The sequence below is a fragment of the Paraburkholderia sp. Cy-641 genome (assembly GCF_011752945.1).
In the GTDB taxonomy this organism is placed as follows: Bacteria; Pseudomonadota; Gammaproteobacteria; order Burkholderiales; family Burkholderiaceae; genus Paraburkholderia.
In genome coordinates, this window is the sequence record NZ_VWWM01000062.1 from 1 (window position 1) to 43,540 (window position 43,540).

Here is a 43,540-nt window from a genome sequence, read left to right on the forward strand (position 1 = left end):
ACTACACGAAGGTTCTGGAGCCGCTGGCCGACAAGCTCGGCGCGGCGCTGGGCGCCTCGCGCGCGGCGGTCGACGCGGGCTACGTGCCGAACGACTATCAGGTGGGTCAGACCGGCAAGATCGTCGCACCGCAACTGTACGTCGCGGTCGGCATCTCGGGGGCGATCCAGCATCTGGCGGGCATGAAGGACTCGAAGGTGATCGTCGCGATCAACAAGGACGAGGAAGCGCCGATTTTCAGCGTCGCCGATTATGGTCTCGTGAATGACCTGTTTACCGCCGTACCTGAGCTGGTAGAAGCACTTCGATAACGACAAGCCAACAATCGCCGCATCCCGACGGACAAAATCAACCGGAGTTGCCATGAACGAAACAGTCATGTCGGACACCGCGCAACGCAAGGCACTGGCAGACGAGCTGGACAGCTATAACTGCCGTATCGCCCAACCCACCGATGGCCCGCTTTTCACGCGCGAGCCACAATCGACGATGCAGGCGGCGCACTGGAAAGCCGCCGATCTCGCGCGTCTGCTGGAGAAAATCGGGGCGAATATCAAGCTTGAAGCGGGCGGTCAGCGTAGGACCTTGCGTCTCGCCAACCGCGGGTTGCCGTTTGGCACCACGCCGACGATCTGGGCCTCGATCCAGTACATCCTGCCTGGCGAGATCGCCACCGCCCATCGCCATACAGCCAGCGCGCTGCGTTTCATCATGCAGGGCCGTGGGGCAGACACGATCGTCGACGGCGAACGCTATGAGATGAATGAGGGCGATCTCGTGCTCACGCCGGCTTGGGCCTGGCACGATCACGAACACAAAGGCGATGAGCCGATGATCTGGCTGGACGTGCTCGACATCTCGCTGGTGCGCTCGATGCACGCGACTTTCTTCGAGGGCTCCGCTACACCACGCCAGCCGGTACTGGCGATTCCGGATCACTCGTATCGCCGCTACGGCAGTGGTCTCATGCGTCCACTCAACGATACCGCCGTACCCGAACTCAATCCGCTGCTGGTTTACTCGGCGGAACGCGCACAGGAGGCGCTGCGTCTTGCAGCTGGGTTGCCCCCCGATCCATTCGACGACACCGCACTCGAATACGTCAATCCGGTGACAGGTGGCCCGGCGTTGCCGACGATCGGCACGGTGTTGCAATCGTTGCGACCAGGCATGCATACGAAAGCACATCGCCACACGGGCAGCGTCGTCTATTACGTGATGCGTGGAGAGGGCGCGACGATCGTCAACGGCACGACGTTCGAATGGGGCGCGGGCGACTTCATGGCGATTCCGCCCTGGGCTGTGCATGAGCATATCAATCGCTCTCACGAGACGTCCACGATGCTGTTTCAGGTCAACGACATTCCGGCACTGCGCAAGCTCGGCCTGTATCGCGAAGAGGCCGTCGAGGTCGCACCGGCATGACGGAACTGGGAAAGTCGATAAACACTGGGAGACTGTAGATGCAAACACCCGTATTGATTGTGGGCGCTGGCCCAATCGGACTGGCACTCGCCGGCGACCTCGGTTTTCGCGGCGTGCCGTGCACGCTGATCGAACGAAGCGATGGCCAGGTAACCCAGCCGAAGATGGACATGGTCGGCGTGCGTACCATGGAATATTGTCGGCGCTGGGGTATCGTGCCGTGGGTACATGATGCTGGCTATAACCGCGCCTATCCGCAAGACTGCGCCTGGGTGACAGGACTGAAGGGCTACGAATTCGGTCGGGAAGTATTTCCCAGCCCACAGGACGAAAAGTGTCCGCCGCAGAGTCCGCAAAAGCGCGAACGCTGTCCGCAAAATTTCTTCGATCCGGTGCTGCGTCGCTTCGCGCAACAACAGAAAGGCGTCGAGATTCGATACAACACGGAGCTGGTCGAATTCAGCGAGACCTCGGACGGTGTGGTCGCCAAGGTGCGCGACGTGAAAACCGGCGAAGAGTCGGTAATCGAGGCGAGCTATCTGGTTGGCTCGGACGGCGGCGCGAGCGTTGTGCGTCAAGCGCTGGGTATCGGCATGACCGGCGAGCCGACGCTGACATATACCACCAACGTGGTGTTCCGTAGCGACAATCTCGAAGCGTTGCATGACAAGAAGCCGGCGTACCGCTATATCTTCATCGGCCCCGAGGGAACGTGGGCCACGCTTGTCGCCATCAACGGACGCGATCAGTGGCGCTTCTCGCTCGTTGGCGACGAAACACGGCTCACGCTCACAGAGGAGCAGATGAGTGCCGCGATCGTTCGCGCGGTCGGCCGCGAGTTCGACTTCGAGATTCTGTCGATGCTGCCGTGGGTTCGCCGCCAGTTGGTGGCGGACAGCTATGGCACGAAGCGCGTGTTCATCGCCGGTGATGCAGCGCATCTGACGTCCCCCACCGGAGGCTTCGGCATGAACACCGGTATTCAGGACGCGGTCAATCTGTCGTGGAAACTTGCCGCCACGTTGCACGGCTGGGGTGGCGAGCACCTGCTTGCGACTTATGAAACGGAACAGCGCCCGGTGGCGATCCGCAACGTCGCGGAGGCGACCGGCAATCTCAAACGGATGCTCTCGCCGAGGGTGTTGTCGCCGTCCAGGGAAATCTTCGAAGATGGTCCCGGTTCCGAAGCGGCGCGTATCGAGTTCGGCATTCAATACACAGAACTGATGAAGCGCGAGTGGTTCTCGATCGGCATTCACCTTGGGTATATGTACGAGGGTTCGCCGATCATCGTTCCCGATGGCACGCCGCAACCGCCCGATGAGGTGTCGTCCTACGTGCAGACAGCGCGTCCGGGCTCACGTGCGCCGCACGTGTGGCTTGCGCAGGACGAATCGACGCTCGACCTGTTCGGTAAGGAGTTCGTGCTGATGTGCTTCTCGCCGGCGGTCACGGAGAGCGAGGCATTGCGCGACGCTGCGGCCCGGCGTCATGTGCCGTTCAGGTCGGTCGATATCGATAACGAGGAAGCGCGCCGCCTGTATGAACGGCGACTCGTGCTGGTGCGTCCAGACGGACAGGTGGCCTGGCGTGGCGATGAACTGCCGGACGATCCGCTCGCGCTGATCGATACGGTGCGCGGTTCGGCTAATACGAAGACGAACACGATGTCATTGGCACAGCAGAACGAGGCTTAAGAAAAGGACACGCGGCTGAAAAGGCCGCGTATGTCCTGGCCGGCGACGCAAGATATGCAGCACCGACATAACTGAGGAGCCCTTCATGAAAACGTACAGCAGAGCGTGGTGGCTTGATTTGCAAAACCATGCGGTCACGACGAAAGACCGACTGGTGTGCGCGATGATGCTGTGCGCGCTGGCATATACGGGCAGCGTGCCGGTGGTGGAATAAAAAAATCGTTCTCCCTTACTGCGGAAGAACGATATTCGATCCTGGAGAGATCAGGCAGTCTGCTTTTAGTGCAGTTCAGTCGCGTGTGGCGCTTGTGCCTGTCGGCACAAGACGGTCCAGAAACTCCAGGATGGCCGAGTTGAACGCATCGTTGCGATCGCCCGCGATCATATGCCCGGCGCCCGGCATCAACGCCGTTTCCAGTTGCGGCAAACGTGCGCGCAATTCATCGATCCCGCTGCTTGAGACGACATCGCTCTGCGCACCATGCACGAGCAAAGTGGGGATCTTGATGTTTGGGCACATGTCGAGCAGACGGTTGGTGCTTTTCTCGCGCTGCTCGTCGTTGCGACTGGCGAAGAAACGCGGGTCCCAATGCCAATAGAGACGTCCGTCTTCGCGCAGGCGAAGATTCTTCATCAACCCGCGCGGATCACGAGGGCGCGGACGATGCGGGTTGTAAGCCGCGACCGCATCAGAAGCCTCTTCGATATTGGCGAAACCGTCCGGATAGCCGTTGAGGAAGTCGTGGACACGACGTAGGCCCCTCGGGTCGACGCGCGGCGCGATGTCCACCAGCACCAGCGCACGGGCCAGCTTGCCCTTGCTGCGACCGACGGTATGCATTGCCGTCATTCCCCCCATCGACGCGCCGATGAGCACCGGTTCGGCAGCCACCATGCCGATCACGGCTTCGAGGTCGTCGGCAAGGTGGTTATAGGAGTAGTTCAGTTCAGCCGACCAGTCGCTTTCGCCGTGACCGCGTGCGTCGAATGCGAGTGCATGGTAGCCGAGCTCACCGAGTGTTTTGACCGTGCCGCGCCAGGAATGACGTGTCTGGCCACCGCCGTGCAGCAGGATCACGGCGGGCCGACCGGGTTCACCGCTTTCCGTCGCGCTCAAGGTGACGCCGTCTTCCATCTTCATACGGCGCGTATGCAGACTGTGGTGCACGGGCGGTTTCGTTCGGGCAGTATCCATGCGTTCGCCTGCTTCCGTTCAGTTGACCGGTTTGTCCCACACAGGGTGATTGCCCCCTTGGCTCTGCACGACGTCGAGCGTCATCGCGCCGACTCCGGCTATTTCGATCGTGACCTTGTCGCCGCCATGAAGCGGGCCGACGCCGGCAGGCGTACCGGTTGCGATGATGTCACCGGGGTAGAGCGTCATGACGGCGGAGGCCATGCGAATCATCTCCGGAATATCGACGATCAGATCCCGCGTACTGGCTTTCTGTCTAATCTCGCCGTTCACCGAGAGTTGCAGATCGATCGCGTCGTAGTCAGGCACTTCGTCGGCGGTCACGAGGTAGGGGCCGACCGGGCAGAACGTGTCATAGGATTTGCGCATCACGCGCTCTTCCTTGCCACGCACCACTACGTCAATCAGGCACGCGTAGCCGAACACGTGTTCGAGCGCAGCGGCGCGGCTGATTTCACGGCCGCCTTTACCGAGAATGATCGCGAGCTCGCATTCGTGATGAATCTGACGATTCGCAATCGCGGGTAGCACGATCGGCTCGGACGGCCCGCTCAGGCTCGAGTTCGCCTTCAGGAAAAAGCCTTGGCCGTCCGCCTTGAATGGCGAAATGAGCCCGGTGCCGCGCTTCATTTCTTCCACGTGCGCGTGGTAGTTCGCCGGGAATGCGATCACCTTGTTAGGCCACGCGACCGGCGTTTCCAGCTTCACGCTCGAAAGCGGCACGCGATTGCCGCTTTGCGCATGGTCCTCGAGTTTGTCGCGCAACGCGGCAAAGCGGTCGATCACGTGCAGCATGCCAACCGGCGGCCACGTGTCCGGCGTGGCGTTCACGAGATCGGATACGTCGACGATATCGTCACCGACCACGACGCCGATTCGTCCGCCATCGAAACTTGCAAGTTTCATGTCAATTTCCTGGTTGAGTTGTTCCGTGTTTCTGGCTATTGCGTGCGCCGTCTCAGTGTCCGCCGATTGCCTCATTGTGTTCGCCGATAGCGGGCGGCCCCGAACGCGCAGTCAGCCTGCGGTCGTCGAAACTGGCCGGGTAACGCGCCGTGCGAATCGGGCCGACCGGCGAATCCACGAAGCTGTACACCTGATTGTTTTCTACCTGCGGGTCATGCAGGAACTCGTCGAGTGAGAACACCGGCGCGGCAGGCACGTCCATCTCGCTGAAGCGTTGCAGCCAGAATGCCGTGTTGTTTTCCTTGACAACCGCGCCGACGCGGCGAAAAAACTCTTCAGCCATGGCGACCGGGTCACGCATCTGCTTGAATTCGTCCTTCCATTCCGGGCGTTCGATCGCGTTGAGCGTCTTCGACATTTGCGCGCCGTTGGCAGGTGAGATCACGACGAAACCATCGGCTGTCTCCAGCACTTGCGATGCGGGTGGTTTCCACGCGGACGTGTCGCCCTCGAAGGTGCGGTGCTGGAACATGTCGGGGAAGTTGAAATAGCCCATCACGTCGAGCATCGGCAACTGAACATAGCCGCCTTTGCCGGTTTTCTCGCGCTCGTACAGAGCGGCCAGCACAGCCTGCGCGCCGAATGCACCGGTGACCTTGTCGACCATATTGAACGGCGTTACCGCGGGCTTGCCGTTGCGTCCCTCTGACGCGACGATGCCGGTGCGGCCCTGGATCAGCGAGTCGAAAGCAGGGGCATTGGCAAGCGCGCCAGTGTCGCCGAAGCCGTTGATCGACAACCGGATCAGACGCGGATAGCGCGTTTCCAGTACATCGCGGCCGAGCCCGAGCGACGCGGCGACGCGAGGCCGCCAGTTCTCGATGAGGATGTCCGCGCGTTCTAGCAGGTTATGCAGGCGGTGCGTGCCTTCTGCCGTTTTCAGATCGATCACGACGCTGCGTTTGCCGCGATTCGCGTTGGTCCACGACGCGCCGTAGCCTTCACGGTTGTGGCCGAATTTGCGGAATCCGTCGCCGCCAGGCGGCTCGACCTTGATGACGTCGGCGCCGAGATCGGCGAGCATCATCGAGGCAAACGGTCCTGTGAGAAAACTTGAGGTTTCCACGACGACGATACCGTCGAGCGGCCGCTTCGGTACTGTAGCTTGAGCGGAGGATGTGGTGTGGTCGAGGGTGTTGGGGTCTGACATCGGGCGTCTCTCTGGCTGGATTTGCTGCCGTGTGAATATTCGTATCTCGTGATAGTAATTAATATCATTGGATCAACCTTTGAAATTATCATGATGGATCGCTTTGACGATGTCAAGCGGTAGTGATGCTGAGGCACGCGGGAGTGCGGCGCCGGGAGAAGCTCGCAACGGGTAAGGCAGACAGTCGAAGCGCTGTGCTCAAAAACGAAGTGGCCGCGTATTGCCCGATATACGGGGCAGTACGCGGCCAGATGAATGCCGAAAGATTGGGATACGGCGAGCAATGGTGCCGATGGTCGAGTCGCCGTACGTGACCGCGCCTTAAAACTTGTGCCGGATACCGACCCGAACCACCACCTGGTTCGATGTGTCGCTCGGTGTGAGTGTGACCAGGTAAGGCACAGCAGCCTGATTGGTCGAATCGACACCGGAGGCTTTCATGAATGCTCCCGTCAGATAGAGGTCGGTTCGCTTCGACAGGAAGTAATCGGCGATTGCATTGACAGTCTGGTATTTGGCGGGCTTCTTCCCGTCAACGGCGCCGCCAGTGAGATAGTTGTACGCCGCACCGATTTCGAGCGTCGGTGTGACGTAATAGCCCGCAAAGATCGAGTAGTTGTTGAATGCCGCGTTGCCGGTGTACCCAAATGGATTGGTTTGGCTCAGCGTACCCGAGTTCGGACTGTTCAGATTCTGGAAGCGGGTATTCGTATAGCCACCGCCGATCGTCAGGCCGCCTGTCGTGTATTGCAGCGCCGACGCGAAGATTAGCAGCTTCCCAGCCGATGCAAACCCGCCGTAAATCGGATTGACCTGGACACCGGTCACGGAGCCGAGGTTATTGCCCGTGGGTGAACCTGTCGAACCATTGCCCCAGAACGACTGGTTTGGGTTGTCGATATGCATGTATCCGGCTGCGGCAATAACAGGCCCGGTGGTGTAACGCGCGCCGACCGACCAGATACTGTTCTTGCCGAACTCTCCCGGCGCACCGCCGAAGCTATACACGCCGGTTACAAGAAGCCCGTGATAGGTCGGGCTCGTATATTTGATCGAGTTATTGATGCGCTGGGAATCCGCTACGTTATCGATGTCGCCAGGGTGGTCGGCGAATGCGCCGCCCGCGTACGTGCCTGCCTGCATCACGCCGATCACGTCGACGATCGAGTCGTATTGTCGGCCGGCGGTCAGTGAGCCCCACGGCGCCGTCACTCCGACGAACGCCTGGCGGCCGAAAAAGGTACCGCCCTGCTGGAATTTACCGGTGCCGACGTCGAAGCCGTCCTCAAGCGTGAAGACTGCCTTGTAGCCGTCACCCAGATCTTCGACACCTTTGAGGCCCCAACGTGAAGCCTGCACCAGACCCGTTGTCATGGAGATGACGCTGCCGCCGGTTCTACCGTTCGGCGCACCGGCTTTGGCAGTCTGTGCGTTGTTGACGTAGTTAATACCCTCATCCAACAGACCATATAGCGTGACGCTGCTCTCTGCGAAAGCGGGTGCCCATACCGCGAGAGTTAGCGCACCTATCAAGGTTTTTGTGAGCTTCAACATTGTCTCCTGGGTTTCTTATTGCACCGGATCGGCGCTTCATGAACCGGGTTTTATTGAATGTTTTCTGGCTCTTTGTATTGTTATTGGATGAACCATTGATCGAAAATATAAAGTATCCAATTTTGCTGTCAAACCGAGCAAACCCTAATGCATACCGTCATGCATCGCGAACATGCCGGCGCGCTTTCGCCGGGTATTCATCCGGGTATTTGTCGGTTGTATTCCAGGAAACAGTCACGCGATCGAACTCTGATCCACGACTTCCTCGGCATCGGCCAGCGCGACCGGTCGCGGCGCGGCCTTGAACGAAAACCATGCGATTGCGCTCGAGACAATCAGCGCGACGATCATTGAAATGGTTGGATCGCTTGGCGAGAGGCCGATCGCGGCAGTGCAGAGTGACCCATATGCCATCTGCAGGCAGCCATAGAGACCGGCCGCCGCGCCGACCACGGAGGCATCGACATCGAGCGCGCTGCTGATCGCATAAGGGCTCGACAGTCCGGTTGCAAAGAACATGACGATCATCGGTACCATCACCGAGACGAGTGTGATCGAATTGGCGGCATACGACACGATGAGGCTCAGCGACGCGCCCGCCATGATGGCGGCCGCTATCAGCAGTGCCGATCGCGCGGGAAAACTTCCTGCCATGTGTTTGGCTGCGCTTTGGCCGCTTGCCAGTCCGACCACTAGCGAGAAGTACGCGAAACCGAACGCTTGCGGCGACAGTCCGAGACGCGACTCGAGAATGAATGGCGAAGCGGACAGGAAAGCGTAGATGCCGGTGGTCGCACTGGCGCCGCCGATGCTATATGCGAGAAACGACGGCGAGCGCAGCAGGTGGGTATAGCTGATCAGGTAGCGACCGATCCGGAAATTGCGCGACGGGACGTGCGTTTCCGGTACTACGAGCCACACGGAGACAAGCACGAGCACATTCGTCGCGCTCATCGTGATGAAGATCCAGCGCCAGCCGAGATGGGCAACGAATTGCGCGCCGATCACGGGCGCGACCGCTGTTGCAACCGCCATCGCAATGCTGAGTGTGGCAAGGCGCCGGATCAACGTCGTCGAGCCCGAACTGTCTCTGGCAATCGCGCGTCCGAGTACTAGCCCGGAACAGCCACCCAGCGCCTGCAAGACTCGGGCGAGTTCGAGCCACTTCAACGACGGGGCGCAAGCGGCCGCGACGCTGGCTATCGCAAACAACGTCAGTCCTGCCAATAGCACTGGACGCCGCCCGTAGCGATCCGAGAGTGGTCCGTAGATGAGCTGGCCGATTGAAAGCCCAATGATGTATAGCGTGATCGTCAAACCGATTCCTGCCGTCGATGCATGCAGATCGCGAGCCGCCGACGGCAGAGCGGGCACGAATACATGAAGCGGAAACGTACCGGACAGTGTGATGCAAACAAGGATGAACAGCGATGGCGCACGCACGAGGGTTTGAGTGGAAGCACAGGATGTATTCATGGTGGCGCGGCTCAAAGACGGTGACGGAAGCAGTCCTCAGGACTGGATGTTGGCCGTATGGGCGAGTGGATGGCTAGCGAGGCACGAGAAGCTCGACCACCAGTTCGGGGCGCTCCAGCACGCCGGATTCCATTGCACGAACCGTGCAGGATAAGCCGGCCAGCCTGTCGCCGATGATCGCGACGTCCACTATGTTCTGTGCCGCTGCAGTCAAGCCGTCGTGGCTCTACATGGAAGTACACAGCTAGTAAAGTCACCGTTATGTCATTGGATGAACCATTAATATATGGCTGCGTCAGTATGAATGTCAATGCGGATTCGTCGAGGAAACGGCACGCTGCTGCATTTCCGGCGGTAGGGTATACAGCAATCGTTTTGTTTTTACAATGGATGAACCATTATGTTTTGCGATGGATGTGATACCTGCCGGTGAAAAAATCTGAGGACGACGTGATGAAATCTCGCATGCAACTGATGGTAGGCGACGTATCGGCGACAACCCTGAACGATGCCACTATCAGAAGCTTTCGATGGGTGATCCTACTCGTGATCTGGGCCGCGTTCATGGTGAGTTGCGTAGACCGTTTTGCATGGGCCAGCATTGCCGCCCCAGTGGGGCACGCGCTGGGGTTCAAGCTCGCGTTGCTGGGCTCGCTGACTACTGCGTTTTATGTGGGCTATACGGTATCGTGTCCAATCGGTGGGATTCTTGCCGACAGGTTTGGCAGCCGCGCAACATTGGCGATCTCAATGTTTCCACTTGGCGTGCTGACATTCTGTTTCGGGTTCGTACAGACGTTCGGAATGGCAGTCGCGCTACATTTGTTGATGGGTTTTGCCGCGGGCGCGGAATATGGCCCGACCATCAAGATCCTGACGATGTGGTTCGGCAAGGACAAGGGCAGGGCGTTCGGCATCTGGGCGACCGGTACGTCGATCTCGGTCGTGGTGGCGAATGCAACCGTGCCACGTATCGCCGCGGCTTACGGCTGGCAGGCGGCGTATCAGATCCTCGGCATCGCGACATTGGTCTTTTCTCTTATCTGTTTCTGCGTGATTCGCAACACGCCCGACGGACAATCGGTGCCGCATATCACGCGGAAGCAGATCGCTTCGTTGCTGAAGAATCGCAACCTGTTGCTGCTTGCCCTCGGCGGTGCCGGGGCGTTGTACGGTACGCTCGGTTTCGTCGCGTGGGCGAACGCGCTGATGACCATTGCACACGGTATATCGCCGGTAGTGGCGGGTTCCGTACTGGTGTGGTTTGGTGTCGGTGCGTTCGTGTCGAAGCCGCTGTTCGGTTGGCTGTACGATCGGTTGGTCAATTACGCAAAGATCGTCACGATTCTCAACCTCGTAATCTTTATCGTGCTGCTAATTGTGTTCGGAAATTGCTCGTCGATTTCCTCGTATTATGCAATTGCACCGTTTCTCGGCGCGGCCGCTTACGGCTATACGCCGCTTCTGATCGGCCTGTTCACCCAGGCATCAGGACCGCAACTGGCTGGCGCAGCGGCTGGCTTTGTCAATACCGTCTGGTCGGTAGGCAGCTTTATCTCGCCTATCGTTGCAGGCTATGTGTTCCAGCATGGACGCTCGCTGACGAATACGCTGGGTGTCATTGCCATCGGCCCATTGCTCGGCGTGATTCTGCTGTGCTTCGTGCGCAAGCGCGCGGTTGCCGAGTCCTGACACTTACGTCGTTTCCCCTGGTATCGCTCTCCTTGACATCGTCACGCTCGATGACATATTTTCAAATGGTTGGGCCATTCAATGGTTTTAAAATAAACTTATCGATCAGGAGACATCATGCGGCGACGTTCCGGCGGGATATCTGGTTTGCTCAACGCTGCACGGCGAGGGCGCTGGCTGTTGCGGGCTGTGGTACTCGCGTTGCTCGCGAGCGCGTGGGCGCATACCGCATTGGCCGCGGCGCCTGTGCTGAAAATCTGTCATATCGACGATCGCAGTGGCGCGGCCGCTGATACCGGCACGCAGGGATATCAGGCCGTTCGTCTTGCGGTCGATCAGATCAACGCTGCCGGTGGCGTCGCCGGCCATCAGGTGGAACTGATCGGCTATGACGGCAAGACTGATCCGCAACTGTCGGCTTCGTTTGCGGCACGTTGCGCAGAAGATGATCATGCGCTGCTGATTATCGGCGCAAATCCGGCCGCGGTGGCGACGGGTATTGCCGCTGCTGCGAACGAGGACAGGATTCCGTTTTTCGTAATGGGCGCAACGGTCGACAAACTTACCGACCCGCCCGCGCCTTACCTGTTTCGTTTCGGTCCGGCGAACCGGCAGGATGCCGGGGCCGTGGCTGATCTGCTCGCGAAGCAGGGCTTTCGGCGCATTGCGATCATCAACTGCTCGGCACCATTCGGTATTGATGGTCAGCGCGCGATACTTGCCGCGTTGGCGGCTCGTCACATTTCCGTGGTGGTGCAGCAAACCTACGATACCGGGGCAGCCGATCTGACGCCGCAACTGCTGAGTATTCGCGATGCGAAGCCCGATGCGATGGTGATCTTTCCCTATCCAGCGGACGGTGCGCGCGTGCTGAGAACGGCGCAGCAACTGAATCTGAAGGTGCCTACCGTCGTGGTGCGCAGCGCCTTGCAGCAGGCTTTGCTCAAGTTGGCTAGTTCGAGTGCCGACGGCGTACTTGTGCCGAACACGGTCGACCCGAATCGTGCCGACGTAAAAGCGTTCTTCGCCGCATTCAATACGCGCTTTGGTCCGCATCTGCCGAACTTGTATCCGGCCGTGGCCTACGACGCGGCCCAGGCCGCGTTCCGCGCATTGGCCCAACCCGATGTCATCAAGGCCGTCGATAGTGGCAATGTGGAACAGGCGCGAGCGGCATTGCGCGATGCCGTCGAAAAGATCGGTTCGTTCGACGGCATCGAGGGAGCAACGGGCACGCACTATCAGTTCAGCGCGACGCGGCACCAGGGGCCGCCCGACGAGCACTGGTTCACGTTCATCGAGGTGGCTGAGAATGGCACCCGTTTCGTGGCCGCGAATCTCGACACGTTCCGGCCGAAACCCTGAGAGTCGGGTAAGGGCGGCGTGATGCGCGTCAGGTTCGCCGCCTGATTTTCTGCCACGCTCCGGTGTTTGGCGAGTGCGATGTCGCGTCTTCACGCTGTGGCAGATAGTGGCGCTCAAGCGCCTTCAGATGAACTTCCATTTCTCCAACTGCGTTCTCGGTGTCCCTTGCGAGCAGTTGCTTCAATAACCGGCGACGCGACGCCATCACCGTGCTGCTCGGCGCGGGTGTCAGGACTTCGAGCAGCAGGACCTGAATCTCGATTAGCGCGTCGGTGAGGATGATGAGCAGCGGGTTGCGCGACGCATTCGCGAGAATGCGGAAGAACTCGAGATTGATCGATACGCGTTCGCTGATATTACCTGCCTTCACCGCTGTTTCGGCGGCACGCACATTGTTGACCAGCGCGTCGAGATCCGCTTCGGACCCGCGTTCGCAGGTGGCGCGCGTGGTCGCTAACGCAACGACCATGCGTGCCTCGGTCAGGTGTTCGTGGCCGAGGGTGCCGAGCCGGAACAGGTCGGCGATGCCGGTGACCACGCCGTCGCCCTGGCCTTCGCGCACGAAAGCCCCACCGGTGGTCCCTTTGCGAAATTCAAGGACTCCGGATATCTCCAGGGTTCTCAGTGCTTCGCGCACGGTGTTGCGACTCAAGCCGAATTGCTCGGCCAGATCGCGCTCAGCGGGAAGCCGGTCGCCTGGACGCAATTCGCCGCTGCCGAGTTGCGCGCGGATTTGCAACGCCACTTCCTCGAATGCGCGACGAGCCTGAACGGGTGTGTGCGACACGGATGAGGCTGGCGCATCAGGACTCTCGTGAGATGGTGTTGCCCGTGCTTGTCTCGTTCGTTGTGCAGTATCCATGAGTCGAGCCTAAGTGGGATTGAGTGCCGATGGTACCCCGCGGACGATGCATTGGTGTACATGAAGACGTGTCTTTTTTATCGATGATGCGTCGACGCATTTTTCTGCTCGAAATAGTTTACTTGAAAGGTTGAACCATTTAATCTATATAAATATTGACATCTGAGTTGCCGACCCTTCGCGCGGTAGCTACTCATCTGGAGACGATCGATGCAACGTGGACTAGCCCATCCGTCACTCAGTCAGGCCGTGCGCCAGTTCGTTCAGCGACAGCATGGATTGCTGATCGACGGTAAGTGGAGCGAGGCACTGTCTGGCAAGACACTCGATGTCGAGGATCCCGGCACAGGCGAGTTGTTGACGCAAGTCGCAGCCGGTGAAGCTGCCGACGTGGACCGTGCCGTACGTGCCGCCCGCGTGGCGTTCGACAGCGGCCCATGGCGCCGCGTCAAGCCCGCGGAGCGCGGCAGGCTGCTGTGGAAGCTTGCCGATCTGATGAACGATCATGCTGACGAACTGGCTCAGCTCGAATCGCTCGACAACGGCAAACCGGTGGTGTTCGCGCGGGCAGTGGATGTCCTCGGCTCCATCGATATGGTTCGCTACTACGCCGGCTGGGCGACGAAGTTCGGCGGCGAAACGATCGATGTCTCCGTTCCCGGCGAATGGCATGCCTATTCGACGCGCGACCCGATTGGCGTGGTGGGGCAGATCGTGCCGTGGAATTATCCGCTCGGCATGGCGATATGGAAAATCGCGCCGGCACTCGCGGTAGGCTGCACGATCGTTCTCAAGCCGGCGGAGCAAACATCGTTGACCGCCTTGCGTCTCGGCGAACTGATTCTCGAAGCCGGCTTCCCGCCCGGTGTCGTCAATGTCGTTACGGGTTACGGTGAAACCGCGGGGTACGCGTTGGCGGCGCATCACCAGGTGGACAAGATCGCCTTCACCGGGTCGACGGAAGTCGGCAAGCTCGTCGTCAAAGCGGCGCTCGGCAACATGAAGCGCGTGTCGCTCGAACTAGGTGGTAAATCGCCCGTCATCGTTTTTCCCGATGCCGATATCCAGAAAGCAGCGCCGGCACTGGCACGCGCAGCTTTCTTCAATACCGGCCAGGTGTGCTCCGCGGGAACGCGGCTCTATGTACACGAGCACATCTATGACGAACTGGTCGATCAGGTGTACGCCGAGGTGTCCGGCTGGCAAATCGGTTACGGGCTCGACGCGGACACGAAGATGGGACCGCTGATTTCAGCTGCGCAGCACGCCCGCGTCACCGGCTATCTCGAAGCCGCGCGCAAGGATGGAGCGACGGTTCTGGGCGGTGCACCGAGCGAGGCGGAACAAGGCTATTTCGTGACGCCGGCCGTCCTCAAGAATACCCGGCCGACGATGTCAGTGGTGCGCGAAGAAATCTTCGGCCCCGTGCTGTGCGCAATGAGCTTTCGCGACGACGAAATCGAGCAGCTTGCAGAGCTCGCGAACGATACGAGCTACGGGCTTGCAGCCAGCATCTGGACTCGCAACCTTGGCGTCGCACACAAACTCGCGCGGCGCATCAAGGCCGGCTCGGTCGGCGTGAACGCGCATTCCGTGCCCGATCCGGCATTGCCGTTTGGCGGTTTCAAGCAATCGGGCTGGGGCCGTGAACGGGGTCGCGAGGTGCTCGAACTGTACACAGACGTGAAAAGCGTCGCCATCAATCTCGATTGATCTACTCGAATAGAACCGGCGCGCGTGGCGCCTGACAGTCATCCTGCCGCTGTCTGGACTCTGCTTACTCCGTTTAACTGGCTCAACCGATGAGGTAATTGAAGTGAATGAAACCCTAAGTCAACTGGTGACCTACGAAGCACGAGACGGTCGCGCGTACATCACGTTCAACCGCCCCGAGAAGAAGAACGCGCTTACTGAACAGATGCTGGACATGTTGATGGATCACCTCGATCGCGCCGAGGCCGATGACGATGTACGTGTAATCGTGTTTCGCGGGGCGGGTGGAGACTTCTGTACCGGACACGATCTTGCTGAAGTCGGCCACGAATACGGCGAACCGCAACTCGATGCGACGGGCAAACCGCGTCGTCCAAGTCAGCGGGCGCGCCTGCATCACGACAGGCACTACATTGCCCGTTTTCAGCGTATTTTTCTGTCGCCCAAACCGACGCTTGCATTGATCAGCGGCTATTGCATCGGGGCGGGCTTGTACATCGCCGAAGGTTGCGACCTGTCGATTGCGTCGGACAACGCGAAGATCGGCCATCCGGAGCAGAAGCTCGGCCTGTCCGGGGCGTCGTACTTTGGCGCCTGGGAAATCATGGCGATGGGGCCACGCAAGGCACGCGAGCTCCTGTTGCTTGCCGAACTGTGGAGCGCACAGGACGCACTTGCCGCAGGACTCGTGAACAGGGTCGTGCCGCAAGCGGAACTCACCGAGGCCGGCGAAGCATGGGCGGAACGTATCGTGCGCCTGCCACGTGACGGCCTGGCGATCGGCAAGGCGGCGGCGCATCTGGCTTATGACTCGCTGCGGCTCACGAGTCAGTTCTCGTACGGCTATGTGATGCATGCACTCGCGACTAACGTGCGCTACGAGAAAGACGAGTTCAATTTCATGAAGGCAAAGCGCGAGTCCGGCGTGCGGGCATCGAGCCACGGCCGGGAAGCGTTCTATAAATCGTCGGACGGCGCGGATACGCCCTCGTAAGCGCGCCCGAACGCTGCCTTGTTATGCACGCGGGTTTCATGGAAAGGAGATGACGTTGGGTGCTTTACACAAATTGCGCGTGCTGGATTTCACGCAGATGATGACGGGGCCGATGGCCACGATGATGCTCGGCGATTTCGGCGCCGACGTCATCAAGATCGAAGCACCGGAAGGCGATCCGTTTCGCGCATCGGGTGAAGTGACGCTGGGTGGCGACGGCGTGTTCTTTCTCAGCATGAATCGCAACAAGCGCGGCGTCGTGCTCGATCTGAAAACCGAGCAGGGACGCGAAACGGTCAAGGCTTTGGCCGCCCAGGCCGACGTCCTCGTCGAGAATTTTCGTCCAGGACTTGCCGAGAAGCTGGGGCTGGGCTATGACGAGTTGAGGGTGCTCAACCCGAGGCTCATCTTCTGCTCGATTACGGGTTTCGGTCGCGATGGCCCGGACCGCGATCGTCCGGCGCTCGACCAGGTGGTGCAAGCCGAATCCGGCCTGATGCAGATAACGGGGACGACGCAAAGCGGCCCGCTCAAAACGGGCTTTCCTTTCTCCGATCTCGTGACCGCACTGCTTGCCACGGCCGGCATTCTCAACGCGGTTATCGCGCGCTACGAAACCGGTGTCGGCCAGCGAGTCGATCTGTCGATGCTCGACGCGTCGATCTTCAGTATCGCGCCGCGTGACGTCTATTACGCAGCAACTGGCAAGACGCCGCCCCGGACCGGCAACGAGCATTGGGACATCGTGCCCAACAATACCTACGCGACACGCGATGGCCGCGAGATCATGGTGATCTCGATCAACGACAAATTCTGGGTCATCCTCGCGCGCGCTCTGGGGTTGGGTGAGATGGCGATCGATCCATTGTTCGCGACGAAGTCCGCACGTCTGAAGAACCGTCAGTTGCTCGACGAGCGGGTCGCGGCGGCATTTCGTGAGCGCACGCTGGCCGAATGGGAAACGGTGTTGCGTGAAGCGGGCGCGATTTATGGCGCGGTACGCACGTGGGACGAGGTCTTCAACGATCCGCGCGTCGCCGGTGATCTCGTGCACTCGATAGAACATCCGTCTGCGGGCCCGCTCTCGGTCCTCAAAAACCCGCTGCAATTTTCCGCGACGCCGAACGAGATTCGCCGCCCACCGCCGCGACTCGGCGAGCACACGGACAGCGTGCTCGCCAATCCATTGGCTGCCTGGGAAGCGCGCTGAATAATGTGCTGAACAGCGGGCTGAGCGATGTGCCGGGTGCGGCCACTTTATGAGTTCACGTGGAGTAGAAAACATGTCAGAAAAAGTCGCTGTCGTTACCGGTGCGAATGGTCTGATTGGCCAGGCTATCTGCACCGTGCTGGAGAAGCAGGGATATACCGCGGTAGGTCTCGACATTGCCGAAAAAAGCGCACGAGGCGGCGCATATCGCCAGTGCGATCTGACCGACATCGACGCAATCGGCGCGGCGTTTGCCGCGATCGATAACCAGTACGGCACCGTGCGGGTATTGGTCAACAACGCGGGTGTCTGGCACGGCAAGACGTTTTTCGACATCACGCCCGCTGACTACGCCTTCACCTTCGATGTCAACGTGCGCGGCATGTTCTTCGCTTCGCAGGCGGTGGCGCGACGCCTGGTCGAGGTGGGCGGCGGCGGGGCGATCGTGAATCTGGCTTCGATCGTGGGACATACCGGCAGCGCGGTGACGGATTACGGCGGATCGAAGGCCGCGGTCATGGCTATTACGCGCGGTCTTGCAAAGCCGTTGGGCGCGCACGATATCCGTGTCAACGCGGTTTCGCCCGGCACGGTCAATACCGCGATGGGGGCTGCCGTGCCGAAAGCCGCGCGCGAGAAGTTCATCGCCGGCACCGCGCCGCAGCGTGCCGCGGAACCCGAAGAAATCGCGAACGTAGTGGGCTTTCTGGTGAGCGACGCGGCCAGCTACATGTACGGTGCAATCGTCGACGTGAACGGTGGCCTCTACTAATTGCAGCCATGACGCAAAAGATCAGGATTGCCGTGGTCGGCGCTGGCGCAATAGGCGGGTATATCGCAGGGCATCTGGCGCGCGTGGCGCGCGCCGAGGTGAGTGTCGTCGCGCGCGGGCGCACGCTTGCCGCGCTGCATGCGGCCGGCCTGCATATCACCACGCCGCGCGAGACGTTCTCCGTCGCGGTCAATGCAGTTGACGACCCGCGCGAGCTAGGTCCGCAAGACTATATTTTTCTTACGCTGAAGGCACACCAGGTCGATAGCGTGCTCGACACGATCGCGCCGCTGATTGGCGCGAGAACGACTGTGCTTCCGCCGACCACTGGCATTCCGTACTACTTCTTCTACGGTCAGCAAGGCGCTGTTGCCGACAGCCGGCTGACGCTTCTCGATCCGGATGATCGTCATTGGCGCGCCATGCCTCCGGCACAGGCACTGGGTGTCGCTTACTGGATCGGTGCGCACTCGCCCGAGCCGGGTCACGTCGTACAGGATGGCGAGCGGGCTGCTTGTCCCGTCGGCGAAATCGACGGTTCCAGAAGCGAGCGCGTCGTGTGCCTGAGCGAACTTCTGAGCGATGCCGGTATTTACGCGCCGGTGCGCGAGAATATCCGCGGCGATATCTGGGTCAAGTTCGTCAACAGCCTGTGCTGGAATCCGGTGGCCGTGCTCACGCTTGCGCGCCTCGGCGAAATGACAGAGGCACGAGGCGTGTTGCCGGTCGTCAAGGCCATGATGGAAGAGGCCGATGCAATTGGCCGGCAACTCGGCGTCGATATCCCGCAGGTACCGGACAAGCGCATTGCCGTCACACTGGGCGCTCGCGCACACAAGATGTCGATGCTGCAGGATCTCGAGCACGGCCGTCCGCTCGAACTCGACGTGCTGACGCGCTCCATCGACGCACTGCGCACGCTTGCCGCCATACCCACTCCCACCGTCGACACGGTTCTTGCACTCGCGCAACTGCGAGCCCGCAGTGTAAGTCATCCTATATAACGGTATTCCTGAGAGTTCAAAGCATGTCAATGCACACCACGCCTGAAACGTCCGCGTCAGCCAACGAGGCCTTTATTCGCCCGCTGGCCGGCATCAGAATCGTCGAAGCGGCCAGCTATCTGGCCGGACCGTTCGCCGCGCAGATGCTCTCCGATCTGGGCGCTGATGTGATCAAGGTCGAACCGCCCGGCGGCGATCCCTATCGTAACTTCGGCTTGAGCCGTCATGGCGTGGGCGTCGTGTGGGGAAATGCTAATCGCGGCAAGCAGGGGGTCGTACTGGACCTGAAGACACCGCAAGGTCTCGAATCATTCAAACAGTTGCTGAGCGGGGCGGATATTTACATCGACAATCTGCGCCCGCATGTCGCCGAAAAACTGGGTGTCGGCAAGGAAGCGGTCGAGACGCTCAATGCATCGCTGATTCGCCTTTCGATCACGGGCTATGGACCTGACGGCGATGCTGCGCGAGAGCCGGTTTTCGATGCGCTGGTGCAAGGAAGAACCGGTCTGATCGCGTACGAGGCTGCAGGTGGTGTGCCGAAAGCCACCAATAGTTTCATGGTCGACAAGCTTTCCGCGAGCTTCGTCTGTCAATTGGCGCTGGCTGGGCTGCTGGCGCGCAATCGTAATGGCAAAGGCGTGCATATTCAGACTTCGATGCTCGACATGGTCTCGTACTTCAATTTCCCGGACATGTTCCAGCATCGCACGTATCTGAATGACGATTCGTCATGGCGGGCACCGCCGCAACCCGTCGTCGCGACGCAGGACGGCCACATCGTGCTATCGCCGGTGTCGGGAAAACAACTGGCGAAGACGCTCGAAGCGATCGGCCACCCGGAGTGGAAAGACGAGCTACGCGGCATTGCCGACAAGGCCGAAATGACGAGTACGTTCTTTCAGCGTATTGCAGTGCCGCTCAAGGAGCGTACCAGCCGTGAGTGGCTCGAGAAATTCCGTGAACTCGAGGTGCCATGCGGTCCTGTCAACGACCCGGATCAGCACCTCGACGACCCGCAAGTGCTTCACAACCGGCTGTATTCAACGCTCGATACGCCGTTCGGCCCGGTCCGTTCGGTGCGCTATCCTGGTGTGTTCGACGGCAACCTGCTCACTGCCCGTTTTTCCGCTCCTGCACTAGGCGAGCACGACGTTACCGTACTGCGGGAAACCGACCAATGAGTTCGCTTTCCGGGTGGCGTCGCAGCGTGCGCTCTGGTGGTTCGGTGCGTGCCGGCGCAGTGGTTGCCGGTGCAGGCCTGAATATGCTGGTCAATGCAGGGCCAGTGCTGTTGTTCAGCTTTGGCGTGTTCGTCAAGCCGATCATTGCTGATACCGGATGGTCGCGCACGACCATCAGCTCTGCAGTGCTGTATGGCCAGATTCTGCTGGCACTGTGTGGGCCGCTGACGGGGCTTGCGGTCGATCGCTTCGGCTCTCGGTACGTCGCGCGATTCGCGGGGCCATTGTTGGGTCTGGGGGGGCGATGATTGGCCTGCTATCGAGCAGTGCGAACAGCTTCGTGCTGTTCTTTGCGCTGAGTTTTCTACTCGGCGCGGCGCAGGTACCGGTTAGGTTACCTATGTGAAGGCGGTGGCCGGTTGGTACGACAAACATCTGGGATTCGCTTTGGGACTTGCGTTGATGCTAAGCAGGCTCGGCGTGGCATTGTTGCCGCCATTGTCGGCGGCGCTGATCGATTCAGTCGGCTGGCGCGCTGCCTATCTTTGTCTGGGTGTGTTCGTATGGCTAGTCAGCGTGCCGTCCGTGCATTGGTTGCTGCATGAACCGCCGCGGGGCGGCAGCATAGTCGTGCCGGTCTCGCGCGATGCTACCGGGAACAAATCTACCGGTCTCTCACTGAGTGCAGCTTTACTGACGCGTGCGTTCTGGCTGATGGCACTCAGTTTCTTCCTGATTTCGGTGGTGGTCGGCGCAGGCACATGGGTGTTGCCAATCGTGCTATCAGACTATGGACTGAAGGCTCAACAAGGCGCGTCGGTGATGACGGTTGTCGGCATCGCGATGATGGTCGGTCGGGTTGGCTGCGGCGCGCTGCTCGACCGGTTTTTTGCGCCGTGGATTACCGCCGCTGTGTTTGTCGGCACCGCGATCGGCTATGTTTGCCTGTCCGCGGGGATATCAGTAGTAACAGTACCTGTTGCTGCGATCCTGATCGGCTTTACGCTGGGGTCGGAAATCGACGCGCTTGCTTATATGACGTCACGCGTGTTTGATCGTCGGCACCTGGGTGCCATTTACGGTTCGCTGATGTTCTGTTTCAGCGTTGGACTTGGGTGCGGCCCCGCGCTGTTCGCGCAGATATTTGCTCGTACTGGCAGCTATCAGATTGCATTTCAGGCTGCCGTTGTGGCAGCTGTGGTTGCTGCGTTGGCGGTTTTCGGTTTGCGGCGAAGCGATCTGCGTTTTCATGCTTGAGTTGCTTCACCGTGTTCAATTAATTCATCTTCCAGGTAATTTCGCATCGACGAAATCTGGTTCGTCAATGAATGGTGTTCACGGGGTGACAGAAAGAGCGTTGATGCGGGAGCTGCGGCTTTCTGTCTAGTAGGGGAGCGAATAAAAAATAAAAATAGGGCTACTATTCATTGACAGCAGAATTGAATTTTCACAATGTGGGGCGATGCTGGGTAGAAAAGAGCGAGGGTGAAAGTAGGGGTGACCTTTGATTCCAGAATCGGGAGTCAAACCGGGTATGGGCCTGCGGGCAGGGTAAAGATGCCTACCGTCTCTTTCCGATCGACAAAAAGGATGTTCCGCTATCGAACATGGCGATGCTGGCGTTGCTTGATGGCATGGGTTTACCGACATCACAGTCCATGGTTTTCGTTCCACGTTTCAGGATTGGGCCGAGGAATACGGTGAGTATCCGGAGGTACTTGCCGACAAGGCGATCGCTCACAAGACAGCTAACAAGACGCGGCGTGCATATCAGCGGGGAGACATGCTTGAGCGGCGTCGGAAGATGATGGAGCATTGGTCGCGGTATTGTGCGAGAGCGTCGGCAGCCGTTGTGCCATCCGAGTCCGCTAAAGCCGAGGCTGTAGCATGAGCCCTCGATTGATCGGACTCCGTATCTGGCTGTTTGGCACACTGTCGTACTGTTCGGCTTTTCTAGCTGTGTTCCTTGCGGAATAAGGGTTTGGCGTCAATATGCTGCTCGGGAAAACGTGGCAGCTGCGCATCTGGCTACCCATTCGAGAATGGGCTGTGGCTGTTGGCGCGCCGCTAAATCTGACCCGCTGGGGTGCGGCTAACATCTATGGGCGACGACATTGAACATACTTCTGAACCGATAGGAAGTCAGCAATGCCGGACATCATTGACGCACCTGATACTCGCACGACGAAGGGGGCGAGAGCTCCGTGCCCCCGGATCTGAAAGACAGGCGGGGGATCATCCCGCATTCGCGCTTGCAGCACCGGAGCCCCAACCGGATTACGCTGCATAAATCACAAACGCGTCAAATACGGCGGTAATTCTTCGAGCGTCGCGTTCGCGGCGCCTTCGAAGCGTTGCAGCCAGCGTGCGTCCGCCTGCTTCAGATGCTCGTGCAGGGCGGCGGCCGCCTTCGCCGGTTTCTTCGCGAGCAGCAGGTCGTAGATAGTCCGGTGTTCCTTCAACGCATCTTCGATCGACGTAAGCGGAATGCGCAGCACAGGATCGAACAGATAGCGGGTCGGCGCGAACAGCATGCGTGTACGCGCGAGCACCTGCAGGATCTCGCTATTGGGACAATGCGACAGCAACCGGATATGCAGATCATGCTCGACGACGTCGGTATCGAATCCTTCGCGCGGGAAGCCGTCCAGCGCTTCGACCACCGTTTCGCGCAATTGCCCGACGTAGTCGCGGCTCACATGTGCTGCTGCCTGTTGCAGTGCCTCCGGCTCGAGCAGCCAGCGCAGTTCATACAAATGATGGGTCTTGTCAGGTGTGACGCGCGTCGCAATCCAGCGGCCCATCGAATCCTTCGTCACGAGCCCGACGCTGTGCATACGCGCAAGCACATCGCGCACGACCGTGCGGCTCACGCCAAAGTGTTCGGCCAGTCTTTCCTCGATGATCCGTACCGAGACGAACATTACCCGGGCGCATAGCTCGCGCTCGAGTTCGACATAGACGCGCTCCCACTGCTGCACGGAGGTGATCTTGACTTCGTCGAGTACCGCTCGCTCGCGCGGGACGCCGGGCTTTACCTTGCCTGCCACCTCATAGCCGCGCCCACTTGCTTCCTTCACGAGCCGTTCATTGCATAGCGCCTGCAATGCGTAGCGCGCCGGCGACCGGCTGATGCCAAACGATTTCGAGACCTGCGCTTCCAGCAGCTTTTGCCCGGGCGCAAGGCGACCGTCCTCGATCATGGCCTTGAGCAGCGCATACGCGCGCTCCTGGACGGAATGCTTTTCGATGATTTCTGACATGGTCCTCAATGAGCGGCGCCTCTCCACAGGGCGAACGCCGCGGTTCTCGCAACGCTTCGATTCCGCCGCCCGCGCTTCGGGTGGCCAGTTGCGAAATGTTAGCCGATCTGATGCCACATTTCCGCTGCCCCGGGAACTACGGCTGAAAACACGACTTGACATCGCAGTTTTGGATCGATAATCTTAAAAATGTACATTGCACACTATGTACATTATAGGTGAAAACCGGAGGCAGGGATTCTTATGAAGCTGGTACGGTGGGGACAGCCGGGTGATGAAAAACCGGGCGTGCTGGATAGCGAAGGGCAGGTACGCAGCCTCGTCGGCGTCGTCGACGACTGGCACGGCGAGGCGTTGACGGAGGGTTCGCTCGCTCGCGTCGCGGCGGCCGATTTGCGTGCGCTGCCGCTCGTCGCGCGAGGCGAGCGGCTTGGGCCATGCGTCGGCGCGGTAGGGAAGCTGGTCTGCGTGGGCCTGAATTACACGGACCATGCAGCGGAAGCCGGGATGGCACTGCCGAAAGAGCCGATTCTGTTTCTGAAGGCCACGAGCTCGATCAATGGTCCTTTCGATTCTGTCGAGATCCCACGCGACGCACAGAAAGTGGACTGGGAGGTCGAACTCGGCATCGTGATCGGCAAGACCGCGCGCTATGTGGCGAAGGAAAACGCGATGTCGTACGTTGCCGGCTACTGCGTCGTGAACGACGTCTCGGAGCGCGCGTATCAACTGGAGCGCGGCGGACAGTGGGACAAGGGCAAGGCGGCGGATACGTTCGGTCCGCTGGGGCCGTGGCTTGTCACGGCGGACGAGGTGCCGGATCCGCAGGCGTTGTCGCTGTGGCTCGACGTCGACGGTGTGCGGCGTCAGGACGGCAATACGCGTGACATGATTTTCGGCGTCGCGGAGCTGGTCTCCTACATCAGCGGCTTCATGAGCCTGCAGCCCGGCGACGTGATCGCAACGGGCACGCCGGCCGGTGTTGGCATGGGCCTGAAACCGCCTGTTTATCTGCGGGCTGGACAAACGGTATGCGCCGGTATCGCCGGCCTCGGCGAGCAGCGCTCGTCCGTCGTTGCGTTCGATGCGTCATTGCAGGCGTGACATGGCCGATACCGTGACATGTGTCGGCGATCTGCAGCGGCTCGCGCGCCGGCGCGTGCCGAAGATTTTCTACGATTACGTGGACAGCGGCTCGTGGACGGAATCCACCTATCGCGCTAACGAGGTCGATCTCGGCCAACTGAAGTTCCGTCAACGTGTCGGTTGCGACGTCGACATGATCCGCACCGCTGTCACGCTGCTCGGCCGTCCGTGCAGCCTGCCCGTGGCGCTCGCGCCGACCGGCCTCGCCGGCATGATCCATGCCGACGGCGAGATTCTTGCCGCTCGCGCGGCGGCCAGATTCGGCGTGCCTTTCACGCTATCGACGGTCAGCATCTGCTCGATCGAGGACGTCGCCGAGCATGTCGAAGAGCCGTTCTGGTTCCAGCTCTACATGATGAAGGACCGCGATTTCATCGTCCGGCTGATCGAACGCGCACGCAACGCGGGCTGCTCCGCGCTCGTGCTGACGCTCGATCTGCCGCTCCAGGGGCAGCGTCACAAGGACGTGCGCAACGGCCTCTCGGTGCCGCCGAAGCTGAATCTGCGTACCCTGTCGATGATGATGGCGCATCCCGCGTGGTGTGTGCGGATGCTCGGCACGCGGCGGCGCACCTTCGGCAACATCGTTGGGCATGCCAAGGGTGTGACGGACACGTTCGCGTTCGCCGAGTGGGTGAGCCGTCAGTTCGATCGCACGGTGACGTGGGACGACATCGGCTGGATCAAGCGGCACTGGGGCGGGCGGCTGATCGTCAAGGGCATACTCGACGCGGACGACGCGCGCCGCGCGGTTGCGGCAGGCGCCGACGCGATCATCGTGTCGAATCATGGCGGACGGCAACTGGACGGCGCGCCGTCGTCGATCAGCGCGTTGCCCGCCATTGCCGCAGCCGTCGGTCAGCAGACGGAGGTACTGATGGATGGCGGTATCCGCAGCGGCCAGGACGTGCTGCGTGCGATCGCGCGGGGTGCACACGGCGTGATGATCGGCCGTGCGTTCCTGTACGGCCTTGGCGCGCTCGGCGAAGCGGGCGTTACCCGCACGCTCGAACTCATTCATAAGGAACTCGAATCAACGATGGCGTTGTGCGGCATCACCGACGTCGCCGACGTCAGCCGTGACGCCATTGTGACACCCACACCTGTCGCCGTATCCGCGCGGCCGGAGAACGCATGCCGCCGCGCTGGAGAAGGTGGTCTATCCGCTATTGCCTAGTTTGAATCAGCTATTTGTCAAGGAGACGTATGATGTTTGGTAACTATAAAATGCACGAAAACAGCGGCGTCAATCCGCCTTATTCGCCCGCGTATCCGGTCGAGTGGGAGTGTCCGCTGCGCACGCTCGAAGTCGTCACCCGCGTAGATCAGGCGAAGGTTCGCGAGTTGTTGAAGGACACGCCTTTCGAACTGGTTAACGACCGCGTCGCGTTCCGTTTCATGCTGTCGCCGGGGCATACGCTCGCGGTGCATGCGGGGGCGATGTTCGACCTGATGGTGACGGTGCCCGTGCGTTACGACGACCTGTTCACCCAGACACACATCTTCATGTATTGCAGCGACCCGATGGGGATTGCGGCGGGCCGCGAGTTGTTCGGCTACACGAAGAAGGACACCCACTACGCGTTTGACGAAACCGCGGACGGCAAGGTGAGCGGCTGGGTCCGCCGCCGCAAGGTGCCGCTCGCCGACTTTAGCTTCACGCCCGATCCGGACGCGCCGCTAGTCCTGCTCACGGACGAAGCCGAGCAGCCGGCAGGCGAGATTCACGTACGCCGTCTGCCCGACCCGTCGAAGCTGGGCATTGCCTATGCCGACGTCGTCTATCGACGCACGCCACTGCGCTACACCGAGCCGGTGCGTGGCCGGATCGACTGGACGCTGCATCAGAGCGCGTTCGATCCGATCGCGGACCTGGAGCCTGAAGTGCTGAGTGCGCACTTCATGACGTCGGACGTGTACGGCGGCGGTTTTGCCGTCGAGGATCGCCGGTTGTTGAAGCGGCTTTATCCCTGAACAGGACGAGGCAGCGACAAGCACGGCCGCCGCCTAAGTTGCGGCCCGCAGCGTGGGCGGTTAGGCGGTCGTGCTCGCGCGCGGCACGACGGACGACAACTTCATACACAAACGCGTTGCATTCTCAAGAAAGCATCATGTCTTGATTGAGAAGTTTTCCTAATTAAAAAATAACCGCAATCCATAGTCTGAAGAACGAAAGTTAGCCGGTGGCGACAATCCACGGCGATACGCTGAGACACCCGATTTTCAAAACGGAGGAAGACAAATGAGCACGACACGTTCGCGCTGGATGCTGATTAGCCTGCTATTTCTAGGAGGGGTTATCAGCTACCTGGACCGGGCCGCACTTTCAATCACTGCACCGCTCATCGCGAAGGAGCTACACCTTGATCCTGCCCAGCTTGGGATTGTGTTCAGCAGCTTCTTCGTTGGCTATGCGTTGTTCTGTTTCGTGGGCGGCTACTATTCCGATCGCTTCGGACCCAAACGGGTTCTCGCCGTCTCCATGTTGGTGTGGTCACTGTTCTGCGGAATGACTGCATTGACCGTTGGCATGGTGAGCCTTCTTGTCGTGCGCATCATCTTTGGCATGGGGGAGGGGCCGCTTTGTTCAAACATCAACAAGATGGTGTCCAACTGGTTTCCGCGTGAGGAGCAGGCCAGTGCCATAGGCATCGCGAACTCGGGTACTTCGCTGGGTGCCGCCCTTGCCGGACCCGCCGTCGGCTTCGCGGCCGTGAGCATAGGGTGGCGATTGTCCTTTGTCGCTATTGCCGTAGTCGGCGTTCTGTGGGTTGTCATGTGGGTTGCGCTTGCCAAAGACAGGCCTGCGGTGCCTCCGGATGTGGCGACAGGCGTCATCGATAATGACGCATCGACGGCTGTTTCGATCAGCCCCCCGGTATCTCCACTGCACACACTCCTACTTCGTCCCGCCATTCTCGCGACGGCTTTCGCATTCTTCGGCTACTCGTACATCCTGTACTTTTTCCTGTCCTGGTTTCCGAGCTATCTGACGATGGCGCATCACCTCAGCATTCAAAAAATGGCGGTGGTCAGCGTGATTCCCTGGGCTGTTGGCGCCACCGGCCTGATTGCGGGTGGGCTCCTGTCGGACTTTATCTTCCGCAAGACAGGTCGGGCCATCTTTTCGCGCAAGGTGGTGCTGATTACCTGCCTGAGCGCAGGTGCAATCTGTGTCGGCATTACCGGGACCGTGAAGGACATGACGAGCGCGGTTTCGCTGATGGCTATCGGCGTATTCTTCATGTACGCCTCGTACAACACTTACTTTGCTCTGGTGCTGGACACGGTTGAGAAAAATCGCGTTGGAGCGGTTGGCGGATTCGTCCACCTGGTCGCGAACCTGGCCGGCATTGTTGCCCCCACGGTGACGGGCTTCCTCGTACAGTGGTCCGGCAACTTCGAGAGTGCATTTCTGGTGACTGGAGCCATCGCCGTGTCAGGAGCAATGCTCGTCACGATTTTCGTGCGTTCTCCGGGACGTCGGGCGCTGAACCAACCGACAATTGCATAAAAGTCTCAACGCCCAGATGCTCACTCGGCCAACAGCAAGCGAGTATGGCAATGGCGTCTGCGGTTTCCGGAACGGCACATAAGCGGGCGCCATGACGAACGGGACCATCGCTCCATCCCGTCCATCCTTATCGCAACGGAGCCCTGCGTTTGCATGCGTCTGATCGTGCCATCAATGATGGTGTTCGATCTTCAACCGCTGGTCGATCTCGAAGCACCCGCGCAAAATGTGCTCGCGCATCAGATGCTCCGCGCGGCTGCTGTCGCGTGAGGCCACCGCTTCGAAGATGCGCACGTGCTCCTCGTGATACCTGCGCATCGAGGCGGTGTCCATCAGCGGTTCCGTGAAAGGCTTGTGCGGCGTGCGATGCACCATCTCGTGACTGCGCCTGAAGAGCCTGTTGGTCCACGCATCGTTAATCTGCGCGTGGAACCAGTCGCTGCGCTCGCGCATCGCTTGCACTTCTTCCTTGTCGAGCGTGCGTTCGCCGACGAGCATCCGGCCCGTCTCTGCGAGATAGGCGCGCATCGCTTCGACGTGTTCGTCGCTGAAGCCACGCTGCGCCGCAAGCGCGCTCGCATAGCCTTCGAGCACCGCGCGCAGTTCGTATGAATCGCGCAGGTCGCGCAGGCTGAACGAACGTACGCTGAAGCCGCGATTGCGCTCATAGACGACCATGCCGCGCGTCTCCAGCGCGACCAGCGCCTCGCGAACCGGCGTGCGCGACACGTTGAATAACTCGCCGAGTTCGGCTTCCCGCAGCTTCGCGCCGGGCCTGAGCGTGCCGCTCAGGATCATCGCCTGCAAGCCGGTGACGACGGTTTCGTCTTGTGAGTTTTCGCTGCTGTCCGCAGTTTCCATGGGCGTGACGTACCGATAGTGCATCGAACGGACGAAGTATATCGAATGCGCGTTTTCAGGCCGCCGCGGCGGCGTTGGGATAGTGACACGCGACGAACGTGCCGTCACCGCGATCGGCGAGCGTCGGATCGTCGTGCACGCAGGCATGGGGCAGTGGGCCGTAGCGCGTGTCGACCGGGCGGATCGGAATCGTCGCCCGATTCGCGCTGCCGGGCCGTGCGACGAGCTCGCGCGCTCGCACGCAGCGCGGATGAAAGCGGCATCCGCCCGGAAGATTGGCCGCCGAGCCGATCTCGCCCAGCACGCGCGCACGCGGCTTCGCGCGTGCCGCGGCCGGGTCGGCGACCGGCACCGCCGCCAGCAGCGACTCGGTGTACGGATGCGCCGGCGACGCATAGAGCGAGTTGCGCGCAGCGAGTTCGACGATGCGTCCGAGATACATCACCGCGACGCGATGGCTCACATGGCGCACGACCGCCAGATCATGCGCGATGAACAGATACGCGAGTTGCCGCTCGCGCTGCAGCTTGCCGAGCAGATTGATGATCTGCGCCTGAATGGAGACATCGAGCGCGGACACGGGCTCGTCGAGCACGAGTACCTTCGGATTGAGCGCGAGCGCCCGCGCGATGCCGATGCGCTGCCGTTGCCCGCCCGAAAACTCATGCGGATAGCGCGCCGCGTGCTCGGGATTGAGGCCCACGGTGCACATCAGCTCGCGTACTTTTGCGGGACCGTCGGCATTCCACGCGCCGTGCTCCTTCATCGGCTCGGCGATGGCCGCGCCCACCGTGCGCCGCGGATCGAGCGAGCCGTACGGGTCCTGAAACACCATCTGCACCTGCGCGCGCATCGCGCGGAGTTGGCGTCCGCCGAGCGTGCCGATATCGATGCCGTCGAGAAAAATGCGTCCCGCACTCGGTTCGAGCAGACGCACGGCGAGCCGCCCGAGCGTGCTCTTGCCACTGCCGCTTTCGCCGACGAGACCGAGCGTTTCGCCGGCATCGAGATGCAGCGACACGCCGTCGACCGCCTGCACCACCGGTGTCCTGCGTTGCAAAAGCGAATGCTTGGCACCGAAGCTGCGGCTCACGGCATCGATCTGGAACAGCATCATGCGCTCCCCGTCGTGGCAAGCGAGTGCCAGAAAAAGCACGCGCTGACATGCGCGGCGGCGTCCGTTTCGACGAGCGGCGGCCGCATCGAGCCGCAGTTCGCGCGGCCGCGTCCCATCGCGCAGCGCGGCTCGAACGCACAGCCGGCGGGCAGGGCGGCGACATCGGGCGGATTGCCTTCGATCGCACGCAGCGCGCAACCCGGCTCGCCTTCGAGATCGGGAATGCTGCGAAACAGCGCCTGCGTATAAGGGTGCCGCGTCGCGCCGAACACGCGCTCCAGCGAACCGCGCTCGACGACGCGGCCCGCGTACATCACCGCGACATCCTGCGCGTAGCGCGCCACCAGCCCGAGATCGTGCGTGATGAGCACCATCGCCATGTTCGTTTTCTGCTGCAGGTCCGCGAGCAGGTCGAGGATCTGCGCCTGCACGGTGACGTCGAGCGCGGTAGTGGGTTCATCGGCGATCACGACTTTGGGGCGCAGCGCCACGGCCATCGCGATCAGCACGCGCTGGCGCATGCCGCCCGACAACTCGTGCGGATAGGCGTCGAGCCGGGCGCGCGCCTCGGGTATGCGCACGCGTTCCAGCAGCCCCGCCGCCCGCGCCCGCGCCGCCGATCGGCTCACGCGCTCGTGCGCGCGCAGGAGCGTCGTCATCTGCTCGCCGATGGTGAAGACCGGATTGAGCGCGGTCATCGGATCCTGAAAGATCATCGAGATCGATGCGCCGCGCACGCGCCGCAACGCCTCGCCGGAGAGCCGGGCGATATCGACGCCATCGAGCAGCACGCGTCCGTGCGTCACGCGCCCCGGCGGCGCGACGAGCCCGAGTGCCGAAAGAAACGTCATCGACTTGCCCGAGCCGGACTCGCCGACCACGGCGAGCGTGCGCCCCGGCCGCACGCTCAGCGACACATCGTCCACCACGACTGCGCCCGGAAATACGGTGCGTATTCCGTCGATTTCTAAAACGGCTTCCGGATCGATGCGCGTCTCGCCTGTCCGGATGCTGCCCGATGTATCGGCGGCGTCGGCAGGCGCGTGGCGTCGCGGGATCCGGAAGACGGCCGGCAGGCTGCTGTTCATAACGTCCTCGCGTCGGCGCGGCGGCGCATCTGCGGATCGAGCGTGTCGCGCAGTCCGTCGCCGAGCAGGTTGAAGGCGATGACGAGCAGCGCGATGCACGCACCCGCCGAGAGCGAGATCATCGGATGCGAGGCGAGAAAGCCCTGACCGTCGGCGATCACGTTGCCCCACGTCGGCGCGGGCGGCTGGACGCCAAGACCGAGATAGCTCAAACCGGCCTCGCCGAGCACCGCGTTCGCGGCACCGACCGTCGCGACCACGATCACGGGCGGCAGGCTGTTCGGAACCACGTGCACAAACAGGATCTTCCAGCGCGCCATGCCGATCGACGTCGACGCCTCGATAAACATGCGCGGCCTGATCGTCAGCACGACCGCGCGCATGACGGCGGCGACGCGCGGTGCGAACGCGATGGCGATCGCCCAGATCACCGAACTCAGCGACGAGCCGCGCGCGGCCACCAGTGCGAGCGCCAGCAGAAAGCCCGGAAACGCGAGCAGGATATCGATGATCGCGACCAGCACGCGCGCCAGCCAGCCGTCGAAGAACGCGGCCGCCGAGCCGAGCGCGACGCCCAGCACGATGGAAATGACCATGACCGAGAACGCGACTTGCAGCGAAATGCCCGTGCCCCAGACGAGGCGCGAGAGCACGTCGCGGCCATATTGGTCCGTGCCGAACCAGTGCGCGGCGGAAGGCGCCGCGAGCGTGTTGGTCATGTCGGCGGCGACGGGCGAGTAGGGCGCGATCCACCGCGCGCCGAGCGCGATGACGACCATCGCGGCGAGAATCACGAGCCCCGTCATGAAGCCCGGATGACGTGCATAGCGGCGCCACGAAGCGTTGCCGTTACGGTGCGCGGGGTTGAGGGAAGCGGCGGGCGAGTTCATCGGCGGGTCCTCGTTCGATCAACGCGTGCGCAGACGCGGATCGACCGCCGCGTAGAGCAGATCGAGCGCGGTGTTGACGAGCACGACGATCACCGCGAGCGCCAGTACGCCCGCCTGCACGAGCGGGTAATCGCGCGAGCTGACCGCCTTGAGAATGGTCGTGCCAATGCCCGGCCGGCTGAACACGACTTCGATAAGAATCGCGCTGCCGAGCGAATACGAGAAGGTCACGCCGATGATCGACAGCACGGGCACCAGCGCGTTTCTGAACGCGAGCCGCCAGACGATGGTGCTTTCGCGCACGCCCATCGCGCGGGCCACGCGGATGTAGTCGTGGCCGATGACTTCGAGCATCGCGGAGCGCGTGAGCCGCGCGATATACGCCGCCACCGACACGCCCAGCACGGCGGCGGGCAACACCAGATGCCGGAGCGCTTCGATAAAGCCGCCGCCGGAGCTCGAGCCGAGCGCGGGCAGCCATTTCAGATGCTGCGCGAACACGAGGATGCCCGCGAGCCCGAGCCAGAACACCGGGAATGAAATGCCCGCGAGCGCGACGAGCATCACGGCGATATCGATGAAACTGCCGTGCCGCACCGCCGTGACGATGCCGAGCGGCACGCCGACGAGCACGGCGATCGTCATGCCGGCGACCGCGAGAATCGCCGAATCGGGCAGGCTCTGCACGATCTCCAGCAGCGCCGGTCGGCCGGTGACGACCGAAGTGCCGAGATCGCCGTGCAGCACGTGCCCGATGAACAGCCCGTACTGCACGAGCAGCGAGTGATTCAGCCCGAGCTGCTCGCGCAGTGCGGCGAGCGCATCGTTGGTGGCGTAATCGCCGAGCATGTATTGCGCGGGGTCCCCCGGAATCATGCGGACCAGGAAGAACGTCACGGTGAGAATGCCGGCAAGCGTGACGACGAGGTGCAGCGTCTGTCTGGCCAGATAGCGTCCCATTGCGGGTGTCCTCTCAGGCGAGCGAGACCGGATATGAGTTCATCGTGAATAGCGAGTTCTGCACGAAGCCCTGAACCCTGTTCGAATGCGCGATGAACAGCCGGTCCGCATACAGGGGGATCAACGGAAGGTCCGTCATGCTCTTCTGCAGGATCTTCTGATACGCGACCTTGCGTGCCGCTTCGTCCTGTGCGGCTGCGGCGTTCGCAATCAGGTCGTCGACGCCGGCGTAATGCGAGGTATTGAGGCCTGGCGGAAACGATGACTTCGCGAGCATCGAGATGATCGGGTTGTCGGGATCGGGCGCGCCGACCACGCCGGTGATCGCGGTCGGGATTTTGCCGCCCGAGCGCGCCTGCAGGTACGCGCCGCGTTCGAGTACCTGGATGCGCGTCTTGATGCCGATGGCCGACAGGTCGCTCGCAATCGGCACGACGATCTTGTCGTAAGGACTGAAGCCCACGCCGATGACATCCATCGAAAAATCCGTCTGCCCGGCTGCGGCGAGCAGCGCGCGCGCCTTGGCGGGATCGTAGGCGTATTTCGGTACATCCTCGGTGTATTCGAGAAAGGCTGGCGTGAGTACGCTGTACGCCGGGCCTTTCGTGCCTTTGAAGAGACCGGCGATGATCGCGTCGCGGTTGATGCCGTACATGATTGCCTGACGCACGCGCAGGTCGTCGAGCGGTTTGTGCGTCATGTTGAGCACGAAGTTGATGGTGTGATCGGCGGGGCGGTCGTGCACCTTCACGTTCGGGTCGTCCTTCAGGCGCGCGATCACGCCCGGCTCCTGCAGCGCGAAGAAGATATCGATCTCGCCGTTGGTGAGCGCCGTGGCCGCCGCGTTCTCGTCGCGGATCACGCGGAACAGCACGCCATCGACTTTCGGCGGGCCGCCGAAATAGCTCCTGTTGGCGGAAACGCGCACTTCCTGCCCCGGCGTCCAGCTTTCGAAGACGAACGGCCCCGTGCCGACGGGATTCAGTGCGTGCTTGCGATCTCCCATCTCGGTGACGGCCTTGCGGCTCACGATCCAGCCTTGATTCAGGTTGGTGACCTTATGCATGAAGCCCGAGTTCGGCGCCTTGAGCGTGATGACGACCGTGTTTGCGTCGGGCGTATCGATCTTCGCGATGGCGGCGAGTTGCCCGACATAGTTGCTACCGGTTTTCGGATCGAGCACGCGCTCGAAGGAGAACCGCACGTCGTCGGCGGAGAGCGCGCCGAAGTTCTTGTGCCACTGCACGTTCTTGCGCAGGTGGAACGTGTAGACCGTGCCGTTCTGCGAGACGTCCCAGCTCGAGGCAAGATCCGGGACGATCTTGTTGGTCGCCTCGTCATAGCGCGCGAGTCCGCTGTAGATATGCGTCGCGACGGTCTGGTTTTCGACCTGAAAGATATGCGCCGGATCGAGATTGGCGATGTCCGAGCCGAGGCGCACGCGCAGGAGTTTCGGCTGCCCCTGCGCCTGGGCGAGCGGCGCCACCAGATTCAGCGCGGCGGCCCCCGCGACGCCCAGGGTGAATTGACGACGGGAAAGGCTGTGGCACGAGGCTTTTGTGGTCATGGCAAACACCGGTCGGAGAGCGATCGAATCGGTCGGGAGAGCACCAGATCAGAATCGCATACAAAAATTCGCGGGGCAAGGTCTCCAAAACACCAATCCAGGGTGTCGACAGGAAGTGATTCTTGTGGTTTGTACGGATATTTAATCCAATTCTATTTGTTAACTGGTTTTTGTTCTGTTTTTATAGCTTTTATTGGAGTGGCTAACCAAATCATACAAATCCAGAGTTGGTTTTGATGTTGACATTCTTATTTTTTGCATGCAATTTTCGGTGAGAGGCCGGCGCGCCGTTCCCGATCCCCGCCGCAACTCTCACTCTCTCTTGCCGAGGTCGACATGTCGGATACGGATATCTTCGTCAAACAGAAGTTCGGGCAATCGCTCGGTTTCGGCCGCAAGACGGCCGTACTGGTGATCGATTTCCAGGAAGGCTTCACGCGCGAGGACGGCTTCGGCGGCTACAACATCAACGACGCCATCGCGCAGACGGCGAAGCTGCTCGCCTTCGCGCGCCGGCAGGCCATGCCGGTCTCGCATGTGTACTTCGCCGCGCAGAAAGGCGGCTTCGATATCGGCACGTTCGGCGAGAAGGTGCCGCGTCTGCGCGAGCTCACCGAGGACGCGCCGGACACGCGGATCGTGTCGTCGTGCAGCCCGCTCGACGGCGAATACGTATCGAGAAAGCGCCATTCGTCGGCGTTCTTCGGAACCAACTACGCGTCGTGGCTGATGGCTGCGGGCATCGACACGCTGCTGGTCACCGGCTGCACGACGAGCGGCTGCGTGCGCGCGAGCGTCGTCGATGCATCCGCGCACGGGCTGCGTCCGATCGTCGTGACCGACTGCGTGGGCGACCGCGCGCAGGCGCCGCACGAGCAGAGCCTCTTCGACATGGGCCAGAAGTATGCCGACCTCATGACTAGCGCCGACGCGATGGCCGTGCTCGCGAAGGGCAAGCAGGCGGCGCTCGCCTGAACTTTCGCTTCAACCGGTCGGGCCGCCAGCGTGCGGGACAGGAGCACGCAGGCCCGAAGCAAGCTTTTGCAATGGAGGGATCCATGTCTGATACCGCGACTGGCGTGCGCATCAAGGTCTTCTGGCAGCCCGGCTGCTCGTCGTGCCTGCGCACCAAGGAATTTTTGACGCAGCAGGGCATCGAGTACGAATCGCGCGACGTGCACAACGATCCGCGCGCGCAGGCCGAGCTGTTCGAACTGGGCGTGCGCAGCGTGCCGGTGGTGTCGATCGGCAAGCATTACACGCTCGCGCAATCGCTCAAGGATGTCGTGAAGTTTCTCGACCTGCGCACGACGCTCGCCGATCCGTTGCCCGCCGCCGTGCTGGTGCAGCGGCTCGACCACGTGATGAGCGCCGTTTCGCGCTACGTGCATCAGTTCACGCCCGAACAGCTGAACGAGCCGTTCCGCAACCGGCGGCGCACGCCGGCACAGCTTTGCTATCACGTGTATCGCATCGCCGGGATGGGGATGGAAGCATCGCAGGGCATCGCGCTGCGCTTCGAGAGCTTCGACGAGGTGCCGCCCGAAACATGGACGGCGGACGATATCGCGCGCTGGGGCGACGACGTGCATCGCCGCTTCGATGCGTGGTGGGCTGCGGAGCAAGACCCGGACGTGAACTATACGGTTTCGACGTATTACGGCACGCGGCCGTTTCACGAAGTACTGGAGCGCACCGCATGGCACGCGACGCAACACACGCGCCAGATCATGCTGATGCTGGAGAGCCACGGCATTGCGCCTGACGGCCCGCTCACCGACGCCGATCTCGCAGGCCTACCACTGCCCGACGAAGTATGGGGATGACGTCGCAATCTTTCGAGGAGACCTATATAAAAAGGTGAGGGGGCAGTGGAAATATCTGTACCGTGCAGTTGACAACGCCGGCAACGCGATCGATTGCCCGCTGCGGGCTCATCACGCCATGCCGAGCGCGCGGCCCAACTCCGCGAGTTTTTCCGCTCGTGTGATGAATGGTCCGTCGACGAGCTTGCCGTCCACTTTGAACGCGCCGACGCCTTCGCCGAGGGCCTCTTTTGCCGCGGCGACGACGCGCAGCGCATGATCCACTTCTTCCTGGCTGGGGCGGAACGCGTCATTGGCGAGTGCGACCTGGGTTGGATGGATGCAGCTCTTGCCGGCGAAGCCCAGCGCGAACGCGGATTTCGCGTCCGCCGTGAATCCTTCTGGGTCCGCGATATCGACGAAAGCGCCGTCGTAGGCTTCGATGCCGGCTTCGCCCGCCGCGAGCCGTACCTGCAAGCGGACCGTTTGCAACGCGGCGGTGTCGCGCTGCGAGATGCCAAGCGGCCCGAACAGGTCGCCGAAGCCGACCTGCAAGCCTCTTACACGCGGATGCGCGAGCGCGATCTGCGCTGCGTGACGCAATCCTCGCGGCGATTCGATGTTGGCGAGAATGCCGATCGGCGCCGCGATGCCGCGCTCGCGTTCGAGCGCATCGAGCCTCGCCGCCAGTTGGCGCACGGCGTCCGGATCTTCGACCTTCGGCAGATTCAGCATATGAAGGCCGTCTTGCGTGCACGCGGTTACGTCGTCGGCAAAGTGGGGCGTGTCGATTGCGTTGATGCGCACGATCAACGTCTTGCCGGCCGCGCTGGCCTCGGGCGTCGACAGATACTGGCGCAACGTGCCGCGCGCGCTGGCCTTGCGGCTTTCCTCGACGGCGTCCTCAAGATCGAATGAAATCGCGTCGGCAGGGCCTTGCATGGCCTTTGCGAACAGTTCGGGACGTGACGCGGGGACGAACAGCTTGCTGCGCATCAGTAGATGGCCGGCATTCGATGACATGGTTGGCTTCGCTCAAAAATTGTAGACAATTTATTTTCTGTACTCTACATTGGTACCGTGTTCCGCACAACCACGAGTGCTGTTTTCGTGCCCGGCGACCGGCGCATCGTTTTTGCGGCTGACCCACGGCTGCTTCGGGCTGCTTGGTATTCACCGCGCAGTTGCCCGCAGTTGCCTCTTACACAGTTCAACATGACGTCTTCATCGCACGAATCCGCCGCCACGCCGGCCACCGCCGATCACTCCGCCGGACCGCTCGCCGGCATCAAGGTGCTGGATTTGAGCGCCTATATCGCGGGTCCATACGGGTGCACGCTGCTTGCAGATCAGGGCGCCGAGATCATCAAGGTCGAGCCGCCGCAAGGCGACAATTTGCGCAATTACCCCTCCACGCTGCCGCGGGAAAGCCGCGCCTTTCTCGGCGTGAATCGCGGCAAGCTCGGCATCGTGCTCGACCTGAAAACGGCAGCGGGGCACGACGCGCTGATGAAGCTCGTCGATCAGGCGGACGTGCTGGTGCATAACTTTCGCCCGGCCGTGCCGGCCAAGCTCGGCATCGCCTATGACTCGCTGCGCGAGCGCAACCCGCGTCTGATCTACTGTGCGCTCACCGGTTACGGCGATACCGGGCCGATGCGCGACAAGGCCGGCTACGACCAGGTGCTGCAATCGATGTCCGGCATCTGTTCGCTGCAAGGGGCGCCGGGCGACGCGGAGATCGTATACGGATCGGTGGTCGACTATTACGCGGCAGCGATGCTTGCCGCGAGCGTCGCTTCGGCGCTGTATGCGCGCGAACGCACCGGGCACGGACAGTATGTCGGCGTGTCGCTCCTCGCAAGCGCGCTCGCGATGCAATCCGCGCGCTTCGTATGGGCGGACAGCGAGCCGCGCGAATGCTTTCGCGACATGCGCTCGGGCGGTATCACCGGTTTGCATCCAACGGGTGAGGGCAGCATCTATCTTTCGGCCAACACGCCGCATTTCTGGGCTGCGCTGTGCGAACTGATCGGGCGTCCGCAGCTCGCCGCCGATCCGCGTTTCGACACCGTCAGAAAGCGCGCCGAGCACGCGGACGAAATCGTGCCGGTCGTGCGCGACGCGTTACGCGCGCATTCGGCGCAGGAATGGGAGCTGATTTTCGGCGAACGGGTGCCTTGCTCGGCCGCGCGCGATATCGAGGACATGTTCGATCATCCGCAGGTACTCGCTCAAGGGCTCGTGGAAACCTACCAGCATGACAACGCCGGCCCGTATCGCGGACTCGCGCGTCCGTTTCGCTTCGGCACCGTGCCGCTTGCCGCGCAACGCGCCGCGCCGAGGCTCGGCGAGCATACCGAAGAGGTGCTCGCATCGGCCGGCATCGTTGTCAACAAGGATGCCGGGTGATGGAGCAGGTATCGATTCCGGGCACCATCCCGTATTTTCTGAAGGAACAGATTCGCCGCTCGATCATCGACGGCACGTTCCGGCCCGGCCAGCCGCTGCGCGAGCAGGATCTGGAGCGGCGCTATGGCAGCAGCCGTGGGCCGATCCGCGAGGCCTTGCGTCTGCTGGAGCAAAGCGGTCTGGTTAGCCATATCCAGCGGCGCGGCTTTCGCGTGACGTTGTACAGCGAGCGTGAAATACGCGATATGTACCTGCTGCGCGCCGAGCTGCAAAGCTACACGATGCTAAGTCTCGGCGAAATCGACGATCTGAAGCCGCTGCTGAAGGAAATGAACGAGTGTCATCAGCGCATGGCGTCGGCGTTCGAAACCCGCAATGTCGGACAGTACGTGCAGGAGATCCGCAATTTCTATGACGCCAGTTCGCGGTTTCTCGGCAACAAGCCATTGCAGGACGCGCTAAACCGGCTCTACGAAACCGCTGAGCCGCTGCGCTATAACCTGCTGTCGCGCAGGCTCGACAAGAGCCGCTCGCTGCAATACACGAAGAAGATCATGCAGGCGTTGAAGGCGCGTGATTTTTCGCAGGCGGCGGCGCTTAAGCGCGAGCATGTATTAATGAATCTGCCGAGTATCGTCGAGACCTATATGGCGGCGACCTATGAGGATACCGAAGCGAGAGCAGGCTGATTCAGGGCAAGGACGGCGACAACACATACAACGCGCCGCATGAGCAGGATGGGTACGACGAAGACCCCGATTGTCAAGAGCACCCCAGGAGACACCAGCATGCAGCAGCACGCACAGGAGGACCAGACTCCGCACCCATCCGCAACGGATGCCAGACCGGCCAGTCAGGTCGCATGGTATCGGCAGGTCACAAGCGGCGCGTGGCGCGTGCTTGCACTCGCGGGGCTCGGCTGGCTGTTCGAGGTCTACGAGATCTTCGTGTTCTCGCTGACCGTGCCTGCCTTCATTGCGTACTTCGCATTGACGCGTGCGCAGGCGGGGGCGATTGGCAGTATCGCCGCGGCGGGATTGATCGTCGGCGGTATCGCGTTCGGCTGGGTGGCGGATCGCATTGGCCGCGTGCGCACACTGATGCTGACCATTCTCGTCTATTCGATCTTCACTGGGCTCACCGCGTTTGTGCAAGGCCCGGTTTCACTGGCGGTGCTGCGCACGCTTGCGGGCCTCGGTATGGGCGGCGCGTGGACCGCGGGTGCCGCGCTGGTCGCGGAGACATGGAAGCCCGAGCATCGCGGCAAGGGCGGTGCGATGATGCAGTTCGGCCTGCCGCTCGGCTCGCTGCTCGCGATCGGTGTGGTGGCGCTGATTTCAAACCTCTCGGGCGGCCTCGATCACGGCGGCTGGCGCTGGGTGTACGGCCTCGGTGTATTGCCGATCGTGCTGCTGTATCCGATCGCGCGCCGCACACCCGAATCGCCGGTATGGCAATCGCGCGCGCAATCCGGCGGCGAGCGCGGACAGATCGGCGATCTGTTGCGCCCTGGCAACTTCGGCGGACTCGCGAAGGCGTTCGGTTTCATCTTCTTCGTGCAGTACGTGTACTGGGCAGTTTTCACGTGGACGCCGACGTTCCTGCTGACCGTCAAGCACTTCAACTTCGTGCACAGCTTAAGCTTCACGTTCGCGCAGCAGCTCGGCTCGATCTTCGGCTTCGCGGTGTTCGCGCTGCTTGTGGATCGCATCGGCCGCAAGCCAACCTTCTCGATCTATCTGCTGATCGGCGCGATCGCGGTGTTCGCGTTCGTGACCGGCAGCGGCGAAACGACGGTGATGGTCGCGAGCTTCTTCACGGGCATGGGCATTACCGGCCTGTTCGCGGGCATGGGGCCGTTCGCCGCCGAACTGGTGCCAAAGACCAGCGCGCGCGGTTTCGCGATGGGCATTGCCTACAACGGCGGCCGCATCGGCGGCATGATCGCGCCGTATCTGATCGGCGCGTTGGCCACCTCGGCGAGCGGTTTCCGCATGGGCATGCTGACCACGCTGGTCGCGTTCCTGCTCGCGTGGGGGATGGTGCTGATCTCGCCGGAAACGCGCGGGCGGCAACTGAGCTGATGAGGCTGACCGGACGCCCGTCAGAGCGGGCGCATCAACCGGAGAAAACGTGACGATGAATCTTCAGGCATCCGAAACCATGAGTGGGTCTATCGAAGGCGCGTGCGATTGCCACCTGCACATCTACGATCCGCGCTTTCCCGAGCAGCCCGGCAACGGAGCACCGATGACCGGCATGACTGTCGACGACTATCGCTGTGTGCAGCGCAAGATCGGCACGACGCGTGCGGTGATCGTACAGGCCAAGCGCTACGGCACGGATAACGCCTGCCTCGTCGATGCCATCGCGCAGTTCGGCGGCGCGGCGCGCGGCATCGCGGTGGTCGCGCCGGACACGCCGCTTGCCGCCTTGCGTGAACTCGACGCCTGTGGCGTGCGCGGGCTGCGCTTTAGCGTCTGGAACGCACGCGATACGGTGATGACGGTCGATATGCTCGAGCCGCTCGCGGCGCGCATCGCCGGGTTGGGCTGGCATGTGCAATTGCATATGTCCGGCGATCAGATCGTCGAGCATCGCGACGTGCTGAACCGTCTGCCATGCATGATCGTGTTCGATCATCTCGCGCGACTCGCGCCGCAGCAGGGCGCCGCGCATCCGGCATTTCGCGTCGTCGCTGATCTGCTCGCGCGCGAGCGCTGCTGGCTCAAGCTGTCCGGCGCCTATCTGAACACGCTGACCGGCGCGCCGTACGAGGACGCGACGCGGGTCGCCGAGGCCTTCGTACGCGAGGCGCCCGAGCGGCTCGTTTGGGGCAGCGATTGGCCGCATGTCACCGAGCACGGCAACGCGGATACGGTCGCGTTGCGGTCGCTGCTCGACCGCTGGGTACCCGACCGGGCGATGCGCACGCGCATTCTCGTCGACCATCCCGCGGCGCTCTACGGCTTTGCGTGAGTCCAACCGGTTGAATAGGGACAAGGAGTATTCATGGAACCGCACCAGCTTTCCGCGGCTGAAGCCGCCCGACAGATTCGTGAAGGATACCTGACCAGTGAGGCGCTGATGCGCTCGTGCCTTGAACGGGTCGACGCACGTGATCCGGTGGTCAAGGCGTGGCTCGCGATCGACCGCGAACGGGCGGTGCAGGCCGCGCGCGAGCAGGACAAACGTCGTCGCGACGGCGCGCGCGGGCTGTTGTCGGGCCTGCCGTTCGGCGTGAAGGACATGATCGATACCGCCGATCTGCCGACCACGCACAATTCGCCCGCTTTCCAGCGCAACCAGCCCGTGCATGACGCTGCCTGTGTCGCGCGTGCGCGCCATGCTGGCGCGGTGCTGCTTGGCAAGACCGATACGGTCGAATTTGCCGCGTTCGGGCGCGTCGCGGCAACCACGCATCCGCTCAATGCCGCGCATACGCCAGGCGGATCGTCGGCGGGTTCCGCCGCTGCGGTGGCCGATCTGCAGGTGCCGTTTGCGTTCGGTACGCAGACAGGCGGCTCGCTGATCCGGCCGGCGTCGTTCAACGGCGTGTATGCGTTGAAGCCGACGTGGAGCCGCGTCAGCGCCGAGGGCGTAAAGCTGCTTGCGGTCAGTCTGGATACGGTCGGCTGGTATGGCCGGAGTGTTGCCGATCTCGCGCTCGTCGCGCAGGTGTTCCGTCTGCTGCCGCCCGGTGCCGACGCCGCTCCCGAGGATGACGCGCCGTTGCGCGGACTGCGCGTCGGCATCTGCCGCTCGCCGCAATGGCCGTCGATCGAACCCGCCGGCGAGCGTGCGCTCGAAGCTGCCGCTCAACGCCTGCGTGATGCCGGTGTGACGATCGCCGATGTGACGCTGCCCGCAGCGTTCGACGACATGTCGGCCGCGCATCTGACCGTGATCGAAACCGAGGGCGCCGCCGCGTTTCTCGACCTGCTCGAAAGCCGCCGCGACAGCATGTATCCTGCGATGCTCGAACGATTGTCACCGGACCGGCTCGATAAGCCTGAGGTTCTGCGGCATGCGTATCGCGTCGCCGAACACTGCCGCGCGGAGCTGGACCGCGTGTTCGGCGATTACGACGTGCTGGTCACGCCGGCTGCGCGAGGTGAGGCGCCGCACGGCCACGCAAGCACTGGCGAAGCGGTGTTCAACGCGATGTGGTCGCTGCTGCATGTGCCTTGCCTGGCCGTGCCGTGCACGACGGGACCAAACGGTTTGCCGGTCGGTATACAGTTGATCGGTGCCGGGCATGAGGATGCGAAGCTCTTGCGCGTCGCCGCGCGGCTTGCGCCGATCATCGATGTCGAGGGAACAAGTAGGGGGAAGGGGCTTTCATAGACGCAGAATGAGCCGGAAGAATAGCGGGCAAAAACGGTTTTGTCGCGATAAGGTTGGATTGCTGGAGTGCGCGTCTTGTGAAACGGCACTGATACAGCGATGAAGTATGCACCGACGCTGCGAACGGCTCCTGGTCCGGGTCACGCTGGTCTCCCGGCTTTTCAAGCCAGCCATTTATCTGCTGTCCAGCTGCAGCAGCAACCCGTCATAGCGCGCCACGACTTCGGCGTTCGTCGACAGATAGCGCGCGATGATGCGGCGCTGGCGGTCCCGATACCCTTCCCAGTCGGCATCGTGATGGCGGATCGCCT

At 61.7% G+C, this 43,540-nt stretch carries 39 protein-coding genes and 1 pseudogene; 26 read left to right on the top strand and 14 right to left on the bottom strand.

Translation table 11 applies throughout. The features are described 5' to 3' along the window. The 4 genes from F3J20_RS26235 to F3J20_RS32455 all read left to right on the top strand — a co-directional run. On the top strand, positions 1-311 hold a 311-nt coding region (locus tag F3J20_RS26235; protein ID WP_205193199.1), incomplete at its 5' end, for an FAD-binding protein. A gap of 52 nt (positions 312-363) precedes the next feature. Continuing rightward, entirely contained in the window at positions 364-1,425 is a 1,062-nt protein-coding gene (locus tag F3J20_RS26240) for a cupin domain-containing protein (protein ID WP_167047190.1), read from the top strand. A 38-nt stretch (positions 1,426-1,463) separates the two neighbouring features. Beyond that, on the top strand, positions 1,464-3,122 hold the full coding sequence (locus tag F3J20_RS26245; RefSeq protein ID WP_167047187.1) for an FAD-dependent oxidoreductase: 1,659 nt from the start codon (positions 1,464-1,466) through the stop codon (positions 3,120-3,122). A gap of 85 nt (positions 3,123-3,207) precedes the next feature. Beyond that, positions 3,208-3,336: a hypothetical protein gene (locus F3J20_RS32455; protein ID WP_275691486.1), complete on the top strand. Its 129-nt coding sequence runs from the start codon at positions 3,208-3,210 to the stop codon at positions 3,334-3,336. A 75-nt stretch (positions 3,337-3,411) separates the two neighbouring features. On the opposite strand, the gene F3J20_RS26250 is transcribed toward F3J20_RS32455, so the two are convergent. The 5 genes from F3J20_RS26250 to F3J20_RS26270 all read right to left on the bottom strand — a co-directional run bounded on the left by F3J20_RS26250 (position 3,412) and on the right by F3J20_RS26270 (position 9,463). Next, positions 3,412-4,263: an alpha/beta hydrolase gene (locus F3J20_RS26250; protein WP_167047183.1), complete on the bottom strand. Its 852-nt coding sequence runs from the start codon at positions 4,261-4,263 to the stop codon at positions 3,412-3,414. Between the two features lie 72 nt (positions 4,264-4,335). Continuing rightward, on the bottom strand, positions 4,336-5,223 hold the full coding sequence (locus F3J20_RS26255) for a fumarylacetoacetate hydrolase family protein (protein ID WP_167047180.1): 888 nt from the start codon (positions 5,221-5,223) through the stop codon (positions 4,336-4,338). Positions 5,224-5,275: 52 nt separating this feature from the next. Next, positions 5,276-6,433 (bottom strand): CoA transferase, encoded by a 1,158-nt coding sequence (locus F3J20_RS26260; protein ID WP_167285092.1) that lies wholly within the window; start codon positions 6,431-6,433, stop codon positions 5,276-5,278. Between the two features lie 321 nt (positions 6,434-6,754). After that, positions 6,755-7,987: a porin gene (locus F3J20_RS26265; protein ID WP_167047174.1), complete on the bottom strand. Its 1,233-nt coding sequence runs from the start codon at positions 7,985-7,987 to the stop codon at positions 6,755-6,757. Positions 7,988-8,221: 234 nt separating this feature from the next. After that, positions 8,222-9,463: a multidrug effflux MFS transporter gene (locus tag F3J20_RS26270; protein WP_167047171.1), complete on the bottom strand. Its 1,242-nt coding sequence runs from the start codon at positions 9,461-9,463 to the stop codon at positions 8,222-8,224. 465 nt (positions 9,464-9,928) lie between these two features. Here F3J20_RS26270 and F3J20_RS26275 point away from each other — a divergent pair, with 465 nt between their 5' ends. Continuing rightward, a complete protein-coding gene (locus F3J20_RS26275; protein ID WP_167047168.1) occupies positions 9,929-11,155 on the top strand; it encodes an MFS transporter in 1,227 nt (408 codons plus the stop codon). 117 nt (positions 11,156-11,272) lie between these two features. Continuing rightward, positions 11,273-12,520, top strand: coding sequence for an ABC transporter substrate-binding protein (locus F3J20_RS26280; RefSeq protein WP_167285094.1), 1,248 nt, complete (start codon positions 11,273-11,275; stop codon positions 12,518-12,520). A 28-nt stretch (positions 12,521-12,548) separates the two neighbouring features. On the opposite strand, the gene F3J20_RS26285 is transcribed toward F3J20_RS26280, so the two are convergent. Beyond that, positions 12,549-13,259 carry a GntR family transcriptional regulator gene (locus F3J20_RS26285; RefSeq protein ID WP_167285096.1) on the bottom strand — a complete coding sequence of 237 codons (711 nt, stop codon included), beginning with the start codon at positions 13,257-13,259 and terminating at the stop codon, positions 12,549-12,551. A gap of 333 nt (positions 13,260-13,592) precedes the next feature. Here F3J20_RS26285 and F3J20_RS26290 point away from each other — a divergent pair, with 333 nt between their 5' ends. The 8 genes from F3J20_RS26290 (at position 13,593) to F3J20_RS26325 (ending at position 21,516) form a co-directional block, all read left to right on the top strand. After that, positions 13,593-15,095 carry an aldehyde dehydrogenase family protein gene (locus F3J20_RS26290; RefSeq protein ID WP_167047160.1) on the top strand — a complete coding sequence of 501 codons (1,503 nt, stop codon included), beginning with the start codon at positions 13,593-13,595 and terminating at the stop codon, positions 15,093-15,095. Positions 15,096-15,198: 103 nt separating this feature from the next. Next, on the top strand, positions 15,199-16,089 hold the full coding sequence (locus tag F3J20_RS26295; protein ID WP_167047157.1) for an enoyl-CoA hydratase/isomerase family protein: 891 nt from the start codon (positions 15,199-15,201) through the stop codon (positions 16,087-16,089). Between the two features lie 55 nt (positions 16,090-16,144). Further along, positions 16,145-17,299, top strand: coding sequence for a CoA transferase (locus F3J20_RS26300; RefSeq protein WP_240159196.1), 1,155 nt, complete (start codon positions 16,145-16,147; stop codon positions 17,297-17,299). A 73-nt stretch (positions 17,300-17,372) separates the two neighbouring features. Continuing rightward, positions 17,373-18,071, top strand: a complete 699-nt coding sequence (locus F3J20_RS26305) for an SDR family oxidoreductase (protein WP_167285097.1) — start codon at positions 17,373-17,375, stop codon at positions 18,069-18,071. An 8-nt stretch (positions 18,072-18,079) separates the two neighbouring features. After that, positions 18,080-19,075, top strand: coding sequence for a 2-dehydropantoate 2-reductase (locus tag F3J20_RS26310; RefSeq protein ID WP_167285099.1), 996 nt, complete (start codon positions 18,080-18,082; stop codon positions 19,073-19,075). Between the two features lie 23 nt (positions 19,076-19,098). Continuing rightward, complete coding sequence (locus F3J20_RS26315; protein WP_167285101.1) at positions 19,099-20,259, top strand: CoA transferase; 1,161 nt, start codon at positions 19,099-19,101, stop codon at positions 20,257-20,259. Beyond that, positions 20,256-20,567, top strand: coding sequence for an MFS transporter (locus F3J20_RS26320; protein WP_167285102.1), 312 nt, complete (start codon positions 20,256-20,258; stop codon positions 20,565-20,567). Before F3J20_RS26315 ends, F3J20_RS26320 begins: the two co-directional genes overlap by 4 nt. A 94-nt stretch (positions 20,568-20,661) precedes the next feature. Further along, complete coding sequence (locus tag F3J20_RS26325; RefSeq protein WP_167285104.1) at positions 20,662-21,516, top strand: MFS transporter; 855 nt, start codon at positions 20,662-20,664, stop codon at positions 21,514-21,516. Positions 21,517-22,550: 1,034 nt separating this feature from the next. Here the strand turns inward: F3J20_RS26325 and F3J20_RS26330 are convergent. Further along, positions 22,551-23,522 (bottom strand): GntR family transcriptional regulator, encoded by a 972-nt coding sequence (locus tag F3J20_RS26330; protein ID WP_167285106.1) that lies wholly within the window; start codon positions 23,520-23,522, stop codon positions 22,551-22,553. A 243-nt stretch (positions 23,523-23,765) separates the two neighbouring features. On the opposite strand from F3J20_RS26330, the gene F3J20_RS26335 reads away from it, so the two are divergent. The 4 genes from F3J20_RS26335 (at position 23,766) to F3J20_RS26350 (ending at position 28,182) form a co-directional block, all read left to right on the top strand. Beyond that, the gene (locus F3J20_RS26335; protein ID WP_167285108.1) at positions 23,766-24,626 is read left to right on the top strand and encodes a fumarylacetoacetate hydrolase family protein; all 861 of its coding nucleotides are present in this window, start codon (positions 23,766-23,768) and stop codon (positions 24,624-24,626) included. A gap of 1 nt (position 24,627) precedes the next feature. Continuing rightward, positions 24,628-25,845, top strand: coding sequence for an alpha-hydroxy acid oxidase (locus tag F3J20_RS26340; RefSeq protein ID WP_240158850.1), 1,218 nt, complete (start codon positions 24,628-24,630; stop codon positions 25,843-25,845). Between the two features lie 29 nt (positions 25,846-25,874). Beyond that, a complete protein-coding gene (locus tag F3J20_RS26345) occupies positions 25,875-26,642 on the top strand; it encodes an acetoacetate decarboxylase family protein (protein WP_240162913.1) in 768 nt (255 codons plus the stop codon). A 268-nt stretch (positions 26,643-26,910) separates the two neighbouring features. Beyond that, positions 26,911-28,182 carry an MFS transporter gene (locus F3J20_RS26350; RefSeq protein WP_167285110.1) on the top strand — a complete coding sequence of 424 codons (1,272 nt, stop codon included), beginning with the start codon at positions 26,911-26,913 and terminating at the stop codon, positions 28,180-28,182. 171 nt (positions 28,183-28,353) lie between these two features. Here the strand turns inward: F3J20_RS26350 and F3J20_RS26355 are convergent, their stop codons facing one another. The 6 genes from F3J20_RS26355 to F3J20_RS26380 are packed head-to-tail and all read right to left on the bottom strand — an operon-like array spanning position 28,354 to position 34,665. Then, positions 28,354-29,043 carry a GntR family transcriptional regulator gene (locus F3J20_RS26355; RefSeq protein ID WP_167040002.1) on the bottom strand — a complete coding sequence of 230 codons (690 nt, stop codon included), beginning with the start codon at positions 29,041-29,043 and terminating at the stop codon, positions 28,354-28,356. A 55-nt stretch (positions 29,044-29,098) separates the two neighbouring features. Then, entirely contained in the window at positions 29,099-30,160 is a 1,062-nt protein-coding gene (locus F3J20_RS26360) for an oligopeptide/dipeptide ABC transporter ATP-binding protein (RefSeq protein WP_167285117.1), read from the bottom strand. After that, positions 30,157-31,248 carry an ABC transporter ATP-binding protein gene (locus F3J20_RS26365; protein WP_205299379.1) on the bottom strand — a complete coding sequence of 364 codons (1,092 nt, stop codon included), beginning with the start codon at positions 31,246-31,248 and terminating at the stop codon, positions 30,157-30,159. The genes F3J20_RS26360 and F3J20_RS26365 overlap by 4 nt, the downstream gene beginning before the upstream one ends. Further along, positions 31,245-32,138, bottom strand: coding sequence for an ABC transporter permease (locus F3J20_RS26370; RefSeq protein ID WP_167285119.1), 894 nt, complete (start codon positions 32,136-32,138; stop codon positions 31,245-31,247). The genes F3J20_RS26365 and F3J20_RS26370 overlap by 4 nt, the downstream gene beginning before the upstream one ends. Before the next feature lie 18 nt (positions 32,139-32,156). Further along, on the bottom strand, positions 32,157-33,098 hold the full coding sequence (locus F3J20_RS26375) for an ABC transporter permease (protein WP_167285121.1): 942 nt from the start codon (positions 33,096-33,098) through the stop codon (positions 32,157-32,159). A gap of 13 nt (positions 33,099-33,111) precedes the next feature. Next, positions 33,112-34,665 carry an ABC transporter substrate-binding protein gene (locus tag F3J20_RS26380; protein ID WP_167285123.1) on the bottom strand — a complete coding sequence of 518 codons (1,554 nt, stop codon included), beginning with the start codon at positions 34,663-34,665 and terminating at the stop codon, positions 33,112-33,114. Positions 34,666-35,001: 336 nt separating this feature from the next. Here F3J20_RS26380 and F3J20_RS26385 point away from each other — a divergent pair, with 336 nt between their 5' ends. The 3 genes and pseudogenes from F3J20_RS26385 to F3J20_RS26395 all read left to right on the top strand — a co-directional run. Continuing rightward, positions 35,002-35,640 carry an isochorismatase family protein gene (locus F3J20_RS26385; RefSeq protein WP_167039993.1) on the top strand — a complete coding sequence of 213 codons (639 nt, stop codon included), beginning with the start codon at positions 35,002-35,004 and terminating at the stop codon, positions 35,638-35,640. 83 nt (positions 35,641-35,723) lie between these two features. Further along, complete coding sequence (locus F3J20_RS26390) at positions 35,724-36,491, top strand: DinB family protein (RefSeq protein WP_167285125.1); 768 nt, start codon at positions 35,724-35,726, stop codon at positions 36,489-36,491. Positions 36,492-36,510: 19 nt separating this feature from the next. Next, positions 36,511-36,603: pseudogene (locus tag F3J20_RS26395) on the top strand (DDE-type integrase/transposase/recombinase); the annotation flags it as partial. On the opposite strand, the gene F3J20_RS26400 reads toward F3J20_RS26395, so the two are convergent. Beyond that, positions 36,603-37,466: a CoA ester lyase gene (locus tag F3J20_RS26400; RefSeq protein ID WP_167040439.1), complete on the bottom strand. Its 864-nt coding sequence runs from the start codon at positions 37,464-37,466 to the stop codon at positions 36,603-36,605. The pseudogene F3J20_RS26395 and the gene F3J20_RS26400 overlap by 1 nt on opposite strands. 219 nt (positions 37,467-37,685) lie before the next feature. Between F3J20_RS26400 and F3J20_RS26405 the strand changes: the two genes are divergently transcribed. The 5 genes from F3J20_RS26405 to F3J20_RS26425 all read left to right on the top strand — a co-directional run bounded on the left by F3J20_RS26405 (position 37,686) and on the right by F3J20_RS26425 (position 43,229). Next, complete coding sequence (locus tag F3J20_RS26405) at positions 37,686-38,882, top strand: CoA transferase (RefSeq protein ID WP_167285127.1); 1,197 nt, start codon at positions 37,686-37,688, stop codon at positions 38,880-38,882. Beyond that, entirely contained in the window at positions 38,882-39,571 is a 690-nt protein-coding gene (locus F3J20_RS26410; RefSeq protein ID WP_167039987.1) for a GntR family transcriptional regulator, read from the top strand. The genes F3J20_RS26405 and F3J20_RS26410 overlap by 1 nt, the downstream gene beginning before the upstream one ends. A 99-nt stretch (positions 39,572-39,670) precedes the next feature. Then, positions 39,671-40,966 carry an MFS transporter gene (locus F3J20_RS26415; RefSeq protein ID WP_167285129.1) on the top strand — a complete coding sequence of 432 codons (1,296 nt, stop codon included), beginning with the start codon at positions 39,671-39,673 and terminating at the stop codon, positions 40,964-40,966. A gap of 55 nt (positions 40,967-41,021) precedes the next feature. After that, the gene (locus tag F3J20_RS26420) at positions 41,022-41,861 is read left to right on the top strand and encodes an amidohydrolase family protein (protein ID WP_240158870.1); all 840 of its coding nucleotides are present in this window, start codon (positions 41,022-41,024) and stop codon (positions 41,859-41,861) included. A gap of 33 nt (positions 41,862-41,894) precedes the next feature. After that, on the top strand, positions 41,895-43,229 hold the full coding sequence (locus tag F3J20_RS26425; protein WP_167285130.1) for an amidase: 1,335 nt from the start codon (positions 41,895-41,897) through the stop codon (positions 43,227-43,229). Positions 43,230-43,540 lie beyond the last annotated feature (311 nt).

Excerpts from the sequence above, each read along its gene's own strand:
- F3J20_RS26405 (WP_167285127.1), top strand. The coding sequence starts at position 37,686 with ATGACGTCTTCATCGCACGAATCCGCCGCCACGCCGGCCACCGCCGAT.
- F3J20_RS26265 (WP_167047174.1), bottom strand. The coding sequence starts at position 7,987 with ATGTTGAAGCTCACAAAAACCTTGATAGGTGCGCTAACTCTCGCGGTA.
- F3J20_RS26320 (WP_167285102.1), top strand. The coding sequence starts at position 20,256 with ATGAGTTCGCTTTCCGGGTGGCGTCGCAGCGTGCGCTCTGGTGGTTCG.
- F3J20_RS26410 (WP_167039987.1), top strand. The coding sequence starts at position 38,882 with ATGGAGCAGGTATCGATTCCGGGCACCATCCCGTATTTTCTGAAGGAA.
- F3J20_RS26390 (WP_167285125.1), top strand. The coding sequence starts at position 35,724 with ATGTCTGATACCGCGACTGGCGTGCGCATCAAGGTCTTCTGGCAGCCC.
- F3J20_RS26350 (WP_167285110.1), top strand. The coding sequence starts at position 26,911 with ATGAGCACGACACGTTCGCGCTGGATGCTGATTAGCCTGCTATTTCTA.
- F3J20_RS26425 (WP_167285130.1), top strand. The coding sequence starts at position 41,895 with ATGGAACCGCACCAGCTTTCCGCGGCTGAAGCCGCCCGACAGATTCGT.
- F3J20_RS26340 (WP_240158850.1), top strand. The coding sequence starts at position 24,628 with ATGGCCGATACCGTGACATGTGTCGGCGATCTGCAGCGGCTCGCGCGC.
- F3J20_RS26280 (WP_167285094.1), top strand. The coding sequence starts at position 11,273 with ATGCGGCGACGTTCCGGCGGGATATCTGGTTTGCTCAACGCTGCACGG.
- F3J20_RS26415 (WP_167285129.1), top strand. The coding sequence starts at position 39,671 with ATGCAGCAGCACGCACAGGAGGACCAGACTCCGCACCCATCCGCAACG.
- F3J20_RS26375 (WP_167285121.1), bottom strand. The coding sequence starts at position 33,098 with ATGGGACGCTATCTGGCCAGACAGACGCTGCACCTCGTCGTCACGCTT.
- F3J20_RS26315 (WP_167285101.1), top strand. The coding sequence starts at position 19,099 with ATGTCAATGCACACCACGCCTGAAACGTCCGCGTCAGCCAACGAGGCC.
- F3J20_RS26360 (WP_167285117.1), bottom strand. The coding sequence starts at position 30,160 with ATGATGCTGTTCCAGATCGATGCCGTGAGCCGCAGCTTCGGTGCCAAG.
- F3J20_RS26290 (WP_167047160.1), top strand. The coding sequence starts at position 13,593 with ATGCAACGTGGACTAGCCCATCCGTCACTCAGTCAGGCCGTGCGCCAG.
- F3J20_RS26365 (WP_205299379.1), bottom strand. The coding sequence starts at position 31,248 with ATGAACAGCAGCCTGCCGGCCGTCTTCCGGATCCCGCGACGCCACGCG.
- F3J20_RS26255 (WP_167047180.1), bottom strand. The coding sequence starts at position 5,223 with ATGAAACTTGCAAGTTTCGATGGCGGACGAATCGGCGTCGTGGTCGGT.
- F3J20_RS26355 (WP_167040002.1), bottom strand. The coding sequence starts at position 29,043 with ATGGAAACTGCGGACAGCAGCGAAAACTCACAAGACGAAACCGTCGTC.
- F3J20_RS26335 (WP_167285108.1), top strand. The coding sequence starts at position 23,766 with ATGAAGCTGGTACGGTGGGGACAGCCGGGTGATGAAAAACCGGGCGTG.
- F3J20_RS26275 (WP_167047168.1), top strand. The coding sequence starts at position 9,929 with ATGCAACTGATGGTAGGCGACGTATCGGCGACAACCCTGAACGATGCC.
- F3J20_RS26310 (WP_167285099.1), top strand. The coding sequence starts at position 18,080 with ATGACGCAAAAGATCAGGATTGCCGTGGTCGGCGCTGGCGCAATAGGC.
- F3J20_RS26270 (WP_167047171.1), bottom strand. The coding sequence starts at position 9,463 with ATGAATACATCCTGTGCTTCCACTCAAACCCTCGTGCGTGCGCCATCG.
- F3J20_RS26250 (WP_167047183.1), bottom strand. The coding sequence starts at position 4,263 with ATGAAGATGGAAGACGGCGTCACCTTGAGCGCGACGGAAAGCGGTGAA.
- F3J20_RS26330 (WP_167285106.1), bottom strand. The coding sequence starts at position 23,522 with ATGTCAGAAATCATCGAAAAGCATTCCGTCCAGGAGCGCGCGTATGCG.
- F3J20_RS26245 (WP_167047187.1), top strand. The coding sequence starts at position 1,464 with ATGCAAACACCCGTATTGATTGTGGGCGCTGGCCCAATCGGACTGGCA.
- F3J20_RS26380 (WP_167285123.1), bottom strand. The coding sequence starts at position 34,665 with ATGACCACAAAAGCCTCGTGCCACAGCCTTTCCCGTCGTCAATTCACC.
- F3J20_RS26305 (WP_167285097.1), top strand. The coding sequence starts at position 17,373 with ATGTCAGAAAAAGTCGCTGTCGTTACCGGTGCGAATGGTCTGATTGGC.
- F3J20_RS26260 (WP_167285092.1), bottom strand. The coding sequence starts at position 6,433 with ATGTCAGACCCCAACACCCTCGACCACACCACATCCTCCGCTCAAGCT.
- F3J20_RS26240 (WP_167047190.1), top strand. The coding sequence starts at position 364 with ATGAACGAAACAGTCATGTCGGACACCGCGCAACGCAAGGCACTGGCA.
- F3J20_RS26345 (WP_240162913.1), top strand. The coding sequence starts at position 25,875 with ATGATGTTTGGTAACTATAAAATGCACGAAAACAGCGGCGTCAATCCG.
- F3J20_RS32455 (WP_275691486.1), top strand. The coding sequence starts at position 3,208 with ATGAAAACGTACAGCAGAGCGTGGTGGCTTGATTTGCAAAACCATGCG.
- F3J20_RS26385 (WP_167039993.1), top strand. The coding sequence starts at position 35,002 with ATGTCGGATACGGATATCTTCGTCAAACAGAAGTTCGGGCAATCGCTC.
- F3J20_RS26370 (WP_167285119.1), bottom strand. The coding sequence starts at position 32,138 with ATGAACTCGCCCGCCGCTTCCCTCAACCCCGCGCACCGTAACGGCAAC.
- F3J20_RS26420 (WP_240158870.1), top strand. The coding sequence starts at position 41,022 with ATGAATCTTCAGGCATCCGAAACCATGAGTGGGTCTATCGAAGGCGCG.
- F3J20_RS26400 (WP_167040439.1), bottom strand. The coding sequence starts at position 37,466 with ATGCGCAGCAAGCTGTTCGTCCCCGCGTCACGTCCCGAACTGTTCGCA.